This window comes from Actinomyces sp. oral taxon 175 str. F0384, from assembly GCF_000223355.1.
Taxonomy (GTDB): domain Bacteria; phylum Actinomycetota; class Actinomycetes; order Actinomycetales; family Actinomycetaceae; genus Actinomyces; species Actinomyces oris.
This window is the reverse complement of record NZ_AFUR01000007.1, coordinates 57,672-115,342: the sequence shown is the minus strand read 5'-3', so window position 1 is coordinate 115,342 and position 57,671 is coordinate 57,672. Positions and strand designations below refer to the sequence as shown.

General features: G+C 69.2%; 38 protein-coding genes, 1 tRNA gene and 3 rRNA genes (2 of these 42 cut by a window edge). 28 read left to right on the top strand and 14 right to left on the bottom strand.

Features of this window, described 5'->3' with window-relative positions:
• Together HMPREF9058_RS12060 and HMPREF9058_RS13885 are read left to right on the top strand one after the other, a co-directional pair.
• Positions 1-1,281: the 3' portion of a hypothetical protein gene (locus HMPREF9058_RS12060; RefSeq protein ID WP_009407468.1), read on the top strand. The gene continues 3,033 nt to the left of window position 1, outside the view; only the last 1,281 of its 4,314 coding nucleotides appear in the window; the start codon falls outside the window, past its left edge; the stop codon is at positions 1,279-1,281.
• Between the two features lie 70 nt (positions 1,282-1,351).
• Entirely contained in the window at positions 1,352-1,678 is a 327-nt protein-coding gene (locus tag HMPREF9058_RS13885; protein WP_239653364.1) for a hypothetical protein, read from the top strand.
• Between the two features lie 686 nt (positions 1,679-2,364).
• Here HMPREF9058_RS13885 and mscL read toward each other — a convergent pair.
• The 3 genes from mscL to HMPREF9058_RS12045 form a co-directional block, all read right to left on the bottom strand.
• Positions 2,365-2,757, bottom strand: coding sequence for a large conductance mechanosensitive channel protein MscL (gene mscL / locus HMPREF9058_RS12050; protein WP_009407648.1), 393 nt, complete (start codon positions 2,755-2,757; stop codon positions 2,365-2,367).
• Between the two features lie 102 nt (positions 2,758-2,859).
• Entirely contained in the window at positions 2,860-3,825 is a 966-nt protein-coding gene (locus HMPREF9058_RS13225) for an SAF domain-containing protein (RefSeq protein WP_254654156.1), read from the bottom strand.
• Positions 3,826-3,937: 112 nt separating this feature from the next.
• Positions 3,938-4,600, bottom strand: coding sequence for a 5-formyltetrahydrofolate cyclo-ligase (locus HMPREF9058_RS12045; RefSeq protein ID WP_043538392.1), 663 nt, complete (start codon positions 4,598-4,600; stop codon positions 3,938-3,940).
• Between the two features lie 95 nt (positions 4,601-4,695).
• Here HMPREF9058_RS12045 and glp point away from each other — a divergent pair, with 95 nt between their 5' ends.
• The 6 genes from glp (at position 4,696) to HMPREF9058_RS12015 (ending at position 11,840) form a co-directional block, all read left to right on the top strand.
• Positions 4,696-5,907: a gephyrin-like molybdotransferase Glp gene (glp, locus tag HMPREF9058_RS12040; RefSeq protein ID WP_009407758.1), complete on the top strand. Its 1,212-nt coding sequence runs from the start codon at positions 4,696-4,698 to the stop codon at positions 5,905-5,907.
• Positions 5,907-6,653: a GNAT family N-acetyltransferase gene (locus tag HMPREF9058_RS12035; RefSeq protein ID WP_009407631.1), complete on the top strand. Its 747-nt coding sequence runs from the start codon at positions 5,907-5,909 to the stop codon at positions 6,651-6,653. The genes glp and HMPREF9058_RS12035 overlap by 1 nt, the downstream gene beginning before the upstream one ends.
• 253 nt (positions 6,654-6,906) lie before the next feature.
• Positions 6,907-8,505 (top strand): hypothetical protein, encoded by a 1,599-nt coding sequence (locus HMPREF9058_RS12030; protein WP_254654155.1) that lies wholly within the window; start codon positions 6,907-6,909, stop codon positions 8,503-8,505.
• A gap of 109 nt (positions 8,506-8,614) precedes the next feature.
• Positions 8,615-8,690, top strand: a tRNA-Ala gene (locus HMPREF9058_RS12025).
• Between the two features lie 287 nt (positions 8,691-8,977).
• Positions 8,978-10,243 (top strand): polysaccharide deacetylase family protein, encoded by a 1,266-nt coding sequence (locus HMPREF9058_RS12020; RefSeq protein WP_009407691.1) that lies wholly within the window; start codon positions 8,978-8,980, stop codon positions 10,241-10,243.
• Between the two features lie 55 nt (positions 10,244-10,298).
• Positions 10,299-11,840 (top strand): glycosyltransferase, encoded by a 1,542-nt coding sequence (locus HMPREF9058_RS12015; RefSeq protein ID WP_009407689.1) that lies wholly within the window; start codon positions 10,299-10,301, stop codon positions 11,838-11,840.
• Positions 11,841-12,017: 177 nt separating this feature from the next.
• Here HMPREF9058_RS12015 and HMPREF9058_RS12010 read toward each other — a convergent pair whose 3' ends face one another.
• Positions 12,018-12,344, bottom strand: coding sequence for a helix-turn-helix transcriptional regulator (locus HMPREF9058_RS12010; RefSeq protein ID WP_009407650.1), 327 nt, complete (start codon positions 12,342-12,344; stop codon positions 12,018-12,020).
• A gap of 127 nt (positions 12,345-12,471) precedes the next feature.
• Here HMPREF9058_RS12010 and HMPREF9058_RS12005 point away from each other — a divergent pair, with 127 nt between their 5' ends.
• The 6 genes from HMPREF9058_RS12005 (at position 12,472) to rrf (ending at position 22,867) form a co-directional block, all read left to right on the top strand.
• Positions 12,472-13,701: an MFS transporter gene (locus HMPREF9058_RS12005; RefSeq protein WP_009407720.1), complete on the top strand. Its 1,230-nt coding sequence runs from the start codon at positions 12,472-12,474 to the stop codon at positions 13,699-13,701.
• A gap of 222 nt (positions 13,702-13,923) precedes the next feature.
• Positions 13,924-15,918 carry an OPT family oligopeptide transporter gene (locus HMPREF9058_RS12000; RefSeq protein ID WP_009407753.1) on the top strand — a complete coding sequence of 665 codons (1,995 nt, stop codon included), beginning with the start codon at positions 13,924-13,926 and terminating at the stop codon, positions 15,916-15,918.
• Between the two features lie 114 nt (positions 15,919-16,032).
• Positions 16,033-16,806: a polyphosphate--glucose phosphotransferase gene (gene ppgK, locus HMPREF9058_RS11995; protein ID WP_009407482.1), complete on the top strand. Its 774-nt coding sequence runs from the start codon at positions 16,033-16,035 to the stop codon at positions 16,804-16,806.
• A gap of 594 nt (positions 16,807-17,400) precedes the next feature.
• Positions 17,401-18,944 (top strand): 16S ribosomal RNA (locus HMPREF9058_RS11990).
• Between the two features lie 426 nt (positions 18,945-19,370).
• Positions 19,371-22,554, top strand: a 23S ribosomal RNA gene (locus HMPREF9058_RS11985).
• Positions 22,555-22,749: 195 nt separating this feature from the next.
• A 5S ribosomal RNA gene (rrf, locus tag HMPREF9058_RS11980) occupies positions 22,750-22,867 on the top strand.
• The 16S, 23S and 5S rRNA genes sit together here, the layout of an rRNA operon.
• 218 nt (positions 22,868-23,085) lie before the next feature.
• Here the strand turns inward: rrf and HMPREF9058_RS11975 are convergent.
• The gene (locus tag HMPREF9058_RS11975; RefSeq protein WP_009407570.1) at positions 23,086-23,991 is read right to left on the bottom strand and encodes a LysR family transcriptional regulator; all 906 of its coding nucleotides are present in this window, start codon (positions 23,989-23,991) and stop codon (positions 23,086-23,088) included.
• A gap of 78 nt (positions 23,992-24,069) precedes the next feature.
• On the opposite strand from HMPREF9058_RS11975, the gene HMPREF9058_RS11970 reads away from it, so the two are divergent.
• Both HMPREF9058_RS11970 and HMPREF9058_RS11965 read left to right on the top strand, forming a co-directional pair.
• On the top strand, positions 24,070-25,032 hold the full coding sequence (locus HMPREF9058_RS11970) for an EamA family transporter (RefSeq protein ID WP_009407653.1): 963 nt from the start codon (positions 24,070-24,072) through the stop codon (positions 25,030-25,032).
• Complete coding sequence (locus tag HMPREF9058_RS11965) at positions 25,029-25,721, top strand: NAD(P)-dependent oxidoreductase (RefSeq protein ID WP_009407612.1); 693 nt, start codon at positions 25,029-25,031, stop codon at positions 25,719-25,721. Before HMPREF9058_RS11970 ends, HMPREF9058_RS11965 begins: the two co-directional genes overlap by 4 nt.
• Here HMPREF9058_RS11965 and HMPREF9058_RS11960 read toward each other — a convergent pair.
• Positions 25,674-28,040, bottom strand: a complete 2,367-nt coding sequence (locus tag HMPREF9058_RS11960; RefSeq protein WP_009407743.1) for a dolichyl-phosphate-mannose--protein mannosyltransferase — start codon at positions 28,038-28,040, stop codon at positions 25,674-25,676. The genes HMPREF9058_RS11965 and HMPREF9058_RS11960 overlap by 48 nt on opposite strands.
• A gap of 53 nt (positions 28,041-28,093) precedes the next feature.
• Between HMPREF9058_RS11960 and rsmI the strand changes: the two genes are divergently transcribed.
• Together rsmI and HMPREF9058_RS11950 are read left to right on the top strand one after the other, a co-directional pair.
• The gene (gene rsmI / locus HMPREF9058_RS11955) at positions 28,094-29,011 is read left to right on the top strand and encodes a 16S rRNA (cytidine(1402)-2'-O)-methyltransferase (RefSeq protein WP_009407701.1); all 918 of its coding nucleotides are present in this window, start codon (positions 28,094-28,096) and stop codon (positions 29,009-29,011) included.
• Positions 29,012-29,055: 44 nt separating this feature from the next.
• The gene (locus HMPREF9058_RS11950) at positions 29,056-29,658 is read left to right on the top strand and encodes an isochorismatase family protein (protein WP_009407490.1); all 603 of its coding nucleotides are present in this window, start codon (positions 29,056-29,058) and stop codon (positions 29,656-29,658) included.
• A 75-nt stretch (positions 29,659-29,733) separates the two neighbouring features.
• Here HMPREF9058_RS11950 and HMPREF9058_RS11945 read toward each other — a convergent pair whose 3' ends face one another.
• Positions 29,734-30,843 (bottom strand): hypothetical protein, encoded by a 1,110-nt coding sequence (locus HMPREF9058_RS11945; protein WP_009407597.1) that lies wholly within the window; start codon positions 30,841-30,843, stop codon positions 29,734-29,736.
• A gap of 259 nt (positions 30,844-31,102) precedes the next feature.
• Between HMPREF9058_RS11945 and metG the strand changes: the two genes are divergently transcribed.
• The 7 genes from metG to HMPREF9058_RS11910 all read left to right on the top strand — a co-directional run bounded on the left by metG (position 31,103) and on the right by HMPREF9058_RS11910 (position 40,401).
• Complete coding sequence (gene metG, locus HMPREF9058_RS11940) at positions 31,103-32,950, top strand: methionine--tRNA ligase (protein WP_009407677.1); 1,848 nt, start codon at positions 31,103-31,105, stop codon at positions 32,948-32,950.
• Between the two features lie 6 nt (positions 32,951-32,956).
• A complete protein-coding gene (locus HMPREF9058_RS11935; protein WP_009407603.1) occupies positions 32,957-33,883 on the top strand; it encodes a TatD family hydrolase in 927 nt (308 codons plus the stop codon).
• Between the two features lie 320 nt (positions 33,884-34,203).
• Positions 34,204-35,226, top strand: coding sequence for a G5 domain-containing protein (locus HMPREF9058_RS11930; RefSeq protein ID WP_009407708.1), 1,023 nt, complete (start codon positions 34,204-34,206; stop codon positions 35,224-35,226).
• A gap of 169 nt (positions 35,227-35,395) precedes the next feature.
• The gene (locus tag HMPREF9058_RS11925) at positions 35,396-36,331 is read left to right on the top strand and encodes a resuscitation-promoting factor (protein WP_009407556.1); all 936 of its coding nucleotides are present in this window, start codon (positions 35,396-35,398) and stop codon (positions 36,329-36,331) included.
• A gap of 118 nt (positions 36,332-36,449) precedes the next feature.
• Positions 36,450-37,544, top strand: coding sequence for a 16S rRNA (adenine(1518)-N(6)/adenine(1519)-N(6))-dimethyltransferase RsmA (gene rsmA / locus HMPREF9058_RS11920; protein ID WP_009407673.1), 1,095 nt, complete (start codon positions 36,450-36,452; stop codon positions 37,542-37,544).
• Entirely contained in the window at positions 37,541-38,527 is a 987-nt protein-coding gene (locus HMPREF9058_RS11915) for a 4-(cytidine 5'-diphospho)-2-C-methyl-D-erythritol kinase (protein WP_009407480.1), read from the top strand. The genes rsmA and HMPREF9058_RS11915 overlap by 4 nt, the downstream gene beginning before the upstream one ends.
• Entirely contained in the window at positions 38,527-40,401 is a 1,875-nt protein-coding gene (locus HMPREF9058_RS11910) for an ABC-F family ATP-binding cassette domain-containing protein (RefSeq protein ID WP_009407664.1), read from the top strand. Before HMPREF9058_RS11915 ends, HMPREF9058_RS11910 begins: the two co-directional genes overlap by 1 nt.
• 132 nt (positions 40,402-40,533) lie before the next feature.
• Here HMPREF9058_RS11910 and HMPREF9058_RS11905 read toward each other — a convergent pair whose 3' ends face one another.
• The gene (locus HMPREF9058_RS11905) at positions 40,534-41,079 is read right to left on the bottom strand and encodes a hypothetical protein (protein WP_003780678.1); all 546 of its coding nucleotides are present in this window, start codon (positions 41,077-41,079) and stop codon (positions 40,534-40,536) included.
• On the opposite strand from HMPREF9058_RS11905, the gene HMPREF9058_RS11900 reads away from it, so the two are divergent.
• From HMPREF9058_RS11900 to HMPREF9058_RS11890, 3 genes are read left to right on the top strand one after another with little or no spacing between them, the layout of a single operon-like run.
• Entirely contained in the window at positions 41,036-41,890 is an 855-nt protein-coding gene (locus tag HMPREF9058_RS11900) for an FHA domain-containing protein (protein WP_309342313.1), read from the top strand. The genes HMPREF9058_RS11905 and HMPREF9058_RS11900 overlap by 44 nt on opposite strands.
• A gap of 8 nt (positions 41,891-41,898) precedes the next feature.
• Positions 41,899-44,061 (top strand): FHA domain-containing protein, encoded by a 2,163-nt coding sequence (locus tag HMPREF9058_RS11895; RefSeq protein WP_009407470.1) that lies wholly within the window; start codon positions 41,899-41,901, stop codon positions 44,059-44,061.
• Positions 44,061-45,527, top strand: coding sequence for a serine/threonine-protein kinase (locus HMPREF9058_RS11890; protein ID WP_009407697.1), 1,467 nt, complete (start codon positions 44,061-44,063; stop codon positions 45,525-45,527). The genes HMPREF9058_RS11895 and HMPREF9058_RS11890 overlap by 1 nt, the downstream gene beginning before the upstream one ends.
• Positions 45,528-45,654: 127 nt before the next feature.
• On the opposite strand, the gene HMPREF9058_RS13880 is transcribed toward HMPREF9058_RS11890, so the two are convergent.
• The 6 genes from HMPREF9058_RS13880 to HMPREF9058_RS11855 form a co-directional block, all read right to left on the bottom strand.
• Complete coding sequence (locus HMPREF9058_RS13880; protein WP_009407711.1) at positions 45,655-47,691, bottom strand: FHA domain-containing protein; 2,037 nt, start codon at positions 47,689-47,691, stop codon at positions 45,655-45,657.
• Between the two features lie 131 nt (positions 47,692-47,822).
• A complete protein-coding gene (locus HMPREF9058_RS11875) occupies positions 47,823-49,022 on the bottom strand; it encodes an RDD family protein (RefSeq protein WP_175284730.1) in 1,200 nt (399 codons plus the stop codon).
• The gene (locus tag HMPREF9058_RS11870; RefSeq protein WP_009407509.1) at positions 49,019-51,604 is read right to left on the bottom strand and encodes a transglutaminase family protein; all 2,586 of its coding nucleotides are present in this window, start codon (positions 51,602-51,604) and stop codon (positions 49,019-49,021) included. Before HMPREF9058_RS11870 ends, HMPREF9058_RS11875 begins: the two co-directional genes overlap by 4 nt.
• Positions 51,601-52,980 carry a DUF58 domain-containing protein gene (locus HMPREF9058_RS11865; RefSeq protein WP_009407626.1) on the bottom strand — a complete coding sequence of 460 codons (1,380 nt, stop codon included), beginning with the start codon at positions 52,978-52,980 and terminating at the stop codon, positions 51,601-51,603. The genes HMPREF9058_RS11870 and HMPREF9058_RS11865 overlap by 4 nt, the downstream gene beginning before the upstream one ends.
• A gap of 5 nt (positions 52,981-52,985) precedes the next feature.
• Complete coding sequence (locus HMPREF9058_RS11860; protein WP_003787581.1) at positions 52,986-53,951, bottom strand: MoxR family ATPase; 966 nt, start codon at positions 53,949-53,951, stop codon at positions 52,986-52,988.
• 80 nt (positions 53,952-54,031) lie between these two features.
• On the bottom strand, positions 54,032-57,671 hold the 3' portion of the coding sequence (locus HMPREF9058_RS11855; protein WP_009407596.1) for an Ig-like domain-containing protein. It continues 2,648 nt past the right edge of the window; only the last 3,640 of its 6,288 coding nucleotides appear in the window; its start codon lies beyond the right edge, outside the window; the stop codon is at positions 54,032-54,034.

Genomic DNA, 57,671 nt, shown 5'->3' with positions numbered 1-57,671 from the left:
GACGCCGGCATCGCCTCCTTCCTGGCGGCCAACGGCTATGAGGGGGTCGTCGAGGCCGTGCCCTCCCCGCCGGGGGACACCTCCCTGACCCTGGAGCTCGTGGACGGGCGGGGTATGCCGGCCCCCGGGCAGACCGCGGTCGAGACAGTGGAGGCCGAGGTTTCCCGCGTCGTCGACATGGTCATCGACCGGGCCCTGACCCGGCCCGAGGAGTCCCTGGCCGTCATCGCCCTCAACCGCCTGCACGCCGACGCCCTGCGCTCGGCCATCACCCGGGCGGCCGCCGGCGCCCCCGCACTGGAGGAGTTCTTCGCCCCCGGGGCGGCCGAGCCCTTCACCGTCGTCGAGCTGGCTGAGGCCCGTGCCCTGCAGCGCGACCACATCATCATCTCGGTGGGTTACGCCAAGACCCCGCACGGGCGCACCATCCACAACTTCGGGCCCGTCTCGGACCACAGTGGCATGGTGGGGCTCGTCGAGGCCCTGTGCGCCTCGCGGGGCAGCACCCAGGTGGTCTCCTGCCTGGCGGCCGCAGATATCGACCGCGACCGGCTGCGCGCCCCGGGGGCCCGCCTGCTGCGCGAGGTCCTGGCCCGGGCCGAGGACTCCTCCCAGTCCGGAAACTCCGCCGGCAAGGTGCCCGACCGGCTCCTGGTGGACCTGGCCGAGCACCTGTGGCGCAAGGGCCTGTCGGTCGTGCCCCGCTACGGGACCGATGGCGGCGTGCGCATCCCACTGGCCATCGGCCACCCCGACTACCCCGACGAGCTGCTCGTGGCGGTCCTGACCGACGACGTCGACTACATCAGCGAGCCCAGCCTGCGCCGGCGCGACCGGCACCGCGTCGAGCGCCTTGAGCGGCGCGGGTGGCGCGTCCACATGGCCTTCTCCGCCGGGGTGTTCGTGGACCCGGAGGCCGAGGCGAAGGCCGTCGAGGAACTCGTCCTGGCCGTCCTGGTGGAGCGTCAGGGCGAGGCTGCCCCGGACATGGAGGCCGTGCCCGAGCGAGTCGACGACTCAGTGCGTGCCGTCCCCGAGGCGCCCGAGCCGCAGGCCGCCGAGGCCCACGAGCGCACCGAGCGCCCCCGCATCGCCCAGGGGCTGCCGCTGCAGGCCTACTCCGACGACCAGCTCGATGACCTCATGGCCTGGATCCGCTCCGACGGCGTCAATCGCTCCGAGGCCGGCGAGGTCGAGGAGCTGAGAAGCGCACTGGCTCTGCGCCGTCGCGGCTCGGGGATCGACGCGGTCCTGGCCAACGCCGTGCGACGCACCCGCTGAAGCCGCCCGAGCGGTACTGGATGACGCAGTGAACGACCGTATTGCTGTGAGTGATGCCGCGAGTGATGCCGTGAGTGACGGTGTTAACGACATCGTGAATGACGCCGCCGTGACCGGTGGATCGGGCCGCGTGCGGGCCGCGGAGACGGAACCCGCCGCAGACGGAGGCGTGACGTCTGAGCGGGGCAGTACGCGGCGTCGTCGTCGGGTGGTGGCCCTCTCGCCCCGGGACCAGGAACGTGTGGCCCGAGGTCAGAGGCCGGAGGACCTGGCGCGGGCGGACTACGAGCATGACGCCCTCAGCGGCCCCGCAGAGGGCCTCGACGCCCCTGCTCCCGGCGGTGCGGGCTCCAATGACGCCCGCCTCCGACGCGACGTGCCCCCTCACTGGGGCTGATCGTCCTGGAGGTGATGGTGGGCCGATGGGGGAGGCCTGTCGGCTCGCCGGTGTCCATGGTGCTGACATCAACCCTGCATCGGCGCTGCACGCCGAAGACAAACCGCAGCATTCCAACGATTCTCACTGGGCGTTTCGATGGCGGGATCGTTGATGTCAGCGCTGTGGACACTGGACTGCGTCGGGACTGACTCCGTGGGGTTGGGGGCGGGGCCGGATGTCCTCATCTCGGGGCCGGCCTCGCCTTTCCTGCCTAGCCCCTTCTGATGCCTGCGTGGGACTGGAAGGTCATGGTTCGACGCCCAGTTCCCGGTCCGGCCCCTCATCCTGCCCCGAGTCGGTCTACTCCACGAGGGTCGGGGTCTACTGGCCGAAGGTTGTGCGTACTGCACGAGGGCCCCACCTACCTGCAGTACTCCCGACCCTCCTCCAGTAGCACCCCGCCCTCGTGCAGTACACGCAGAACACCACCGAAGTATCGATGAACGACCACGTCCGCTCGGGCTGAGGCGAGCAAGCGATCTCAGGAGTGCGCGTCCGGCCTCTGTCTCAGATGTCGTGACGCCCGAAAGCTCCAGTAGTCATGAGCAGCACATGATGCTGCGGTGCAGGAAAGCGGAGGGCCCCGCCGATCTTCATGATCGGCGGGGCCTTCCGGTGATGCGATGCTCAGATCGCTGCGGGCCTCAGCGCTTGGTGGCGAGCAGGTCGCGGATCTCGGTGAGCAGCTCGACGTCGGTGACCTCGTTGGCCTCGTCGGCGGCCTTCTGCTTGGCCAGGCGCTCCTTGAGCTTGTTCATCGGCAGAACGATGGCGAAGTAGACGGCCGCGGCCACGAGCAGGAAGTTCACCAGTGCAGTAACGATCGTGCCGGGCTGGACGTACTCGGTGGCACTCGCGGTGATCTTGAACTGACCGACGGAGTCGAAGTTCGGCTGGCCGATGATCTGACCGAGGATGGTCATGATGACGTCGGTAATGGCGTCGACGATCGGCTTGAACGCGGCACCGATGATAACGGCGACGGCGAGCTCGAGGGCGTTGCCCTGGGCAATGAACTCCTTGAATCCCTTAATCATGGCGATCCTTTCTAGCGGCGCGGGCAGACGTCTGCCGGGGGTGCGCCATCGGGGGCTGGAATTGAGAGCGTCTTATCATTCGCGTAAGACGTCGCAGCGGCATTACGGGCTCAGCGCAATGCCGAGCGTGCTATTCGTAGCCGCGCCAACTACCAGAGTAGCGCTACTTGCAGGAATAGCCAGTGTGATAAGTGTTACTTTCTTGTGTCCTGTCCATTGCCCACCCTCTCCGACCTGCTGAATCATCACTACTCGGGCTCCAGAACAGAGAACTGTGCTGCGAGTTTCGAAAGGCGCGACAGGTATTCCTTGGGAAATGCTCAGAGAAGACTCCTGAAATCCTGGTGATCCCTGGTCGGTTGGTGAAGAAGGCGCGTCGGGGCTTCCAGTGGGACTCGTTGTCGAGGTGTTCCCCGGGTCTTTCGGTGCGGTGGGGGACTCGGACTGCTCTCCGGGACTCTGCGTCGTCCCGCCCTGAGAGGCGTCGTTCTGCCCCGGCGGTATCCATCCTTCGGAGGCCTGTCCGATGATGTCCACCCGTGCGCCGGGGCGGGCCAGCTCGGCGCCGACGTCGATGGCCACCTGGACCAGTCGCTCGTCGTCTCCCAGCTGCTGGGCCAGGGAGCCGCTGGTCATCGAGGCCGTCAGTACCGTGCCCTTCTCCAGGGAGATGGCCGCCCGGCTTCCCACCGCCTGCTCCGTGGAGGTCAACGGGGACTGGGGGAGAGCTCCGATCGGAAGTGTGCTGATCGAGACGTCCCGGTCGGTGAGAAGCGCCCCGGCACTGATCGTGCGCGAGGCGACAAGAACCTGCTGCCCGCGTTGGGGGCCGGGTCGCAGCACGCTGAGGGCCACCAGGACCGCGGTTCCCAGGCAGAGGGCCACCACGAGGTGGCGATGTCGCCACAGCAGGAGCGAGGGGCGGCCCCCGACCCACCTGGCCGGCCTGCCTGGACGGGCCGGACGGGAGTCGGGTGCGAAGGAGCGAGACGACCCTCCTCGGGGATCGTGAGGCTCCCGCGAGGTGCTGAGGGAGGGGCGATGGGGCAGTCCATGGCGAGCTCTCATGCCACCAGGGTCGGCGGCCGGCGGCGGCCTGGCACGCCCGCTCCTCGGCGCTGTGGACAGGGGTCGCCTCCGGTGAGCCTGTGGCCCCCGGAGGCCGGCGGCGTCGGTGGGCTCAGGACTCCGGTGACATGGCGTGCGCCGGCGAGCCGGCAGCCAGCAGGAACCACTCCTGGGCCGTGATGACGGCGTCCACGGGCTCGTCATGCTCCTCCATCGGCAGCGGCCCGGGCACCAGCTCCTCGGGGTGGAGGATGGCGAAGGTATGGGCCTCCGGGGAGCGCAGCGGCAGCATCCGGTCGTACCAGCCGCCGCCCTGTCCCAGACGGCGCCCGGCACTGTCCACGGCCAGTGCCGGAATGATGAGGGCGTCGACCTGGCCGACCGCGTCGGCCGGCAGGCTGGGGCCACTGGGCTCCGGAGGACGCCTCGGGGCCCGCTCCGCCAGGTCCGCACTGCCCTGGAACAGTCCCCAGCAGCGCGCCAGGCGAGGGCCGAGCACCGGCAGCAGGACCTGGACGCCGCCCTCGTGAAGCCGCTCCAGCAGCAGCCGGGTGCAGGGCTCGGCCCCCACCGACACGAAGGCCGCCACCCTCTGCGCGCCGGCCACCGCCTCCAGAGCGTGCTCGGTCAACGCCTCGCAGTCCGCCGTGTGCCCCTGGGTCGGGTGGTGATGATGGGCGCGACGGTGAGCCCGCAGCACCTTGCGCAGCTCGTCCTTGGCATCGTCGTCCTCGAGTCGGCTCGTATCGGGAAGGTCCAGCGCGCCGGTCGTCATGGCCCCATCCTCGCAGGTGATGACACCTTGCACCTGAATCGTTCGTCCCGGCGGGGCACGGCGCGTGTCGTCAACCTGACGGTAACCTGAGTGTCATGAGAACAGTGGCCGAGCACCTGGCCGCCTGCCTGGAGATCGCCCAGGCGGCAGCGCCCCTCGACGTGGTCCTGCCCGACGCCGTCGGATGCGTCCTGGCCCAGGACGTCGTCTCCGGAATCGACCTGCCGGCCGTGGACCTGGCCGGACAGGACGGCTATGCGGTCATCGCCAAGGATGTCGCCGAGGCCGATCGCCACAACCCGCTCGTGCTCGACGTCGTCGATGCGGTGCGCGCCGGTGACATGCGCCCCTGCCACCTCGTCTCCGGGGCCGCCGTCCTCATCGACTCCGGCGCCCCCATGCCGCTGGGAGCCGACGCCGTCATCCCCTGGACCGACACCGACCGTGGTGAGTCCCGGGTCACCATCCACCACGCCGCCGCGGCCGGCGACAACGTCCGTCGCCGCGCCGAGGACGTGAAGTCCGGAACGACCGTCCTCACCCGGGGCTCGCGCATCAGCGCCCGCCATGTGGCCCTCCTGGCGGGCCTCGGGATGCACCGGGTGCGCGTGCGCCCCGCCCCACGCGTCGTCGTGGTCTCCATCGGGGACGAGCTCGTCGAACCCGGCCAGTCCCGCGAGGCCGGGGACGTCTTCGACGCCAACGGCCACGCCCTGGCCTGCGCGGTCACCGACGCCGGCGGCCAGGCCTTCCGGGTGGCCGCCGTCCCCGACGAGCTGCGCGCCCTGGCCGACACCATCGAGGACCAGCTCGTTCGCGCCGACGTCCTCATCACCACCGGGGGGCTCAGCGTCGGTCAGGGGGACACCGTCAAAGACGTTCTGGCCCCCCTGGGCTCGGTGCGCTTCGACGCCGTCGCCATGTCCCCGGGCCGCCAGCTCGGAGTCGGGACTGTCGAGGGCACCCCGATCTTCTGCCTGCCCGGCGACCCGGTCAGCGCCCAGATCGCCTTCGAGACCTTCGTGCGCCCAGTCCTGCGCCAGATCGCCGGACGCACCTCCCTGCACCGCTCCAGCCTGCCGGCCACCATCTCCGAGGGCTGGCACTCCCCGAGCGGCAAGCGCGAGTTCGTCCCCGTGCACGTCAGCGGATCGCCCTCCCGCGGATACCGCGCCGAGCCGACGACGCCGCCGGGCACGGTCCGACTGCACGGCCTGTCCGAGGCCAACGCCATCGCCGTCGTGCCCGAGGACACGAGCACCGTAGTGGCCGGCGACACCCTCCACTGCCTTCTACTGGACGCCTGATGTCCGACTCGGCCCCGACGACGCCAGCCGACTCCCTCGGCGGGGAGCTGCGGCGGGCCGTCGCCGGCCTGCTGCTCGGGGCCGGGACGCCGGCGCGCTTCACGTGGCCAGTGCGCCTTGAGCCCGAAGGATCCCAGGAGGGGCCGGCGTCCGGTGCCGCGAGGTCGCCCGGGCGCCCCCGGGTCGCCGTGCGCGAGCTGCGAGCCGAGGATGAGAAGCCCTGGAAGGAGCTGCGGCTGGCGGACAACGACCGACTCGCCCCCTGGGAGGCGACCCTGCCGGCCGGTGGTGGGGAGACGCTGAGCACCTTCCCCGTCTTCCTGCGCCGCCAGACGCGCCGGGCCAGGCTTGCCGAGGCGATGCCCTTCGTCGTCGAGGTCGACGGAGCCTTCGCCGGGCAGATCGCCGTCGACCCGATCATCTGGGGGGCCACGCGCAGCGCCCAGGTCGGCTACTGGATCGGCTCGCCCTGGCAGGGACGCGGGATCATGCGCTTGGCTGTGGCCCTCGTCCTGGACCACCTGCTGGGGCCGGTGGGGCTGCACCGCGTGGAGATCAACGTGCGCCCCGACAACGAGCGCAGCCTGGCCCTGTGCCGCGGTCTCGGGCTGCGCGAGGAGGGGCTGCGTCGCGGTTACATGCACATCAACGGCGCCTGGGCCGACCATGTCTCCTTCGCGGCCCTCGCCGAGGAGGTCCACGGGCCCGAAGGCGCCGGATTCGAGCAGCGACTCGCGCGCGGGTGACGGTTTTTCACGGCACCCCCTGAGGTGAGGGCGAGCGCTCGCGGGGGGAGTGACGGGGGTGCTGACGGCGCGTTCACGCAGGCTGTCTGCCGGTCGGTCACGACGTGGTCAGGGAGGCGGAAGAAACGGGTGTGACTCATGTGGTGACAGAGGTGTCATGCTGACGCTGTGACATCGTGAATCCCAGGTATTTCGAAGGAAAGTCGGAGTGTTCCTGCGAGGGGACGAGGGTGGGCGCACTTACGGTTGCGGTGTGGGAATCGAGATCTGGGCAGTCATCGCCCTCATCACGGTTCTCTCCGTGTACCTCCTTCCGCTTTTAGTGGGGCGCCGCGAGATGGCTCGCCGCTCCAACGTCCAGGACCGCTACTCGGCTGAGCTGCGGGTCCTGGCCACGGGTGCGGCCGCCGTCGAACGCGACGACACCTGCGCGAACAGTGGGCATGCGGAGATCTTTCGACGTCGACCGGAGGTGAGGGTGATGAACAGGCCCGCCGTGAGGAATGTGCGCGCCCTGCGTACCGAGCGTGAGCTCGACCGTGCCCGCCAGGTTCACGCCCAGGGGCGTGAGCGCCGTCGGGTCGCCGCCTCGCACCGCGGGATCGTCGCCAGCGTCCTGCTCGGAGTCTCGCTCGGCGCCTGGGTGCTGGGCCTGGTGACCGCGCTGCCGTGGTGGCCCGCCCTGCTGCCCTCCGCCCTGCTGGGAGCCTCGATGGTGGCCGGGCGTCGCGCCGCTCTGGCCTCGGCCGCGGCGGACCGCCGTGAGCGCCGCCGCATCGCCGAGCTCGAGCAGACCCTGGTGACCCTGACCGGCCGGCGCTCCTCGGCCTCGGTCGTGGCCGCGCCCCGCTCCGTCGTCGACGGCCCTCGCAGCGCCTCCAGCGGTGCGGTCAGTGCTGTCAGCGCCAGTGCGGCGTCGCCGGCCGTGTCCGCGGTGTCGGCCGAGTCTGTCGAGGCCGCCGGCGACTCAGGCGCGCAGGACTCCTTCATCGAGCGCCTCGCCCGCGAGGGCGCCCAGCGGTCGGCCGCGCGCTCTGCGTCCGCCGAGTCCGCGGTGTCCGCTGAGACCGTCGCCGGTAGCCCCGCCGAGGCAACCGGCACCGCTGCCGTCCGTCCCTCCCGAGCCGTCGACTCCGAGGAGGAGCGCCTGGCCGAGCTCGACGCCGACCTCGATGACGAGACCGCTGCAGCAGTGGCCGCCGAGCGCGAGGCGGCCCGCCGCGCCTCGGTCTACGTACCCTCCCGCCACGCCGGCAGGGTCACCCGGGACATGGGTGTGCGCGAGGCGGTCTCCCGCGACGGCGACGAGGAGAGCTCGCCGCGCACCAAGGACTTCGTCGCCTCCCTGCCTGCCTCGGCCTCCCGCGGCCTGCCCGGTTGGGGCAAGCTCTTCGCCGAGGCGACCGCCATTGAGCAGGAGGCTCAGGAGCGCGCCGCTGCGGCCCCCTCCCCGCAGGTCGCCGCCGAGTCGGCCCGGCGCACCGCCACGGCCTCCGCCCAGCCCACCCCCCAGACTGCCTCCGAGCCGGCCCGCCCGGTTGTCCGCCCACAGGCCCCTGCCGCTGCCCCGGCTGCGGCGGAGGGAGTCGTCAAGGAGGAGGCGACGACGTCGACGCCGCCCCAGGGCTGGCGACCGGTCCACGTCCCCGCCCCGACCTACACGCTGGCGGCCCGCGCGCCCCGGCGCTCCTACGCCGACCCGGTGGTCGACCCGGGCACCTCCGCACCGGTGCCCGCGCGCCCGCAGTCGGCCCGCGCCTACATCCCGGCTCCCGTGGAGGATGAGGAGGAGCTCTTCCATCCCATCGACCTCGATGCCATCCTCGAGGGGCGGCGCGCAGCCGGCGAGTAGCGCCGGGCTCCCGCGGCACGTCGCCGGGCGACCCGGGTGCGGTGGGCGGGCTCACCGCCACCGAACTTGCCAGGACTCCCGGCGGCGATGCTAGGATCGGTCCGCACTTGGGGCTATGGCGCAGTTGGTAGCGCGTCTCGTTCGCAATGAGAAGGTCGGGGGTTCGAATCCCCCTAGCTCCACCACCTCCAAGGTCTGCCCCGCCAGGAAGCTGGCGGGGCAGACCTTTTGTCGTGGCTGACGTGGGCGAAGGCGGTGCGAAAGTGATCTCTGTCACGGACGTCAGGTGTCAGGTGGCGGAGGTGCGCGGAATTGCGGGGATGTGGTGGGCTGGTAGCACGATGTGGCAGGCCGTTGCGGGCGGGTGTCCTCGACTTTTGTCTGCGGTGGCGGCGATCTCGTGCGTATCCTGGACAGGAAACCAACCGAGTGGACTGTTAACTGGAGAAGAACCTTGCCGCAACATGAACGGATGAGGCGTCGCAGCTTTCTCATGGGCGGTCTCGCCCTGGCCGCCTCGAGCACTCTTCTACCTGAGCTGCAGACGGCGGCTCACGCCTCCCCGGCCCCTGCTGCCGGCCCTCCCGCGGCGCCCTCGCAGGTGCTGTCGGATATGCAGGACCCGCGCGCCTGGGTCCTCTCCTCCCGGGATGGCTCCATCCGTCCCGACACCTCCACCCACTCCCATGGCAACCAGTCGCTTGAGATCGCCACCACCGGTGACTCCCGCCGTCCCACCAGCGCGGATCTGGCCCTGTCGGGCATCGACATGACCGACTGCCAATGGGACCTGTGGCTGCGCGCCGAGGACTACCGTCAGATCGAGAGCATCCAGCTCGAGCTCGGAGGGGAAGGGGAGGACTGCCTGCGCCTGGACGTGGCTCCCGACATGCGCACGCTGCGCACCGGTACCTGGTGCCGGGTGACCGTCAACCGGGCTGCCGAGCGCTCCGTCGTCGGCCATCCTCGGCTGGACCGGGTGACGCGGGTGCGCCTGAAAGTGGTATCCGCCTCCGACTCGGCGCCGAGTCGCCTGTGGCTCGGATACCTGGCCACCCTGACCTCGGCCGCCAGTGGCATCGTCTCCATCTCCTTCGACGACGGCTACGACAGCGACTACAAGACGGCCCGGGCGATTCTGCAGGACTGCGGCATCGGTGCGGCGACCTCTTACGTCATCGCTGACAAGGTCGGACTGCCCGGCCGCATGAGCACCGCCCAGCTCGCCGAGATGCGCGAGCGTCACGGCTGGGACATCGCCGCTCACGCCTCCACCGACCTCACCACCCTCGACGAGGCGGGGGTGCGCCAGGAGTTCGAGACGATCAGATCCTTCCTCCTCGAGCACGGCTACCCCGAGGGCGCCGCCCACTTCGCGCTGCCCATGGGGCGGTACAACGACCTCGTGCTGCGCACCTCCCAGGACTACTTCACCTCGATGCGCACCATCGAGAACGCCCCGGAGACCCTCGCGCCGGGGGACCCGTTCCGGCTGCGCGTCTTCTACTGCGGCTCCTACACCACCGAGTCCCAGGTTGAGAAGGCGCTGGCCCGCTGCCGGGAGCACCGCTGCTGGACCCACATGGTCTTCCACCGCATCGACGAGCAGACCGACGGCGCCCCCGAGTCGATCAGGGCGGACAGCTTCGAGCGCTTCATGAGGCGAGTGGCGGACTCCGGCCTGCCCGTCAAAACGGTTCCGGAGGTCATGCGCAGCCAGTCGCCCGCCCTGGCCTGAGGCGCCGTCGCCTCCTGGAGCGGAACCGGCACCCCGACACGGAAAGACTGACGCTATGACCTGGTCCTTCGGCCTGCTCGTGCTGCTCGTCTGCCTGGTCATCCTGTTGGCCTGCTTCGCGGTCAAGCTGCTGTTCAAGCGCAGGACACGGCTCCGGGTGGTCCGGGCGGTCCACAGAGAGGGATACGGCGAGAAGCGGGGCGCAGGGCGCGGTGGGGTGGTCACCGTGCGCACCCCGGTGACAACGCCGGATGAGGCTCAGCGATCGGCCGACGCCACCGGGCTGCCCCGAGCACTCATGCGGGCCGGTGGGCCCCTGCCCGCCGTCGTCGTGGCCCTCGGTGTGGTGGGGTGGATGTGCTGGCGGGTGCTGGTCAGCCGGCACCATGTCCTGGACGCGTGGATCGTGTGGACCTTCGATGTCCTCTTCGTGATCGTGGCCGTGCAGCTCGTGGTGGCCGGTTTCGAGGGGCGCGTCATCGGCCGCGGCGAGACGCATCGGGTCGCCGTGCTCGTGCCGCTCTACAACGAGGATCCCGACGTCGTGGTGCGGATGCTCTCCGCCCTGCTGCACCAGAGCTCGCCGCCGGCCGAGATCCACGTCGTCGACGACGGCTCCACCCAGGGCGCCTATGTGGCAGAGCGGGACTGGTTCATCCGGCAGGCGGCGCTGGCCGGCATCTACGCCAGCTGGCAGCGCACCCCCAATGAGGGCAAGCGCCACGCGCAGGTGCACGGTTTCAGGAAGATCCGTGACGCCGACCTGTTCGTGACCGTCGACTCCGACTCCATGCTCGACGCCGAGGCCCTCCATGAGATCGTCCAGCCCTTCAGCGACCCCCGGGTCATGTCGGTCGCCGGTGTCATCCTGGCGATCAACAACCGGGAGAACCTGCTCGCCCGGGTTACCGACGTGATCTTCGTCGGCCAGCAGCTCATCGACCGCTCCTTCATGTCGCAGCTCGGCTCGGTCATGGTCAACTCCGGCGGCCTGGCCGCCTACCGGTGCTCCATCCTGGCCGAGAACATCGATACCTACCTGAACGAGAGTTACCTGGGGCGGCATGTGGAGTTCTCCGACGACTCCTTGCTGACCCTCTTCGCCCTGCTGCACGGCAGGACCGTCCAGCAGCCCTCGGCCTTCGCCTTCGCCTGGATGCCCGACCGCTGGAGCCACCACTACCGCCAGCAGGAGCGCTGGTTCCGCGGCTCCTTCATCCGCGGGTTCTGGCGCATCCGCTTCCTGCCGGTCCTCTCGTGGGGCTGGTGGCGCCAGGCCACCGGGTGGATGCAGATCTGGCTGGTGATCTCGGTCTTCGTCTACCTGTTGCTGTGGCGTCCGCTCGTCCTGGGCGGGGGTGTGCCGCCGACGGTGGTGCTGGTGCCTCTGGCGATCGGGCTGGCACAGGGCTCGCGGTACATCTCCGTGTGGCGCTCGGACACCACCGGCCCCCAGAGGTACGCCAGCCTCCTCCTGTCCCCGGTGGCGACGCTGTGGTCCGCGCTGATTCTGCGTCCCCTGCGGGTCTGGGGGATGGTCACCAGCGCCAAGATGGGGTGGAACACCCGCCAGCAGGTCGAGGTGACCTCGCAGTGAGGCCGCCGCGCCCGCCGTTCACGTCTGACTCTGACTTCGACCCGTGCCCCACTAACACTTCGACCGAATCTTCAGAAAAGACCCGGAGCCGCGTCGATTCTGAAGATTCGGTCGAAGTGTTGAGGGCGACGACGGCGGCTTGTCCTGGCGCCGTGAGAGTGCTCGCCCAGGCGGTCGTCAGTCCGGCCACTGTCCCTTGCCCGCGGGCAGGCCGACGGCGGCCAGCAGTCCCGGAAAGCGTTGCTCGATGACGTCGTCGCGCCGGGTGATGCGCCGGTGCTTGCCCTCTCGTTCGGTGTGCATGAGCCCAGACTCGCGCAGCACCCGGAAGTGGTGCGACATCGTGGACTTGACGACGTCGTAGCTCAGGTCACCGCAGTACAGGGCGCCTTCGCTGGCAATCCGGCGCAGGACGTCGCGGCGGATGGGGTCTGACAGGGCGCCCAGGATCGCGTCCAAGGAGATGTCGGCCGCCTCGGGGTGGAAGAGTTCCCTGTCTTTCACGGATCATCCCTGCCTTTCTGTCCTGTCTGTCCCGACCGCCGTCCTGGCGCGCGCCGAAACAGGGTTGTCAACGATAGCGTCCCGAATAATTCTTAGTACGTCAAACATCGAACTAAGGAGGTTTGAGATGACTGAAGAAGCTCGTGTCTCAACGCGTGCGTCCGCGGATGACGAGAGGGTGCCGTCGAAGAGTGCTCGCGTCTCCACCATGGGGTGGCTGTCCTTCTTCACCATGTTCGCCATCGGGACCGACACTTTCCTCGTCGCGCCCCTGCTGCCCCTGCTTCAGCGTGAGCTCGACGTCCCTCTGTCCCGCGCAGGCTGGTTGGTCTCCGCCTACGCCTTGGGATACGCGCTGTTCGCCCTCGTGGCTGGCCCCGTCTCTGACCGCCACGACCGACGTCGGGTCATCCTCTCCGGCCTGGCGGCCTTCGCCGTTCTCACCTGCGCGTGCGGTCTGGCCTGGAGCTTCTGGAGCATGGTCGCCGCCCGCTTCCTAGCTGGCGTGAGTGCCGCCTTCGTCAGCTCCCAGATCTGGGCCTCCATCCCAATGACGGTGCCCCGGCCGTCCATCATCACGGTCATGGGCTACGCGACTGCGGGGCTGGCGGTTGCTCAGGTGGCCGGCGTGCCGATCGGCTCCTACCTATCAGTCAGAGGGTGGCAGCTGCCGTTTTTCGTGGTCGCGGCGGTCAGTGTCGTCCTGTGGGGACTTCTCTTCCTCGCGTTCCCGCATGTGCGGCCGGTGGGGGAGTCCATCGACGTCGTCGGCTCCTACCGAAAGGTCCTCGGCTCTCGGGTGCTGCGGTGGTCGCTCCTTGCCTACCTCGTGTTCCAGACCGGTAACTACGCGTCGTTCTCCTTCATCGGCTCTTGGCTGGCCAAGGACTTCGGTGCCTCGCAGACTGCTATCGGGAAGGCCATGATGATGATCGGACTGGGAACTGCGCTGGGGTCGATCCTCGGTCCGAGGCTCGTTGCAAGGGTCGGTGAGCGGCGGTCGCTGTGGGCCGGCATTCTCGCCCAGGGCGCCTTCTACCTCCTGGCCGCGGCGATGCCGCTCATTGCGCACACCATGTGGGGTGCCGTCATCGCCTTCGCCGCGGCTCTGGTGGTCGCCGGCTTCCTCCTGCCGGTTCTCATGGGGCAGCTGCAGGCCCACGCCGGCCAGGCGCGAGGAACCGTCTCCTCACTGTCGAACACGGCGATGTACCTCGGCGCCACGGTTGCCGGCGCCGTCGGCGGGGACCTTCTCATCCGACTCCCCGGCTTCTGGGGCCCCAGCCTCATGACTGCCTTCGCATTCATCCTGGCGATTGCGCTGTACCGGATCGCCGGCGCCCTGGCTTCCGAGTGAGCCGGCCGCGCCCGCCGCTCACTTCGATCCGTGCCCCACTAACACTTCGACCGAATCTTCAGAAAAGACCCGGAGCCGCGTCGATTCTGAAGATTCGGTCGAAGTGTTGAGGACGACGACGGCCGCCCTGATCCGTTGTGCATCGAATGGGCTGTTAACGATCGTTTTCGGACACAGTGCTACTCTCGCCCCGGAATCATCCCGACATCGAGAGATCTCACCATGTCCACAACAACCTCACGCGGCTCCACTGCGGCGAAGCCGTCCAGTGCCGGCTCCGGCCCGGTCAAGGAGCTGACTGCTCGCGGCATCATCATCGGCGGCATCATCACGCTCATCTTCACCGCGGCGAACGTCTACCTTGGCCTCAAGGTGGGACTCACCTTCGCCACCTCGATCCCGGCCGCCGTCATCTCCATGGCGATCCTGCGCCGCTTCTCCGATCACACGATCCAGGAGAACAACATCGTCCAGACGATCGCCTCGGCGGCCGGGACGCTGTCCGCCATCATCTTCGTGCTGCCCGGGCTCATCATCGTGGGCTGGTGGACCGGATTCCCCTACCTCCAGACCGTCCTGGTCATTATCCTGGGCGGCATCCTCGGCGTCACCTACTCCATCCCGCTGCGGCGCGCGCTCGTGACCAACTCCGACCTGCCCTACCCCGAGGGCGTGGCCGGCGCCGAGGTCCTGCGCGTGGGCGACACCAGCGAAGGGGCCGAGGAGTCCAGCCGTGGACTGGGTGTCATCGTGCGGGGCTCCATCGCCTCGGCGGCCCTGTACTTCCTCAACGCCCTCAAGGCCATCAGCGTCGACATCTCCGGGGTCTTCCGAGTCGGTGCCGGCGCCACGATGATGGGCACCTCCCTGTCCCTGGCGCTGGCCGGCGTGGGCCACCTGGTCGGCGTCGGCGTCGGCATCGCCATGATCGTCGGCCTGCTCATCTCCTACGGGGTGCTGCTCCCGATGCGCACCTGGGGCACGGCGGTCGCCGACAAGGACCTCGCCGACTTCGTGGGCGCCACCTTCGCCAGCGAGGTGCGGATCGTCGGCGCCGGCGCCATCGCTATCGCCGCCATCTGGACCTTCCTGAAGATCCTCGGCCCCATCGTCACCGGCATCCGCGAGTCCCTGGCCTCCAGCGCCAAGCGCGACGCCGGTGAGGAGATCCCACTGACCGAGCGCGACCTGTCGATGAAGACGGTCATCGGTGTCACCGTCGGCTCCATGCTGCCCATCGGTGTGCTCCTGTGGCTGTTCCTGCATGGGACCTCCATGGCTCACCACGCCACGGGCCTCATCATCGTCTCCATCCTCTTCATCCTGCTGACCGGCCTGGTCGTCGCCTCGGTGTGCGGCTACATGGCCGGCCTCATCGGTTCGTCCAACTCGCCGATCTCCGGCGTCGGCATCCTCGTGGCGGTCACCGCGGCCGCGCTCGTGCGTACCATCGCCACCACCTCCTCGCCCGACGACGTCCGCACCCTGGTGGCCTACACCCTGTTCGTCACCGCGGTCGTCTTCGGCGTGGCCACCATCTCGAACGACAACCTCCAGGACCTCAAGACCGGCCAGCTCGTCGACTCCACCCCGTGGAAGCAGCAGGTGGCCCTCGTCATCGGTGTCGTCTTCGGCGCCATCGTCATCCCGCCGGTGCTCAGCCTTATGCAGGGCGCCTTCGGCTTCGCCGGAGCACCCGACGCCGGTGACGACGCTCTGGCCGCACCCCAGGCGAACCTCATCAAGCACCTGGTCCAGGGCGTCCTCGGCGGGGACCTCAACTGGAGCCTGCTGGGGCTGGGCGCTCTCATCGGCGCCGTCGTCATCGCCATCGACGAGATCCTGCGCCGCACCAGCAAGTACTCCCTGCCGCCGCTCGCCGTCGGCATGGGCATGTACCTGCCCACGGCCGTCACCGTCATGATCCCGATCGGTGCCGCTCTCGGTCACCTCTACGACCGTTGGGCCGAGCGCACCACCAACCCGGAGCGGGCCAAGCGCATGGGCACGCTCATGGCGACCGGCCTCATCGTCGGCGAGAGCCTCGCCGGGGTGGTCTACGCCGGGATCGTCGTGGCCTTCGGCGGCAAGGCGGACCCGCTGGCCATCATGCCCGAGGGTTTCGCAGGCATCGCCCCCTGGGTCGGCGTGGTGCTGTTCGTCGGCACTCTGTGGTACCTCTACCGGGGCGCCCGCCAGGAGAGCACTCGCGACTGAGCACTGCTGCTGCGGCCTGTGGCCGCCATTGGTTCCTCCGACCGTCCTCGCGGTCGCCGTCCCTGCACTAGGCTGGGCAGCGGCCGCGAGGACGCGTAGTACCAGGAGGACCTCATGACTTCGACAGCACCAGCAGTTTCCGTGGCATGCGGGATCGACATCGGCGGATCGGGCGTCAAGAGCGCACTGGTCGACCTGGCCACGGGCACGTTCATTGGTGAGCGCGTCCGCATCGACACCCCTGAGGAGTCCACTCCCGCAGCTGTTGCCGAGGTCTGCCGCGAACTCCTCGAACAGCTCGAGGTGGGCGACGACGTTCCGGTTGGCGTGGCGCTGCCCGCTCCGATCGTGCACGGCACCGTCCCCTTCATCGCCAATCTCGACAAGTCCTGGACGGGCGTCAACCTCACCGAGCTCATGCACGAGCATCTGGGCCGGCCGGTGACCGGACTCAACGATGCCGACGCCGCAGGCCTGGCGGAGGTCGCCTTCGGTGCCGCTAAAGATGTGCCCGGGACCATCATCGTCACCACCCTGGGCACCGGGATCGGCTCGGCTGTCATTGTTGACGGAACCCTGGTCCCCAACACCGAGCTCGGGCACCTGGAGATTGACGGCTACGACGCCGAGAGCCGGGCCTCCGCCGGACAGCGCACCGTACAGGAGTTGTCCTGGAAGAAGTGGGCCAAGCGTCTCCAGCGCTACTACTCCCACGTGGAGATGCTCTTCTCCCCGGACTTGTTCGTCGTCGGTGGTGGAGTCTCCCGCAAGCACGAGAAGTACCTGCCGCTGCTCGACCTCAAGACCCCGATCGTCCCGGCTCAGCTGCTCAACACGGCCGGCATCGTGGGCGCCGCCTACCAGGCCTCCCGCGCCCGCGCCTCCTGAGGGGCCGCGTGGTTCGGCGCCCCGCAATGCCGAGCTGAGCAGTGGTGAAGCCAGGCGTCGGAGCGGGGAGAACAGACCTGACACCCTGGGAACATAGATGTGATGCAGGTCGCGCGAAAGTCGTTTGACAGGAGGCCGTCTGGTCTGGCTATAGTACTCCTCGCTGCCGACGCAACCGCACGGTTCGACGGCGGTACCGGGCGGCGGAAACGCCGAACCGGAAGGAGCAATCCTACCGGTACGGAAGAAGCAGAAAAGTTCAGAGATCAGGGTCACGCGATCCGAATTTGATTCCCGAACGACAACCTGCTTATGCTAGCCCGGTCGCCTTCGAGAGGCAAGTAAGGAACTCTTCCTGATCTTAAATCTCGGTGGGTGTGTTGTTTGAGAACTCGATAGTGTGTCATGTTTTTTATGCCATGGCCCTGGGGGCTGCGCGTGTTTGTGTGGTTTTTGGGGTTGTTTTGTTTTGGTTTGCCTGGCTCCTTGGTTTGGGGTTGGGTTGGGCCTGGTCTGGTTTTCTGGACTGTTGTACTGACTTTGGGTTCTGGCTGGCTGTGTTTGTGGTTGGTTGGGGCTTGATTTTGTTGGTTTTGTTTGGAGAGTTTGATCCTGGCTCAGGACGAACGCTGGCGGCGTGCTTAACACATGCAAGTCGAACGGTGAAGCGCCTTCCTTTTGGTGGGTGTGGATGAGTGGCGAACGGGTGAGTAACACGTGAGTAACCTGCCCCCTTCTTCTGGATAACCGCATGAAAGTGTGGCTAATACGGGATATTCTGCGCCTGCTGCATGGTGGGTGTGGGAAAGATATTGCTTCGGTGGGGGATGGGCTCGCGGCCTATCAGCTTGTTGGTGGGGTGATGGCCTACCAAGGCGGTGACGGGTAGCCGGCCTGAGAGGGTGGACGGTCACACTGGGACTGAGACACGGCCCAGACTCCTACGGGAGGCAGCAGTGGGGAATATTGCACAATGGGCGCAAGCCTGATGCAGCGACGCCGCGTGAGGGATGGAGGCCTTCGGGTTGTAAACCTCTTTCGCCAGTGAAGCAGGCCTGTCCCTTGTGGGTGGGTTGACGGTAGCTGGATAAGAAGCGCCGGCTAACTACGTGCCAGCAGCCGCGGTAATACGTAGGGCGCGAGCGTTGTCCGGAATTATTGGGCGTAAAGAGCTCGTAGGCGGCTGGTCGCGTCTGTCGTGAAATCCTCTGGCTTAACTGGGGGCTTGCGGTGGGTACGGGCCGGCTTGAGTGCGGTAGGGGAGACTGGAACTCCTGGTGTAGCGGTGGAATGCGCAGATATCAGGAAGAACACCGGTGGCGAAGGCGGGTCTCTGGGCCGTTACTGACGCTGAGGAGCGAAAGCGTGGGGAGCGAACAGGATTAGATACCCTGGTAGTCCACGCCGTAAACGTTGGGCACTAGGTGTGGGGGGCCTTTTCCGGGTCTTCCGCGCCGTAGCTAACGCATTAAGTGCCCCGCCTGGGGAGTACGGCCGCAAGGCTAAAACTCAAAGGAATTGACGGGGGCCCGCACAAGCGGCGGAGCATGCGGATTAATTCGATGCAACGCGAAGAACCTTACCAAGGCTTGACATGTGCCGGTCGGCTCCGGAGACGGGGTTTCCTCCTTGTGGGGCCGGTTCACAGGTGGTGCATGGTTGTCGTCAGCTCGTGTCGTGAGATGTTGGGTTAAGTCCCGCAACGAGCGCAACCCTTGTCCCGTGTTGCCAGCACGTTGTGGTGGGGACTCGCGGGAGACTGCCGGGGTCAACTCGGAGGAAGGTGGGGATGACGTCAAATCATCATGCCCCTTATGTCTTGGGCTTCACGCATGCTACAATGGCCGGTACAGAGGGCTGCGATACCGTGAGGTGGAGCGAATCCCTTAAAGCCGGTCTCAGTTCGGATCGGTGTCTGCAACTCGACACCGTGAAGTTGGAGTCGCTAGTAATCGCAGATCAGCAACGCTGCGGTGAATACGTTCTCGGGCCTTGTACACACCGCCCGTCACGTCATGAAAGTCGGCAACACCCGAAGCCCGTGGCCCTACGGGGAGCGGTCGAAGGTGGGGCTGGTGATTGGGACGAAGTCGTAACAAGGTAGCCGTACCGGAAGGTGCGGCTGGATCACCTCCTTTCTAAGGATAGGTATTTGTGTGGGGGTGGCTTCCTGGCTGTCTGTTTGTCTGGGCCGTGTGGGTCTGGGCCGGCCGGGGTGCTTGCTCTCGCGGAAGGCTGGGTGACTGTGCTGTCGTGCACTGTTGTGCGGGGTGGTTGGTTGCCTGGTGTGTTTGGTGTAGGAAACACGCCCGCTGTGGTGGGCTGCTGCGGCCTTGTGGTCGTGGTGGTCTGCTGGTGGTGGGTGCCCTCGCGTGTGTGGGGGTGGCATGCTGTCGGGGTTCTGGGGCAGTGCGCCCTGGTTGCCTGACCCGTCTGGGCTCCTGATTTGTTGTTGGGGGTTGTGGGTGGGTGTGGGTGGGTTGGTTGTGAACTGTATAGTGGACGCGAGCATCTTACTGTAAGATTTCTGCGACAAAGTGTTTCTTGTTTTGTTCGTGTGTCTTTGTTGTTTGTTTTTTTGAGCGTTCGGTGGATGCCTTGGCATCAGGGGCCGATGAAGGACGTGGTGGCCTGCGATATTCCTCGGGGAGCCGGCTGGCGGGCTGTGATCCGAGGGTTTCCGAATGGGGGGACCCGGCACGAGTTATGTCGTGTCACCTGCATCTGAATTGTATAGGGTGTGGGGGGTGACGCGGGGAAGTGAAACATCTCAGTACCCGTAGGAGAAGATATTCCGTGAGTAGTGGCGAGCGAAAGCGGATGATGGTTAAACCGTGTGCGTGTGATACTCGGCAGGGGTTGCGTGTGCGGGGTTGTGGGGCTGTCCTGTTTTCTCTTCTGCCGGAGAGGGGGCGCGTGTGCTGGCCGGTAGCTGAATCGTCTGGGAAGGCGTGGCGTAGTGGGTGATACCCCCGTAGGCGGAACTGGTTGGTGCGTGTCTGGGACAGTGTTGCCCGAGTAGCACGGGGCTCGTGGAATCCTGTGTGAATCTGCCAAGACCACTTGGCTGCCTGAATACCTCCTGATGACCGATAGTGGATAGTACCGTGAGGGAATGGTGAAAAGTACCCCGGGAGGGGAGTGAAATAGTACCTGAAACCGGGCGCTTACAAGCCGTCAGAGCCTTCATGCGCTTTTGGTGTGTGGGGGTGGTGGCGTGCCTTTTGAAGAATGAGCCTGCGAGTCAGTGGCGTGTCGCGAGGTTAACCCGTGTGGGGTAGCCGTAGCGAGAGCGAGTCCGAATAGGGCGATTGTAGTGGCGCGTTCTGGACCCGAAGCGGGGTGATCTACCCATGGCCAGGTTGAAGCACGTGTAAGAGCGTGTGGAGGACCGAACCCACCTAGGTTGAAAACTGGGGGGATGAGCTGTGGGTAGGGGTGAAAGGCCAATCAAACTCCGTGATAGCTGGTTCTCCCCGAAATGCATTTAGGTGCAGCGTCGCGTGTTGCCCGGCGGAGGTAGAGCTACTGGGTGGCTGATGGGCCCCACAGGGTTACTGACGTCAACCAAACTCCGAATGCCGTCGGGTTGTAGCGTGGCAGTGAGACCGCGGGGGATAAGCTCCGTGGTCGAGAGGGAAACAGCCCAGATCGCCGGCTAAGGCCCCTAAGCGTGTGCTAAGTGGGAAAGGATGTGCGGTCGCGCAGACAACCAGGAGGTTGGCTTAGAAGCAGCCATCCTTGAAAGAGTGCGTAATAGCTCACTGGTCAAGTGATCGTGCGCCGACAATGTAGCGGGGCTCAAGCACACCGCCGAAGCCGCGGACCCATGACATCATTCCCTTCATCATCCCGTTTTGTCGGGGTGGTGGCAGGGGTTGTGGGTGGTAGGGGAGCGTCCTGCACCGGGGGAAGCCTGTGGGTGACTGCTGGTGGACGGTGCGGGAGTGAGAATGCAGGCATGAGTAGCGATACTAGGGTGAGAAGCCCTAGCGCCGAATGACCAAGGGTTCCAGGGCCAGGCTAGTCCGCCCTGGGTGAGTCGGGACCTAAGGCGAGGCCGACAGGCGTAGTCGATGGATGACGGGTTGATATTCCCGTACCGGCGAAGCACCGCCCATGCTGACGCGCGGGTGCTAACCCACGCCCAACCACCATGTTAGCTGCGCCTACTCCTTTCGGGGGGTGGTGTGGTTGTGGTGGTGGGGTCTGGGGATCCTCCGTGCAGGTAGGCAAGCGTGTTAACAGGGGTGACGCACAGTGGTAGCCCGGCGGACCTGATGGCTTGGTCCGTTCAAGCGCGCAGCCCGTTTCCCAGGTAAATCCGGGGGACTGTCTTTGATGACGGGGGTGAGGCGTGATGGTGACCTCACACTGGTGGGGGATAACAGGGTGATCCTGGGGTGCCGAGAAAAGCCTCGACGCGATGGTGCCAGCCGCCCGTACCCTAAACCGACACAGGTGGTCGGGCAGAGTATGCCTAGGCGCACGAGTGAATCATGGTTAAGGAACTCGGCAAAATGCCCCCGTAACTTCGGGAGAAGGGGGGCCTGATCCCTGAAGCCCCATGCGGGCTAGGGGGGAGGGTCGCAGAGGCCAGGGGGAAGCGACTGTTTACTAAAAACACAGGTCCGTGCGAAGCCGTAAGGCGATGTATACGGACTGACGCCTGCCCGGTGCTGGAAGGTTAAGAGGAACCATCAACCCTCGGGTGAAGTGGTGAATTTAAGCCCCAGTAAACGGCGGTGGTAACTATAACCATCCTAAGGTAGCGAAATTCCTTGTCGGGTAAGTTCCGACCTGCACGAATGGCGTAACGACTTCCCCGCTGTCTCAACCATGAGCTCGGCGAAATTGCAGTACGAGTAAAGATGCTCGTTTCGCGCAGAAGGACGGAAAGACCCCGGGACCTTTACTACAGCTTGGTATTGGCGCCCGCTATAGCTTGTGCAGGATAGGTGGGAGACTGTGAAGCCGTTACGCCAGTGGCGGTGGAGTCGTCCTTGAAATACCACTCTGGTTATGGCGTGCGCCTGAACCTGGGCCCGTGATCCGGGTTAGGGACAGTGCCTGGTGGGTAGTTTAACTGGGGCGGTTGCCTCCTAAAGTGTAACGGAGGCGCTCAAAGGTTCCCTCAGCCTGGTCGGCAACCAGGTGTTGAGTGCAAGTGCACAAGGGAGCTTGACTGTGAGACCGACGGGTCGAGCAGGTACGAAAGTAGGAACTAGTGATCCGGCGATCCCGTGTGGGTGGGTCGTCGCTCAACGGATAAAAGGTACCCCGGGGATAACAGGCTGATCCTGCCCAAGAGTCCATATCGACGGCATGGTTTGGCACCTCGATGTCGGCTCGTCGCATCCTGGGGCTGGAGCAGGTCCCAAGGGTTGGGCTGTTCGCCCATTAAAGCGGTACGCGAGCTGGGTTTAGAACGTCGTGAGACAGTTCGGTCCCTATCCTCTGCGCGCGCAGGAGACTTGAGAAGGCCTGTCCCTAGTACGAGAGGACCGGGACGGACGAACCTCTGGTGTGCCAGTTGTCCCGCCCGGGGCACGGCTGGTTGGCTACGTTCGGGAAGGGTAACCGCTGAAAGCATCTAAGCGGGAAACCATCTTCAAGATAAGGTCTCCGCAGAACACCTTTGGTGTTCTGGTAGGCCCCCAGCAGACTACTGGGTTGATAGGCCAGAAGTGGAAGACCGGCAACGGTCTGTGAGCTGACTGGTACTAATAGGCCAACACAAACAACAACACCCCCCAACACACGCACACCGCGTGCAGCCCGGGGGGTGAGCAACCACAGTAAAGCGAAGCGTCCACTATACGGTCCACACCCAACCCAACCACCAACCACACGCACTCACGCGCAAGCATGCGTGAGTGCGGGTCGGCAGGCGGCCCGATAACAGAATCAAGGAACACACTGACGCACTGCCCATGTAGTCGTCTCGGTGGTCACAGCGACAGGGAAACGCCCGGTATCCATCCCGAACCCGGAAGCTAAGCCTGACAGCGCCGATGGTACTGCACCCGCCAGGGTGCGGGAGAGTAGGACACCACCGAGCACACACCACACAGCTGGCCCGGAACCGCCACGAGCGGCTCCGGGCCAGTTCGGTTTTTACTCATAGGGCGCTCAACACCACCCCACGCCGCGATGCAGGTGCACGTATCACGATGACTCTCATCCCTCCTGCCGCGGGATCCATCGTTGGTGCAGGAGTAACTGTTCTGAGCGTTCTTCTTGGTGGCTGCGTACGGTGCCATGCTTCTCTCCCCGTATCTACGCCGTCGCCGCGGTGGGTGACGGTGACTTCGGCTGGGGCATGAGAATGGAGTCAACGAAGGCCTGTGCAGCCGGGCTCGGGTTGAATGAGTCCCACGCCAGGTACTCCACCCGCACCGGACCGTCGCTGACGGGGATGCACACGCAGCCGGGCGCCTCTCGGGCCACGCTGGGAGCGACAAGAGCGGCCCCCAGTCCCTGACGCACCAATCCGGTGAGTAGGTCGGCCGTGTTCACCTCGAAGCTCACCTCACGGCGGAGCCCAGCCCTGTCAAAGGCCAGATCGGACTGCTCGCGTCCCGACGAACCCTCGGGAAAGTCCACGAACGGCTCGTCTGCCAGGTCCTCCAGGCGGAGTCGGCGGCGCCCCGCCAATCGGTGCCCCTCCGCCAGCACCGCCACCAGGCGCTCCCGTGAGAGCTCTCGCGTCTGCACGCCCTGCGGCGTCACGCCTTCCGCCAGGCCGAGGAAGCCCACGTCGAGCTCCCCAGCCGCAATACGACGCAGGAACTCATCACTGCCACCAGTGCGCACGTTCACGCCCACTTCGGGGTAGCTGCGACGGAATGCGCCCAGCACCGCCGCAACATCCACTGCTGTCACGGTCGGGATCACCCCGATGGTCAGTGACCCCCGGATGTCTCCGTGCGCAGCTGCCGCCGCAACCTTCGCGCGCTCCGCTGCCCGGAGGCACAACCGGGCATGCTCCACGAACGCCTCGCCGGCGGGCGTCGCCTCCACCTTGCGGCTCGTGCGCGCGAACAGCCTCACCCCGAGTTCGCCCTCCAAGGACTTGATCTGCCGGCTCAGGGCCGACTGCACCACGAAGCACCTCTCAGCCGCGCGCGTGAAGCTCTGTTCCTCGGCGATGGCCACGGCGTACCTCAACTGCTGCAACTCCATCCATCAATCTTATGTGTGCATCGCTCCCGTCTCATCTATGTCATCGACGAATCGATGTGAGCACCTCAGGCTGGACGCATGACGACTCATGTCGCGCCCTCCCAAGCCTCGAGCGACTGCAGGTCGGCCGCGCCCGGCGCCGGTCCGTCAGGCCGCCGATCGAGAATCGCCTGGATTGCTCTGACATCCCTGGCACCGGCTGTGTGGGGGACGACGTACATCGTCACCACCCACGCCCTTCCTCCGGGGCATCCGGTCTTCGCGGCACTGATGCGGACACTCCCTGCGGGCGTCCTCGCCCTCCTCGCCTCCCGGCAGCTGCCACGCGGAACGTGGTGGTGGAAGAGCATCGTCCTCGGGGCCCTCAACATGGCCTGTTTCTTCCCCCTCCTCTTCGTCGCCGCGCAGCGCCTGCCCGGAGGTGTGGCCGCGACACTTGGGGCTGCGCAACCGATCATCGTCGCAGGCCTCGCCGTCACCGTCCTTGGTGAGCGCCTATCGGCACGGAGGCTGATATGGGGCGTGGCCGGCGTCGTCGGCATCGCTCTCGTCGTCCTGGGACCGCAGGCGCAGCTCGACGCCCTCGGGGTGGCAGCCGGCCTGGGCGGGGCCGTCTCGATGGGCCTGGGAGTCGTGCTCACCAAACGGTGGGGCAGGCCCGACGGCGTCAGCGCCCTTGCCCTGGCCGGATGGCAGCTCACCGGAGGCGGCCTTCTGCTCATCGTGCCCGCCCTCATCATCGACGGCGTTCCGACCGGCATCCATACGGCGGCTGTGGCGGGATACGCCTGGCTCGGGCTCGTAGGAGGGCTGGCCGCCTACGTCCTGTGGTTCGAGGGTATCCGCAGGCTGCCGGTCACGCCAACGGCACTGCTGGGCCTGCTCTCACCTCTGAACGCGGCGCTCCTCGGGCACGTCATCGCCGGCGAGGCACTCACATCCATCCAGTTCCTGGGATTCGCGCTCGCTCTCACTGCGATGAGCGCAGGACAGCTCGCCCCGCACTCCTCCCGCTCCTCCTCTCGAAAGGACCCCTCATGAGAATCACCGTCCTTGGTGCCACCGGCATGGCCGGGACCGCCGTCGTCAACGAAGCGCTCAGCCGCGGTCACGAGGTGACCGCCGTATCCCGACGGCGTCGCCATCGGGCTGGTGCCCGCCTCACCTCGCGCCTGCTGGACGCCACCGACGTTGAGGGCGTGGCCGGTCTCCTGAAAGACAGTGACGCCGCTGTGGTCGCACTGCGCCCGCCCGCCGGTCACGAGAGCGACCTGGCTCAACTGACGACGGCCGTCCTGGACGCCGCCTCCAGGGGCCGAACGCCCCTGCTCATCATCGGGGGCGCAGCTCCGCTGAGCTCGCCCGGCAATCCCGGCACCCTCGCCATTGACGACCCCACCATTGTGCCGCCGGCATGGAGAGACGTGGCCCAGGCAAGCCTCGATCAGTTCCGGGCGTGCCAGGCGCACAGCTATAAGGGCTGGGTCTATCTCAGCCCTCCGGCGATCTTCGCTCCAGGAGATGCCACCGGCTCCTACAGCCGCGGAACCACCACGCTTCTGCGGGACGCCCGCGGGCAGTCCCGCATCAGCCCCGAGGACCTGGCGCTCGCCGTCGTCGACGAGCTGGAGCACCCCGGCGGAGAGCAGCACATCACCGTCATTGCCGCGGAGGCAGGGGACTTAGATCCAGGACGACAGGAACATGTGGGAGACCCAGAAGGAGCGTGAGACCGTCTGCCCGGTCCAGATCGGCCACCAGAAGGCTGTTGCCGCACAGGCCAGGAGCGTGACCACGATGATGAGGCCGATGCCCTCGGTGCGGATCTGCCACGTGGGGGCCATCGTCCACTTCGCCAAGGAGGCCCACGGGCTGCGGCGGCCGGCCAGCCGTGGCACTCCGCCGTCGGACCACGCCGGCTTGGTGGCGTCCCACGACGTCGACGGGGCCGGGTAGCCGGTCAGCTCGTCGTAGCTGCGCGCCAGGGCCGCATCGGTCCGCGGGTCGCTGAAGGGGACGCCGGGCTCGAGGTCGTCGTCGACGTCGACCAGAGCCGGGTTGATGCGGTAGATGCCGGGGTCGGTTTCCTCCACCGGCGGTGTCCACACGGGTGTGCGCGCGAACTGGGGACCGAATCCCAGGAATCTGGCGCCCATGCCGCGCCACGGCCGGATGTCCGGGCCGATCTGCCGCCTGAGGAGAGCCTCCATCTGGGTGTCGGCGCTCGCCGAGCCCGGCAGCGGTGGCAGCAGCCCGGAGGCCATGCCCAGCGCCAGCACGAGGACGAGCACAACGCAGGGCACGAAGGCCACCGTGTAGAAGGTGAAGATGGTGCGATCCCGGTACTGGAACCAGGGCACGTACAGGCCCAGGTAGCCGATGAGCGGCACCCAGGCCCGCCAGTCGCGGTTCTTGACCCCGATGATGACCACGGCCACCAGCGCCACCACGGCCGACCACCAGATGACGATGTTCCCGATCGAGGTGATGGCCTGAATGCAGTCCCCACCCCCGCAGGTCTGCGGCACCTGAGCCTTGTCCTCCCAGAAGAAGGAGGTCGGGCGGGTCTGCAGCAGCCAGCCCGAGGGCTTCGACTGGTACGTGTGCGGGGCGTCCAGGCCCACGTGGAACTCGTACATCTGCTGGTGGTAGGCGATGAAGTCGTTGATCTTCTCGAACACCGAGTTGTCGACGTAACCGGACAGCCAGGGGGCGGGAACCGGCAGCCCCTGCTTGATCTGCTCGGCCGTCCAGCCGTGCTTGAAGGCACCCAGGTGGGTGAACCAGGACCACCAGCAGCCGACGTAGACCACGATGACCACCGGAATCGCCTGCAGGAAGTCGCTCACGCCCTGGGCGACCGTCCCCTCCAGGAACCAGGCCCGTGCGCGCACTCGCCGTAGCGCCAGAGTGTCCCAGGTGACGACGGCGATGCCGCACACCGCGACGAGGTAGAGCCCTGACCACTTGATGGAGCAGGTCAGCCCCAGTGCGATGCCCGCGGCCAGCAGCCAGGGACGGATGGTGGCGTGCGGGGCGCGCGCCCCGGGCGTGGTCCCCGCCATCCTGCGGGCCAGTCTCGTCCGCGACCACTCCCGGTCGCGGACCAGGCAGTACAGGGACAAGGTGGCGAAGAAACCGATGAACACGTCCAGCAGCCCGATGCGGGACTCGGTCAAGGCCACGCCGTCGATCGCCAGGAGCAGTCCGGCCAGGCCCGCCAGCAACGGTGAGCGCGTCAGGCGCATCGTCAGGCGCGCCAGCAGTATCACCGTGAGGATCCCGGCGACGGCCGGCATGAACCGCCAACCGAAGGGCGACTCCGGCCCGAAGATCTCCATGCCGGCGCCGATGAGCCACTTGCCCAGCTGGGGGTGGACGACGTAGGAGGCGGTGTCGGTCAGCCTGGAGAAGTCCCCCATGGCGAAGGCCGTGTCGGTCGTGACGGTCGGGTCGGTCGAGCCGATCGAGACGGCCTTGTCATTCCAAGTGGCCTCATAGCCCAGGTGCCACAGGGAGTAGGCGTCCTTGACGTAGTAGATCTCATCGAACATGAGCGTCTTGGGGTGGTTCAGTCCGATGAGGCGCAGCAGGGCGGCGATGACGCCGACGACGCCGGTGACGATCCACCCGCGGGCCCTCACGCCGAGGGGCATGTCCCAAAACAGCCCCGGTAGGCGTATCAACCCGGCAAGGATCCTCGTGATGACGGAGGTGAGCAACCGGCGGAGCCTTGAGACTCGAGGAGGGCCCTCCTTACCGCTCACGAAAGAGTTGACGAATCTCGTGGCGATGACCATCTCATGGTCGACCGGGCCCAGCCCGAGCATGGTGCGCAGCTCGGCCTCGGTGCGCTCGGCGGCGGGCTCGGTGTCGCGCTCGGCGATGACCGGCTCGGCGACGGCGACCTCGACCGGCGCGGGGCTCGTGGCCTCGTCCCGCGCCGGGGCGGCTTCCTGTGCTCGTTCCTGCTCCGCGTCCGGGCCGGGGGAACCGTCGCGGGACTGCTCGGGGGACTGTTCGGGAGACAGCGCGCTCGGAGTCGTCACACCCCGAGTGTAGGCGGAGGCTACATCGAGGGCGCACCGACATACTGTGTCCTATGACTGAGAGCAGCCCGCCCCCACCTGCCGCCGCCGACGACAACGTCGATGCTCCCGCCGCCCACAGCCCGGACCTGCGCGGCGGGACGATCACCCTGGCTGCCACCCCGATCGGCAATGTCTCTGACGCCTCACTGCGTCTGCGTCGCGCCCTGGAGCAGGCCGACCTCATCGCCGCCGAGGACACCCGCCGGCTGCGGTCCCTGGCCCAGCGCCTCGACATCGAGCCCCGAGGGCGCGTCATCGCCTTCCACGAGCACAACGAGCGCGAGCGCGCCGCCGAGCTGCTCGAGGCCGCCCGCGCCGGCCTGCGCGTCCTGGTCGTCTCCGATGCCGGCATGCCCTCGGTCTCCGACCCCGGGTACCGGCTCGTCCAGGCGGCGGTGCGCGAGCAGGTGCCCGTCACGGTCGCACCGGGCCCCTCTGCGGTGCTGACCGCCCTGGCCCTGTCCGGACTGGCCTCCGACCGCTTCTGCTTCGAGGGATTCCTGCCGCGCAGGCCGGGGGAGCGGCGCCGGGCCCTGGAGTCCCTGGCCACCCAGGAGCGCACCATGATCTTCCTGGAGTCCCCCCGCCGCGTCCACGACTCCCTGGTCGCCATGGCCGAGGCTCTCGGCGCCGAACGTCCTGCGGCACTGTGCCGGGAGCTGACCAAGACCCATGAGCAGGTGCTGCGGGCCCCCTTGTCCGAGCTGGCCCGGGCCACGGCCGACGGCGTCCTGGGGGAGGTGGTCCTCGTGGTCGCCGGAGCCGAGCCTGTCGCCGCCAGCCCCGAGGCCGCCGCGCACAAGGCCCTGGCGCTGGCCGAGGCCGGCATGCGCCTCAAGGCGGCCGCGGCCCAGGCGGCCGGTGAGGCCGGTCTGCGCCCCAACGAGGTCTACCGCGCGTCCCTGGCGCTGCGTGACACCGCAGACTGAGCCGACCGGGCTCCTGTCGGGGCCGATCCCGCTATGGTCGTGTCATGAACACCGAGCACCGCACCGGTTCCCAGGCCCCCGCTCGACGGGCCCTCATCATCGTCGACGTCCAGCCCACCTTCTGCGAAGGAGGCGCCCTGCCGGTGACCGGCGGTAACGCCGTCGCCGAGCGCATCGCCGCCCACCTGTCCTCCCACCGGGGGGACTATGACCTGGTGGTCACCACCCAGGACTGGCACATCGACCCCGGTGAGCACTTCTCCAGCGAACCCGACTTCATCGACACCTGGCCCGTTCACGGCGTGGCCGACTCCGCCGAGGCCCAGCTCCACCCCGCCCTGAGCGGCCTGGAGGCCGACGCCGCCGTGAAGAAGGGCCAGTACGCCGCCGCCTACTCCGGCTTCGAGGGCGTTGACGAGGACGGGCGCACCCTGGCCGACATCCTCAGCGCCGCCGGTATCGAGGCCGTCGACGTCGTCGGCCTGGCCGAGTCCCACTGCGTCAAGGACACCGCCCTGGACGCGGTCCGGCAGGGCTACCGGGTGCGGGTCCTGACCGATCTGACCGAACCGGTCAGCCCCGAGCTGGGGCGCGACGCCCGCGCCGACATGAGTGCTGCCGGCATCGAGCTGGTGCCCTCCCACTGAAGGACTGCCCGCACCGGCCACCGGGGCCGGTCGCCGGGGTCGGGCCCCGAATCGCCCCGAACACCATGGGTGCCCTCACCGATTGTCTCGGTGAGGGCACCCATGCGTTGCCAGAGGTGGGCTACTGGGCCGGCCAGCCGCCGGGCTGCTGGTACGGGCCCGGCTGCCCGGGCTGAGCCTGCTGCTGCCCCTGCTGCACGGGCTGGGTGAACACCGAGGGCTGTGCGGGCTGAGCCTGCTGCGCAGGTTGCTGAGCCGATTGCTGACCCGTCCACCCGAACTGGGCGGTCGGGGCCACCTGCGAGTACTGGGGCTGGGCTCCCGCCCCCGCAGCCGAAGCCGCGTAAGGGGCCTGCTGGGGGCCGGCTCCGGCTGCTGGTACTGGGGCTGCTGGGCGTACTGCGCCGCCTGCGGCTGCTGGTCGGACTGCCAGGCCCCCTGGGTGTAGACGGTCGGAGTCCCGGGCGTCGCACCGGCCGTTGTGCTGAAGGCCTCACCTGCCGCAGCCGGGGCCGTGCCGGCGGCGGCCAGCTTGGAGCGCCAGGCCATGCCGCCGGCGCCCATCGCCAGCCCTACGACCGCCATGATGATCGCGCCGACGGCCCCGAACAGTGACAGCAGGGTGGCCGTCGCCGACGAGGGGGCGATGATCTCACCGACGGAGACCCCCGCAGTGCTGTTGCAGTCAACGGTGTAGGCGCCCGACTTCTTGGAGGAGAAGGTCGAGAAGAGCTTGCCGCCCTTGACCTTCGTGGACGACGAGCTGGACTTCGTGTCGACGTCGTCGCCATCAGGAGAGGTCACCGAGCACTCCGGCGCGTCGTCGCCGTCGCTGTAGAACAGCCCGTAGGTGCTGCCCTTGTCCAGCTCCACCGTGGCGGCCTGGTCATCCGGCAGGTTGGTGACGGTGGCGTTGAACTGGCCGCGGGTGACCGCCGAGCCGATTCCGCCGATGATGGCGATGAGGAGGATGGCCAGGCCGGCCACCGCCAAGGCCGTCGGGGCGGCCAGGCTCTTGGACGTCGCCGGCTGGCTCGCGGCACCTGAGTAACCGCCCTGAGGCGTCTGGAATGGTGCGGCCGGCGGGTACTGCGAAGACTGAGCGCCGGCGAGAGCCGGGTCGTAGCCGTTGGCCGACCAGCCGGCTGGGCTCGCTGGGTACTGGGAGCCGGGGTACTGGGACATAACTGGCCTTTCTGGTCCATCGTGTCCGTGTGAGAGGCGCGTGGGAACACGTCATGACGGCGTGCACGGCAGCATGGTGATGCCGGAAGCCCGCAGCGCACCCGAGACCTCACAGGAGGCGTCGATATGTCGGAACAATTACCGGGCGGGAGCCGCACGACTCGGACAGACTACCGGGTGGCGGTGCACCCCCGCAGGCCGTGGACCAGATCCGTGGCCCTGGACTGAAGCGGCCGCGGAACCCGATAGGCTGACCTCCATGACCCACATCCTGTCCGCAGTCGCCTGGCCGTACGCCAACGGCCCGCGTCACATCGGCCACGTCGCCGGCTTCGGTGTTCCCTCTGACGTCTTCTCACGCTACATGCGCATGGCCGGTCATGACGTCCTCATGGTCTCGGGCACCGATGAGCACGGCACCCCGATCCTCGTCGCCGCCGACGAGGAGGGCCTCAGCGCCCGGGAGCTCGCCGACCGCAACAACCGGCTCATTGTCGAGGACCTCGTGGCCCTGGGGTTGTCCTACGACCTGTTCACCCGCACCACCGCCGGCAACCACTACCACGTGGTCCAGGACATGTTCACCACCGTGCGGGACAACGGCTACATGGTCCAGCAGGTGACCCGCTCGGCGATCTCCCCCTCCACCGGGCGCACCCTGCCCGACCGCTACATCGAGGGCACCTGCCCGATCTGTGGCGCCGAGGGCGCCCGCGGGGACCAGTGCGACACCTGCGGCAACCAGCTCGACCCCACCGACCTCATCAGCCCGCGCTCGCGGATCAACGGCGAGACCCCCGAGTTCGTGGAGACCACCCACTGGTTCCTGGACCTGCCCGCCCTGGCTCAGGCCCTGGGCGCCTGGCTCGACGAGCGCGAGGCCTCCGGCACCTGGCGGCCCAACGTCATCAAGTTCTCCCAGAACCTCCTGGGGGACATCCGCCCGCGCGCCATGACCCGGGACATCGACTGGGGCATCCCGGTGCCCGGCTGGGAGGACCAGCCCACCAAGCGCCTCTACGTCTGGTTCGACGCCGTCATCGGCTACCTGTCCGCCTCCGTGGAGTGGGCGCGCCGCAGCGGCGACCCCGAGGCGTGGCGCGCCTGGTGGAACGACCCCCAGGCCCTGTCCTACTACTTCATGGGCAAGGACAACATCGTCTTCCACTCCCAGATCTGGCCCGCCGAGCTCCTGGGCTACAACGGTCAGGGCGCGGCCGGCGGAGAGCCCGGGCGCCTGGGCGTGCTCAACCTGCCCACCGAGGTCGTCTCCAGCGAGTTCCTCACCATGGAGGGCAAGAAGTTCTCCTCCTCCCACGGCATCGTCATCTACGTGCGCGACTTCCTCGAGCGCTACCAGGCCGACGCCCTGCGCTACTTCATCTGCGCGGCCGGCCCGGAGACCGCGGACGCGGACTTCACCTGGGCGGAGTTCGTGCGGCGCACCAACGGCGAGCTCGTGGCCGGCTGGGGCAACCTGGTCAACCGCACCGCCTCCATGATCCACAAGCGCTTCGGGCAGATCCCCGAGCCCGCCGAGCTGGAGGACATCGACCGGGCCCTGCTCGACGCCGTCGAGGCCGGCTTCGCCTCCGTGGGCGACCTCATCTCCCAGCACCGCCAGAAAGCCGCTCTGGGGGAGGCGATGCGCCTGGTCGGCGAGGCCAACAAGTACGTCGCCGACACCCAGCCCTTCAAGCTCAAGGGCGAGGACCCCGCCACCCAGGCCCGCCTGGCCACGGTCCTGCACACACTGGCCCAGGCGGTCACCGACCTCAACCTCATGCTCTCGCCCTTCCTGCCGCACGCCGCCAACGACGTCGACCGGGTCCTGGGCGGGTCCGGCCGGATCGCCCCGATGCCCCGCATCGAGGAGGTCGCCGAGCTCGACCCCGAGCACCTGCCCGAGGCCTTCGACGGCCGCACCGGCTACCCGATCATCACCGGCGACTACAAGGACGCCCCCACCTGGGGACGCCACCCGGTGACCGTCGGCACTCCCGTGGCCAAGCCGACCCCGGTGTTCACCAAGCTGGACGAGTCGATCGTCGAGGCCGAGCTGGCCCGTTACGCCGGCTCCGTGCCCGACGACGTCACCGGCTCCTGAGGGCGCATGGGCTCGAGGAAGCGAGACCGCTCCTGGCCGCCGGCCGACGCCGTCGCCCCCCTGGCGGCCCCGGTCACAGACAACCACACGCACCTGCCGGTCGCGGCGGACGCCGGCGGCCCCGGCTCCGAGGCGCCGCTGAGTGCCGCTGAGCTGGTCGAGCGCGCCGCCGCCGTCGGTGTGACCCGCGTGGTGACCTCCGCCTGCGAGGTCACCACCTGGCAGGAGAGCCTGGCCCTGGCCCGCCGGCTGCCCGGCGTGCGCGTGGCCCTGGCCGTGCACCCCAACGAGGCCGTCCTCCACGCCGGGGTGCGCGAGACCGGCCCCGACGGGCTCGAGCCCCGGGCTCAGGAGCACCATGCCGAGCCGCTCGAGGAGGTCATGGTCCGCCTGGAGGAGACGCTCAGGGCGAACGCCGACGTCGTCGTCGCCGTCGGGGAGAGCGGCCTGGATTTCTTCCGCACCGGTGAAAAGGGGGCCGTCGCCCAGCGCGAGGCCTTCCGGGCGCACATCGCCCTGGCCAAGGACCTCGACCTGCCCCTGCAGATCCACGACCGTGATGCGCACGCCGCCTGCGTGGAGGTCCTCAAGGCCGATGGCGCTCCCGCTCGCACCGTCTTCCACTGCTTCTCAGGCGGGCCGCAGCTGGCCGCCGCCTGCGCCGAGCACGGCTGGTACGCCTCCATCGCCGGCCCGCTCACCTACCCGGCCAACGACACCCTGCGGGAGGCAGTCGCCGCGCTGCCCGAGTCGCTGCTCCTGGTGGAGACCGACGCCCCCTACCTCCCGCCCAAGCGCTGGCGCGGCCGTCCCAACGCCTCCTACCTGCTGGGCGACACGGTCCGCTTCCTGGCCGAGCAGCGGGGCCTGAGTGAGGAAGACCTCTGCCGGCGTCTGCAGGCCACCACCGAGACGGTCTACGGGACCTGGTGATCGCCGTCGGCCGCCGAGGGGCGACGGGATCCGTCTGAGACTCAGACCTATGGACCCTGACGTCCTGCGGGGAGGAAGCCCGCCATCAGAGGGAAAGGAAAAGACCCCGCGACCGTCCCGGTACGGCCGATTTTGTCCGGACGTTGCCTCCCAGGTTGCCACCGTTCGTTCAGGAGTGTCCCAGGTGGGAGACAGGTTGGAATCAGGGCCTATCTGCACGGTTCCATCACAAGCCCACAGGGTGTGAGCAGGTGCATTGGCACGCCCCTGGGTCATCGGTTACGGTGACACGCAGTCGTCAAAACGAAGGAAGTTCTATCGTGGGTCGTCACTCCCAGACCAGCTCCCTGAGTACTACACTCGCCGGCCTCGGGTCCTTGGCCTCCAAGAAGCGGGCCGCCTCCGCAAGCCACGGCCGTCGTCGCGCCGAGGGGCCTGCCAAGACCTCCCTGACCCCCATGCTCTTCAAGGCGGGGGGTGCTGCTGCGGCCTTCTCCCTGGCGGTCTCCGGTGCCGCCTACGCGGCCATCTCCGCGGGGGATGACGAGGGGCGTTCCTCCTCGGGCGGTTCCTTCGGGCTGATCGGTGGCGAGTCGGACGGACAGGCCAAGGCCGCTGCCACCCCGAAGGCCGGCGCCGGCAAGATCGCCAGCGCCCAGACCTCCACCACCACCGTCGACGAGCCGCAGGTTCACAGCACGGTGAAGAAGGAGACCGACTCCCTGCCCAAGGGTGAGACCAAGGTTGAGACCGCCGGCGTTGACGGTCTCGTGCGCACCACCTACGAGGTCACCACCCAGGACGGCAAGGAGGTCTCCCGCACCCCCGTCGCCCAGGTCGTCGTCACCAAGAAGGTGGACGAGGTCGTCCTGGTGGGTACTGGAGAGCAGCAGGATCAGCAGGCGCAGCAGGCTCAGCAGCAGGCCGCCCAGCAGGCCCAGTCCGCCGGTGACGGGCAGGCCGCCCAGGCCAACGGGGGCAGTGAGAGCTCCAACGGCAGCACTCCGGCTCCCGCGGCCAACCCCGGCGCGGGGACCGACCCCGACAGCGCCAAGGCCATTGCCCGCTCCATGATGGCCAGCCACGGCTGGGGGGACTCGGAGTTCTCCTGCCTGGAGAGCCTGTGGACCCGTGAGTCCAGCTGGAACTACCAGGCCGAGAACGCCTCCTCGGGCGCCTACGGCATCCCCCAGGCGCTGCCCGGCACCAAGATGAGCGAGGTCGCCGACGACTGGGCCACCAACCCCACCACCCAGATCACCTGGGGCCTGAACTACATCTCCGGCCGCTACGGCACCCCCTGCTCGGCCTGGGCCCACTCCGAGTCCGTCGGCTGGTACTGAGCCGAAGCAGCCGCCCGGAACGTCGTCGACGGCGCCCGTCTCCCAGTGAGACTGGCGCCGTCGCCATTGTCATGGGACGCAGGTCACGCCGGCGTGAGGTGGCTAATTGTCGCCGCCGTGACGCTTCCACTACCGTGGCACTCGCCGTCAACTGGAAGGACGTCTCCCCATGACTCCCCTCGCCCGTTCCCACGCCCACGCCCTGCCGGAGGAGCCGCAGGCGCCGGTCCCGCAGGAGACGGCCCATGGGGAGTATGGGCAACATGGGCAACACAGCATGCGCGCTATCGCGCTGCGCGCCGGTCTGGCGGCCCTGGCCCTGTCGGTCGCGGTCTCCGGGGCCGCGTACGCCGCTGTCCGCGCGGGGGAGCCCTCACGCACCTCCGGTGTCGAGGCGGCCGCGAAGGGCACCGATGGCCTGGGGGCTGAAGGCGGTCGCAGCCGGGTCTCGGTCACGCCGAGCACCCAGAAGGTGACCACCGAGACGGTCGACGCCACCGACCCCCACGGCTCGGTCCAGCAGGAGAGCGGCGATCTGTCCGAAGGTGAGACCAAGGTGGCCACGGCCGGTGTCGACGGCGTCGTGCGCACCACCTACGAGGTCACCACCGTGGGCGGCAAGGAGGTCTCCCGCACCCCCGTCGCTCAGGTCGTCGTCACCCAGAAGGTTGATGAGGTCGTCCTCGTCGGCACTGGCGCGGCCAAGAAGCAGGAGAGCAAGCCGGATCAGTCTCAGGGACAGTCCCAGTCTCAGGGGCAGGCTCAGTCCCAGGGGCAGGGTCAGACTCAGGCACCCTCGGAGTCCTCCGGAGGCTCTGGTGGTTCGGCGTCCGGCGGCAGTGCAGGCACGACCGGAGGCGAGGTTGGCGACGACGTCTGGGCCCAGCTCGCCCAGTGCGAGTCAGGCGGCAGGCCAGAGACCAACACCGGCAACGGCTTCTATGGCATGTACCAGTTCACCCTGGAGACCTGGCAGTCACTGGGCGGAACCGGCTACCCCCACGAGGCCGACGCCGCCACCCAGACCGCCATGGCCAAGAAGCTCCAGGCCCAGGCCGGCTGGGGACAGTGGCCCGGCTGCGCCGACAAGCTCGGCCTGCGCTGAGCGGCCCGAGCCGCACCGGGGTGCCGCGCAGACCCCGGAGTGAATGATGCAGAGAGCATGCGGCATGTTCCCAGATATCTCACAGTGACAAAAGGCGGGCGCCGGTTACTGTGTCCTCATGACGTTGCCGGCCCCCGATTCACAGGTGCCCCCGGCAGGAGCCGCCCCCACCGACGGGCCCGACCCTGCAGGATCCTGTGAGGCCACCTCCGAGCCCCCCGCCGATGCCGCCCTCGCGGAGCACCCCCACCCGGGCCCCCGGGATCCTGAGGATCATGGCGCCTCCCCGAGTTCCCGTGCCGCCGGCCTCCTGGGCCCCACGGAGGTCCGCGGCCTGTCCCAGGCGCTGGGCATCCGCCCCACCAAGACGTTGGGGCAGAACTTCGTCCACGACGCCGGCACGGTGCGCCGTATCGTCAAGAGCGCGGGCGTGCGCCCCCAGGACACGGTCCTGGAGATCGGGCCAGGCCTGGGCTCCCTGACCCTGGCCCTCCTGGAGACCGGGGCGCGAGTGATCGCCGTCGAGATCGACCCCGCCCTGGCCCGGGCACTGCCCGTCACCGTCGCCGACCGCATGCCGCCGGCCGCCGGCCGCCTGACCCTCATCCAGGCCGACGCGCTGAGCATTACTGGCCCGGACTCGCTGGGCGAGGCCGGGCCCCCTCCCACCCGCCTCGTGGCGAACCTGCCCTACAACGTGGCCGTCCCCGTCCTGCTCACCGCGCTGGAGGCCCTGCCCAGCCTGGAGAGCGTCACCGTCATGGTCCAGGCCGAGGTCGCCGACCGCCTCGCCGCCGAACCCGGCTCGCGGACCTACGGGGTCCCCAGCGTCAAGGCCGCCTGGTACGCCGCGGCCCGCCGCACCCTGACCATCTCCCGCCACGTCTTCTGGCCCGTGCCCAACGTCGACTCCGCCCTCGTCGAGCTCGTGCGCCGTCGTCCCCCCACCACGCGCGCCACCCGTGAGCAGGTCTTCGCCGTGGTCGACGCCGCCTTCGCCCAGCGCCGCAAGACCCTGCGCAAGGCCCTGGCCAGGCTCGCCGGAGGGGCCGACGCCGCCGAGTCCGCCCTGCGCGCCGCCGGCATCGACCCGGCCCGGCGCGGCGAGACCCTCGACATCACCGCCTTCGCCGCCCTGGCCGAGGTGCTGCAGCCCGTCGCCGCCGATGAGACCGCTGCGCCAACGCCTCCCACCTCACAGGAGCAGTCATGAGCCATCTGCGTGCCGTCCCCGACGGCCCCACCGGTCCGCGCGAGTCCACCGTGCCGCCCCGCAGCGGCTCGGCCAGCTCGGTGCGCGTCGAGGCCCCCGGCAAGGTCAACCTCTTCCTGTCCGTCGGCGCCCCCGGTCCCGACGGCTACCACCCGCTCACCACGGTCTTCCAGGCGGTCCGCCTCATCGAGACCGTCACCGCCCGCAGGCAGTCCGCCCAGGACCACGGCACCGTCACCCTCACCCTCGAGGAGGCCGACGCCGACGTGCCGGTGGACGAGTCCAACCTGGCCGTGCGGGCCGCCACGCTCCTGGCGCAGACCACCGGCGTGAGCGAGGGCGTCGACCTCCTGCTGCGCAAGCGCGTCCCCGTCGCCGGCGGGATGGCCGGAGGATCCGCCGACGCCGCCGCCGCCCTCGTGGCCTGCAACGCCCTGTGGGGCACGGGCCTGTCCCTGCCCGAGCTCTCCGCCCTGGCCGCGCGCCTGGGGGCCGACGTCCCCTTCCCCCTGACCGGGGCCACCGCCGTCGGGAGCGGCCGCGGCGACCTGGTCACCCCGATCATGACCCGGGGCGCCTACCACTGGGTCTTCGCCCTGGCCGAGGAGGGCCTGTCCACCCCGGCGGTCTTCCGGCGCTTCGATGAGCTGACCGGTGGCGGGCAGCCCGCCGTGCGCGACGTGCCCGAGGCCCTCACCGCCGCCCTGCGCGCCGGGGATGCCCGCGCCCTGGCCGGCTCCCTCCACAACGACCTCCAGGCCGCCGCCCTCGACCTGCGCCCCGAGCTGGCCGAGGTCATCGCCGTGGCCGAGGAGGCCGGTGCCCTGCGCGCCATCGTCTCCGGCTCCGGCCCCACCATCGCCGCCCTCGTCGAGGACCCCGGCAGCGCCCAACGGGTCTCGCGCGCACTGAAGGCCTCGGGCCTGGTCGCCGAGGTCCTGCGCGCCGACGCCCCTGTGGCCGGCGCCCGGGTGGTGGGCTGATGGCTCACCTGCTCGGCGTGGAGAACCTGCGCCTGACCGTTGGCTCCCGCCTGCTCCTGGACGAGGTCACCCTGGGGCTGGAGGACGGCACCCGCGTCGGCGTCCTGGGCCCCAACGGCGCCGGCAAGTCCACCTTGCTGGCGGCCCTGGCCGGTCGGCGCGAGCCCGACGGCGGCCGTGTCACCCGCACCGGCGGCGTGAGCGTGGCGGTCCTGAGCCAGGCCGACGACCTGCCGCCGGGCGCCACCGTGCGCACCGCCATCCACGGCCAGGCCCCCGAGCACGAGTGGGCCTCCGATCCGGCCGTCCGCGACATCCACGCCGGGCTCATCGCCGACCTCGACCTGTCCGCCGACGTCGCCACCCTCTCCGGGGGCCAGCGCCGCCGCGTCGCCCTGGCCGCGGTCCTCACCCGCCGTGCCGACGTCGTCATTCTCGACGAGCCCACCAACCACCTCGACGTCGAGGGCGTGGACTGGCTCGCCCGCCACCTGCGGGCCCGCTTCAACGGCCCGGGCGGCCGGGCCTCCGGCGCCCTGGTCACCGTCACCCACGACCGCTGGTTCCTGGACGCCATCTGCACCGACGTCTGGGAGGTCGTCCCCGGCATCGACCCCGGCGGCGGGCGCCCCCAGGTGGCCGGCCGCATCGAGACCTACGACGGCGGGTACGCCGCCTACGTCCTGGCCCGGGCCGAGCGAGCCCGCCAGGCCGCCGTGGCCGCCGTCAAGCGGGAGAACCTCCTGCGTAAGGAGCTGGCCTGGCTGCGCCGCGGCGCCCCCGCCCGCACCTCCAAGCCCCGCTTCCGCATCGATGCCGCCGAGGCCCTCATCGCCGACGTGCCGCCCCCGCGCGACACCGTGGCCCTGACCGCCATGGCCACGGCCCGCCTGGGCAAGAAGGTCCTCGACCTCGAGGACGTCACCGTGCGCTACCCCGGGCCGCCCACTGACACCGGCGAGGCGACCCAGCGGGAGGTCCTGCGCCGAGTCACCTGGCGGCTCGCCCCCGGTGAGCGCGTCGGTGTCGTCGGCGTCAACGGTGCCGGCAAGACCACTCTGCTGCGCCTGCTCGAAGGCGTCCAGGAGCCCACTGAGGGCCGTGTCGCCCGCGGTAAGACCGTTCAGGTGGCCACCCTGTCCCAGTCCACCCACGAGCTCGATGCGCTCGCGGACCTGCGCGTCGTCGAGGCCGTGGCCATGGTGGGGGAGAGGGTCGTCGTCGGGGACAAGGAGATGACCGCGGCCCAGCTCGTGGAGCGCCTGGGCTTCACCCGTCAGCGGGCCTGGACCCGGGTGGGGGAGGTCAGCGGCGGGGAGCGCCGCCGGCTCCAGCTCCTGCGCCTGCTCATGACCGAGCCCAATGTGCTCCTGCTCGACGAGCCCACTAACGACCTGGACACCGACACCCTGGCCGCCGTCGAGGACATCCTCGACTCCTTCCCCGGTACCCTCGTGGTCGTCTCCCACGACCGCTACCTCCTGGAACGGGTGACCGACCACCAGGTGGCGCTGCTGGGCGACGGCAGTGTGCGTGATCTGCCCGGCGGGGTCGAGCAGTATCTCCAGATGCGCCGCGAGGCCATGGGCGGCGCCGGGAGCCCCAGAGCCTCAGCGGAGGCCTCTTCTGAGCGCAGTGCTTCCAGCGGGGCCCGTCGGCACGAGGCCCGCAAGGCCCTGGGGCGCATTGAGCGGAAGATGGAGCGGGCGGCTCAGTCGCTTGCCGCTCTGCACGCGCGCATGGAGGAGGTCTCGGCCGATCCGAATCGGGTGGGGGAGCTGGCCGAGCTCGGCCGTGAGCTCGTGGCCGCTGAGGCGACCCACGCCGATCTGGAGGAGCAGTGGCTCGAGGCGGCGGAGGTGCTGGAGACCTGAGGAGCGCTGCCCCCGCGCCCTGGCGGGGCCTCGTCGCTGGAAGCGGTGGGGAGGGAACGGGGCTCGGGGAGAGGGATCGGGGAGGTCAGTGGCGACGTCGCTGCTCACGGACACCCGGGCCGTCTGCGCCGATCAGACGACGGGGGCGACCTGGCGGGCCAGCTCGACGAGATGATCCAAGTTGGGGGCGATGTCCTCAGCGGCGGCGCCCCACAGGCGCATGACCAGGTCCACCGGGACCGTGGGCAGTCCCGCCAACCTCAGCACGACGACGCCCTGGGTGGGGCCGTTGGACTCGTAGAAGGCGGAGAACCCCACCATGTCCGGGCCCGGCCGCAGGCGCACCAGCTCGGCCTCGGGCAGGAGCGCGGCGACGATCTGGCGCTGGGTGGCGCGGCGTCCCTCCTTGGAGCCGTCATCCTTGGCGATCTCCAGGCTGAGGTCGATGACGAAGGGCGGGTGGGCGACGTCGTCGATATGCATGAGGCGGGCGAAGCGGCCCTGGCGCTCCATGGCCTGCAACTCGTTGAGCAGGGACTCCAGCTCGGAGCGCCACTGCGGCCCGGTCACTCCCAGGTGGGCGCTGCGGTGCCTGGCCTCCTCCCGCGCCCATCCCGGCGGTGGGAAGGGCGGGATGATCACCCATCGCTGGGGATCAGGAGTGACCGCGATCTGCACTGTGTGTTCCTTCCGAGACCTCGTCCGACTGCGAGGCAGTGGGCTGGGCGCCTACCATGTCTGTCCTATGAGGACCCGAGAGCGACATACGACAATTATGCCTGCATCCGCACGCCGACGTGTGGTCCGCGTGCTGGTGGATGCGGGGCTCATCATCGCACTGTGTGCCGTCACGGAGCGCTGCTGTGGAATCTTATTCGCTGTCGGGGCGGTTGTGCTGCTTATTGCTGTGATGACTGCCATGATGGCGATGACAGGCGCCACACCCGGCGGGCTGGTGACGGGGGTACGGCTGCGGAGGGTGGCGGACACAAGCAGTCCCCCTGGGCGCTCTGCGGTGATTTACGTCGCATTTTTGGGCCTCTCTTTGGTGGCAACCGCAGGTCTGGCCCCCCTGGTGTTGTGGATCCTCTCACTATGGCGTGCTGAACAGCGCACCTGGTTCGACCGACTGGCTGGAACAGTTCTTCTCAGCGCCAGGCCGACCTCGGTGTCGGCCTGTTCCCTGGTGGTTGAGGGCTCAGTAATCCCAGTTCTGGGGCCGATTGTTCTCGGGCGCCGGCCGGCCCCGATCGAGTCCCACCCCGATGCGCAGCTCGTCGCGGTGCTCCGTTCGGAGGACTCCGTGTCCAAGACGCACGCCCTGTTCGTACCCGCTTCGGATGGGGTACTCGTCACAGATCTGGGTTCGACGAACGGAACCCACATCGAGGACGAGGAGGGCGTTCACCGACTCTCACCCGGCCGACCGGAGTACGTGCACCGGGGACGGCAGGCATACTTGGGTGACGGTGTCTGTATCGTCCGTTGAGGAGAAAAATGATGACAAACAGCCCGAACAGCAGCGCGAACAACGAGGTCTGGTGGACCGAGGGTTCGTGGACAGGCGTGGTCACGCCACGTGCTGTGATGATCCTGCCCCCGTCGGTGCCGCAGGACCTCACCGAGCGCCTGTGGCGGCTGCTGCGCAGTGAGGAGGCCTCGCTGACGCGGGCCCTGGATGAGCTGGTGATGGGGATGGGCGGACGTCTGGGTGCGATCCCGGACTTCGTGCTCGCCGTCTCGGCGCCCGAGGACGTCTTCCACGTGGCGCTGCGCGGTGCCCCGCAGATGGAGGTCGACGGTAAGGCGCTGGACGCCTCCGCGGTCACCACCTGGTTCGAGACGACGGTGACCGCCCCCAACTCGGTCATCGTCAGCGCGCCCGACGGCGCCGGACAGGTGCGCCGCCCGGCGGTTGACGCCGTCGTGAGCACCGGTCACCTGGTGCTGCGCGGATCGGAGAAGTCGAGCGGGACCCCGTCCCCCAGCCGTGCATCGTCGAAGGGGTCCGGTGACTCCGACGACGATGACCCTGACCCGGCTGGTCCTGACTACTCCACCGCTTCTGCCGGCTCCGCCGGAACCCCTGCTGCTGCCGTGAGGACCTCTCGGTCCTCCCGTCGGGCATCGCGTCGCGCCTCGCGCCGTCAGTCCACCTCGTCGGACCACTCGGAGCAGGACGACTCGTCTGAAGGGGCGCCTGCCGAGACCGCCGAATCCGCCGACGTCGTCGACGACCTCATCGAGATCGCGCAGGACAACGCCGAGCAGCAGGCCCTCGATGGTGCTGAGCTCGCCGCGTCCCTCGAGAGCGCTGAGGCCGCTGAAGCCGCCGGTCAGCCGGAGGACTCCGCTGAGGACTCCGATGCTGCTGAGGAGTCGGGCCTGATCTCCGACTCCGAGGGACCCGCTGACCTGCTGGCCGTCGTGGCCGGCATCTCCGAGGCCGCTGAGGCGACCGAGGCGACGCCGTCGCCCGAGCTGCCCGAGTCCTCAGAGACTCCCGACGAGACCCCGGAAGCCCAGACCCCTGAGGCCGCCGAGGCCGCCACTGAGTCCTCACCGGAGACCTCCGATGAGGATCTGCTGATCGCCCCCGTCTTCGATATCCCGGCCCTGCCGATCCCCTCCGCTCAGGAGGCAGAGGCCATGATCCCGCCCCCTCCGCCCCCGTCGAGCGAGGATCTTGAGGCTGCTGGTATCAAGGACGCTGCCGCCGAGGTCACCGAGGTCGCCCAGACCCCGGCCGACTTCGTGCCCGTTGAGGCCGCCGAGGCCGCCGTGGTCGCGGAGGCCACTGCTGTTGCCGAGGCCGCCGCGCAGGCGCACGCCGAGGAAGAGCCCGTACGCTCCGGGGACCACGACGGACAGACCATCAACAGTCTGCCCGAGGACCTCTCCCAGGAGCTGCGCGCCGAGCTGCTCAACCAGGGGCTCGGTCCCCTGGAGCCGAGCCAGTCGGCGGAGGTTGTCGAGTCTCCCGGATCCGCGGCCGTGGATGCCGCAATGGTCGAGCTCGTGCAGCCCTCCGTCGGCGAGCCGGCGACTGCCGAGCTCGGTCGCGGGGACCACGACGGACAGACCATCAACGGTCTGCCCGAGGACCTGGTCGGCGAGCTCGTCTCCCTCGTGGGAACCGGGCCCTCCAGCCCGGCGTCCCCGGTCTCGGCGAGCTCTCCCAGTGAACCCGACGCCATCCGGATCGTGCTGTCGGCGGTGTGCCCCCAGGGCCACCCCAACCCCACGAACTACACCGTGTGCCGCGTCTGCGGAGCTGAGCTCAACCGTCCGGCCAAGTCGGTGGCCTGCCCCCCTCTGGGGCGCGTGGTCACCTCCGGCGGCGAGAGCATCGAGCTCAACCGTCCCCTCCTGGTGGGTCGCAACCCTGTGGCCGACGACATCAGCAGCGTCGCGGAGGTCCCCCTCCGTCCGCTGACTGTCGCCAGCCCCAACCAGCTCGTCTCCCGCAACCACATCCTCATCGACCTGGATGCGTGGAGCGTTCTGGCCCAGGACCTGGGCAACTGCAATGGCACCGTTCTCAACCGCCAGAACGAGGCGCCCGTGCGCCTGTCCTCGGCGAATCCGGTGCTCCTGCGCAGTGGAGACGTCCTCGACCTCGGCGATGGTCAGACCCTCGCCTTTGAGAACCTCCCCTGATGCTGGATCACAAGGGACCGCCTCCGGTCATCTCCGGGTTCACGTACCTGGAGAGACTCGGAGCGGGAGGCTACTCCACGGTCTACCTCTTCGAGCAGCACATGCCCCGCCGCGAGGTCGCGGTCAAGGTCATGAACGCTGACGTGGAGGACAAGACCGCCTCCCGCTTCGAGTCGGAGGCGAATCTCATGGCGCGGGTCTCCTCCCACCCGGCCATCCTGTCCATCTACGGCGCGGGCGTCTCCGCCGACGGCCACCCCTTCCTGGTCATGGAGTACTGCCCGCCGCCGCAGCTGGGCGCCATCTTGCGCCAGGGTCCCCTCAATGTCGCTGAGACCCTGTCGACGGCGATTCAGATCGCCGGAGCGGTGGAGACCGCTCACCGGGCCGGCATCGTCCACCGGGACATCAAGCCCGCCAACATTCTGTTCACCACCTACCGCCGCCCGGTGCTCTCCGACTTCGGCATCTCCGCCATGAGCGGCCCGGAGGGGGCCGAGGAGCTGCGGGGGATGAGCGTGCCCTGGGCTCCCCCCGAGCAGCTGGTGGGGATGCGCTCGGCCAACCCCGCCTCCGACATCTACTCCCTGGGCGCGACCACCTTCGCGATGCTCACGGGGCGCAGCCCCTTCGAGACCGACGGCATTCCGGACGTCTACGAGCTCTCCCGCCGTATCGTCAAGGACCCCCTGCCGCCGCTGGGGCGTCAGGACGCCCCGCCGTCGTTGCACCGTGTGCTGTCGGTGGCGATGGACAAGAACCCGGACTCGCGCTACCCGACGGCGCTGGCCTTCGCCCGGGCGCTCCAGCAGGTCCAGGCCGAGCTCGACCTGCCCATCACGACGGTCGACCTGTTCCAGGAGCCGGACAAGGCCGCGAAGTCCGCCCGGCGCCCCAACCCCGACGAGGCCGACACCGCCACGAAGATGGGGGTCTTCAACCAGGTCGACGTCACCAGCGAGCACATCGCCATGCGGGTGGAGCCCGACAGTGAGGACAAGGGCTCGTCGTCGGACTCGGAGGCCGCTGAGTCGAGCCGCCCCAACCGCATGCGGGCCGTACTGACCGGTCTGCTGGTCGTGGCCATGGTCGCCGCCGTCATCGCCGCGATCGTCGTCTCCCAGAACCAGGACAAGCAGAAGAAGCCCAACAACCCCATTGCCACAATCGCCCCGCAGCCCGACGCCAACCCCCTACAGGCCTCAGTGCCCATGGTGGGAGATATCGTCGGCGAGGCACAGGGCGACGGCACGGTGAAGTTCACCTGGGGTGAGCCGGAGACGAACTGGTCCGGCAGCTACCTCTACCGGGTCAAGCTGCCCGATGAGGAGACCGAGCTGGACTCCACCCGCACCAACGAGGTCACCGTCAACGCCCAGCCGGCGCGCACCTGCCTGGAGGTCACCGCGGTGCGCGCGGACGGTAAGGCCTCGCCGGCCAAGACCGCCTGCATCGACACTCCCTGAGGTCGCCTCCCCGGGGCGATCACGCCCGAGACATCGTTGAAGTGAGCGCCGTCGAGACATAGCCACTGGGGCCCGCACTCCCGGACAGGAGTGCGGGCCCCAGTGCTTGAGGGAACCGGTGCGGAACTCAGACGACCTCCACCTTGAAGGCGATGCGGCCGAAGAAGATCGTGCTGCCCTCCAGGGCGGACAGCGCCTTGTCCGGTACGGCCTCGACGGTGCGCCCGTCGCGGTACTCCACCCGCGTCCCGTTGGTGGAGTGCAGGTCGGTGACCCACACCCCGTCCAGCAGCGGGAAGATCGCCGCGTGCGTCTTGGACACCGAGCGCGTGGGATCGTCGAGAGCCACGCGCTCCGCCCCGGGGTAGGCAGAGATGTTGTCGGGGTCGCGGCCCACCACCGTGGGCTCATGGATGACGATCGGGTTGCCGCCCAGCAGTGGAACAAGACGCACCGACAGGGCCGGGGCGGCTGAGGAGGCCGACGGCAGCGACGGTGTGGCGGTCTGGGCGCTTGCGGCGGGCACCGGGGTGAGCGGGGGCAGAGAGACGCCTGCAGCGGGGGCGGAGGCAGGCGCGGCCGCCTCCGGCATGCTGCCGGCACCGTGCCTGGACACTCCGGACTGGGGCTGCGCCGACGCCTGGACGGAGGCGGAGCGCTCGTGACGAGCGGCGCCGGCTTCCGCGGCGGGGGCATCGCTGCGGGACTCGCCGGGGACGGCGTGCTCATCCGCGGGCGAGGGGATACCCGGCCCCGAGAAGCGGTGCGAGGCGTGGGACCGGCGCGCGGAGCTCGCCTCGGCAGCGGCCGTGCTCGCCGCGCTGCCGGCGGAGGTCCGCGCGTGGCTGCGGTGACTGCGCACGGTCGGGTGCGTGTTCCCCTCAGAGGAGGCCGGCACACCACCGGGCACGGTGGCCGGGTTGGTCAGATCCATCGGGGACGCGTGCTGCGCAGGCGCCGAAACCGTCTTCGGCTGCTGCGGCAGGCCGTCGTCGGAGACGATGGCTCCTTCCGGCAGGGAGTCCACCGTGGCGGCATCGACCGAGGTGGGAACCGAGGACCAGGGCACCGAGTCGATGAGGGCCTGCGTGTTGCGGTCCCCTGAGGGCAGGATGCTGGAGGTGTCGAAGGTGTGCGCCACCTCCGGGACGGGGCCTGCTCCGGCAGCGAAGCGCTGCCGATCGGAGGCGAAGAGGCTCTCGCGACGAGGAACGCCGGGCTGTGACACCGACTCTCGCTGATCCTCGGCAGGTGCAGCAGACGAGCCGGAGGTCTTCTTGCCGGTGTGACCGGGCTGAATCCTCCAGCGCTGGGCGTGGGCGTGTCGTGGTTCCATCGTTTGTGATGTTACGGGTTTTGTGGCTTTCGAGCGCGGGACTTGTGGTGTGGAAGTCGCATCGTGCGACGTGGAGGACTCCGTTGCCTCGGAATCGTCAGCAGTTTTGGAGGATTCCGCTGAGGGCGTCGTCGCTTCGGACTGTTGCTGATCGGCTGGGTGCTCAGGTGAGGGCGGCGCGTGGGACGAGGGCTTCTCTCCCTCGTCACCCTGACCGTCGGCGGCATCCGTGGACTGAGACGGCGCGTCCTCCACGACGTCGAGCGTAGCCGTTTCGGAATCCGTCTGCGAGGGCTGCTGCGTCGGGGCGTCGTCGGAGTCGGACGATGCGGCCACCGGCGGCTCCTCGGCGTCCGCCTCAGACGGCTCGTCGGACGGTTCCTCGACGTCCGCAGCCGGTTCATCGACCGGTTCCACGGCGTGCTCGTCAACCGCCTCCTCAGCTTCCCCTGCCGTTTCTTCGATCGTCTTTTCGGTCGGTGCTGGGCCGGCCGGCTGCGATGATGCGGCCGGGGCGGCGTCGTCCGCCTCCGGTTCGGTGGCCCCGGCGGGGGCGAGCGGTGCCGGCTCCGTGTCCTGGTGAGCCGGGGGAGCAGCATCCTCCGCGGCCTCGGGGGCGGTTGCGACGGTGTCCTCGTCGGCCGGGCCCGTCGAGGGCTTCGATGCTCCTGCCACGGCCGGCCGGGAGTCGGCCCGGGCCGCGGCCATGGCAGCGGATGCCTGAGGGTCCATGGGGGTGGCCGAAGCGACGGCGACGGCCTCGGCGTCGGTGTCCACAATGGCCGGACCGGCCTCCGCCGCCGACTTCGCGGAGGCGGACGATGACACGGTCGCCGCCTTGGTGGCCTTGACGGTGACCTGAGGCGCGGCTGCGATCGTTGCGGCATCCGTGCTCGCGGCCTGGCCTGCGGCGGAGCCTCCTGAGACCGCAGGCGCGTAGCCGTCGGGGGAACCGGCCTTCAGGGCGCGACCGGCATGGCGCGCGGGCCGGGCCGGACGGGGCCGACGGATCGAGGAGGAGACCGGATCCGACGTCGTCGGGTGCGCGTTCCTGCCGGAGGAGTCGGTGATGCCGGCCTCGGTGGCGCTCTGGGCGCCCGCGGTGGCGGCCTGCTGGGTCTCCTGTGCCGTCTCCTGGCCGGCCCTGGCGCGCGTCGAGCCCGGACGGGGGCCGCGTTTCCTGGGCTTCTTGCCCCGTGCCGTCTTGCCCGCCTTCTTCTCGGTCTTGCGCTCGGCTCGCTCGGAGGGCCGAGTGCGGGGGCGGACTCGCCTGACTTCTCGGGGGCCTGAGTGGACGGTTCCGCGGCGGGTTCCTGGCCCGCGGCGCTGCGCTCGGCGGGGGAGGAGAGAGACGCGCGCCTGGCGGCGTCCCAGGCCTCACCGATGTCCTGAGCGGAGGACGTCTCGGGCTCCTCCGGCACCACGGCACCGGCGTCGGCCCGGGGGCCGAGGGAGGCGGGCTCGGTGACTGGGCGGTGTGCCGACCCGGCCTCTGAGGGAGCAGGTCGTGCGGGACGCCTCGGCCTGCGGGCGTTGAGCAGTGCCATCCCGGAGAGCTTGTCGTGCCAGCCGCGCCCCTCGGGGTCGGCGGCCGCCGTGCGCATGAGCGCGATGGTGCCCAGGCCGAGCGTGGTGATGCTGACGGCCAGGATGAGATCGGCGTGGAGGAACGAGCCCAGTGGTGAGGGGGTCTGGTTGCGGGCCCCCAGCATGCGGATCCTGAGCAGGCGTCCTCCCAGGGACCAGCCGGTGGCGGCGATGGCCAGCCAGCGTGCCCCGACGACCAGACCGAAGGCGATGAGCCCGCTGGTCAGGGCCGGGCGGCCGCCCACCTGCCAGATGACCGTGGTCAGGCCCCCGACCAGAAGCGAGCCGATGACGAGGTCGATGACCCCTGCAACCACGCGTGCCCGCACCGGGGCCGGGGGGAGGCGGCGATGCGCAGCTGAGGGCGTGTGCGCGCCGGCCCGGGCAGCGTCGGGCTCCGGGCCCCGGGAGTCGGCCGTCTGCGCTCCGCCGTGCGGATCACTGGGGGCGCTCGGCGCCGTGCCGTACGGACTGACGACGTCGGTGCGCGGCGCGTTATCGGACGGACGGGAGGACGTCGGTCGGCCCGCAGCGGTCGAGGCGCTGCTACGGGCGTCAGCAGTGATCGTCATGACCGCAACCTCCTGGGTCGACGTGACCGCCTGTCGGCGGGATGGACGAGGGAGCGCGGGGACAAACGGGCCCATACCCGTCCCAGGCGCGAGCGGTCCGCCCCCATGCAGCGGACGATCGCATCTGAGGATTCCCACAACTCCCCTAGAGCGTACGATGGCGGCTCCCCGGAGCTGAAGACCTGGGTGTCAACTGCTCCGGCGAATCGAGGCAGATCGACCTGCGGGAAGTGAGGGGCCAGCTGCGCGGCCGCCTCCCTCCGAGTGGCCCCCCACCCGGGGTAGCGCCCCAGGTCGCGGGCCCGGTCGAGGATCTCCTCCCAGGCTCCCAGGGCCTTGCCGACGCCGGTGCGTGCGCGCCGGCGTCGGCGCCGCCAGGCCTTCCACCCCAGGACCGAGCCCACGATCATCGCGATCGCCAGGACGGAGCCTCCGACGGCGATGACCGCCGTCGGCAGACCGCCCTTGTCCTTGTCCTGGGGGTCGTCGCGCTGCGGGTCCTCGTAGTTGGGGGGCAGCTGGGCCGGGTCCTCATTGGGCAGCGGGGGCTGGAGGACGTTGGGCTCGGGGTTGGAGACCTTCTGGGTGGTCTGCTGCTGGGGAACCTGGTCGCGGTCCGGCGTGACGTCGAAGGACACCCAGCCCAGCCCCTCGAAGGGGATCTCCACCCAGGCCTTGACATCCTCGCCGGTGACGGTCTTGGCATCGCCGTCAGTGGCCGGGTCGAAGCCCATGACGACGCGGGCCGGGATGTTGAGCGAGCGGCACATGAGCATCATGAGCACCGAGTACTGCTCGTCGTCGCCGATGAGGGAGTCGGCCTCCACCATGGAGGCGATACGGGCGGCCCCGTGCCCGGGCTGGGAGGGGCTCTTGGTGCCGTCGGAGTAGTAGCTCGTGCGCAGGCGCTGCTGAAGCGCCCGGACCTGCGCGATGGGGTTGGACTCGGCCCCGACGATCTCCTTGGCCAGGGAGGCCACTGACGACGGTACCTGCTCGACCGGTCCCAGCGAGGTCTGCGCCAGCGAGGCCTTGTTGAGGGCGGCCTCGGAGGGTGCGGTGTAGGGGGCGACCCGCTCGGTGAGGACGTCACCCGAGGCCAGGCCGCTGGTGGCGATCCCGGTGGAGGAGAACTTGTCGTAGTACATGCCCTCGCGCAGGGCCGACTGACGCGGCCCGGAGGACTCGATGCGGATCGTCTCGGGCATGGTGGGCACCCAGGGGAAGCTGTAGTCCTCGATGGTCAGGGAGGAGGTCTGCTTGCGTCCGTCGAGCCGGTTGGCCGTCAGCTGGGTCTTGTCGCCGATGCGCTCGAAGCGCGACTGGCCGTTCTCGTTCTGACCGATGTGGGCCGACAGGCCGTCGTAGGAGTCCAGGGCGGCGATGCGGATGCGTCCGCCCGAGGGCAGGTTGATCGGCTTCATGAGCCGGGTGTGGGCCTTGTCCGTCTCCAGGGTGCGCACCAGGGACAGGGGGCTGGCGTACTCGGTCACGTCCAGCGGCGGCTGGAACAGGTCGCGCACCACCGTCCGGGAGGCGGGGGCGGCGGGGGTGAGGACCATGGCGGCCAGGGAGGTGACCAGCAGCAGCACGGCGGCGATGACCGTTCCGCGCAGGGCCGCCCGCCCCAGGTCTCCGGTGGAGCGGGCGCTCGTGGCGCCCGAGGTGGTCGAGAAGGAGCTCAGGTCCAGGGCCTCGACGACGTGGCTGCGCCGCTGTCGCAGGGAGCCGCAGGTCCACAGGGCCAGGATCCCGACGACGAACAGGACGCCCAGCACGGTGGGGCGCACGGTCTCCTGCCCGCCCCAGCCGATGCCGACGGCGGGCAGGCAGGTCAGGGTCAGGCCGGCCAGGACCTCACGGCCCGCCAGGATGAGGCGGGTCGCCAGCGCCGAGACCACCAGCCCGGTCATCCAGGGCAGCACCGTCATGCCGCTGAAGGAGCTCAGCGGCATCGGCACGGTCAAGGCGTCGCGCCACACGGTGATCGTGGAGCCCAGCACCGTCTTGATCGCCGCGGTCCCGGAGCCGACGTCGGTCAGCAGCCACGGGGCCACCAGGACGTGGACCAGCGCCAGGGCCGCCATGCTCGGCAGCACCGACAGACGCAGGCGCGAGCAGAGCATGGAGGTCAGGGCGCCGATGAGCGCGCCGTAGCCGACGGCGAGGCAACCCACCACGGAGGCGAAGATCGGTAGGAAGGGGACCGCGCCGATGGCGAGGATCCCGGCCATGAGGACCAGCTCGAGGGCGGCGGCGGCCGGCGTGGGCGGCTTGGCGCCGCGCCGGGGAGGCAGGAAGCGGCGGGCGGAGAGCGCCGGCCGGGAGGGACGCGACAGGAGCGGTCCGGCGCCGGTGATCGAACGGGCCTGACGAGTCGTCTCGTTGCTGTAGAGGCTGCGCGTGCGCGACGACGTCGCCGTCGACCAGGAGGAGGGCGACTCGCCCGAGCCTCCGGAGGGTGCGGCGGTGACCTGCGAGGGGACCTCGGCCGGAGAGGGCGCCCCGGCCGGCGAGGCGCCCGAGATCGGGGAGCCCGCGGTGCGGGGGGATGCGGTGGTGAGGGTTGTCGTGGGGGTCATAGTGCTCGCCTCAGGGCGGTGGGCAGCTGCTCAAGACGGTCCATGTCCACGACCGGCATCGTTCCGGCGTGGTGGCGCGACAGGCCGCGCTGGCCGGCGCGCAGGGCAACGGTCACCATGGGCAGCGGTGCGAAGCCGCGGGCCCGGGCCAGCACGGCGCGGTCGACCTGCTGGCCGGTGACGAGGACGACGATAGAGGCATCGGGGTGTGCCGTGCAGGCGTGTCGCACCAGCAGGTCGCAGCCGTAGTCGTCCTCACCGGTGCTCAGCAGGCAGGACGTGTCCAGCATCCGCAGGGCGGAGGAGGTGGGCAGAGCCCCGATCTGGGTGATGAAGCGGACCTCGCGCCCGTCCTGGATCGCGTCCATGGCCAGTGAGCAGGCGATGGACACCGCGGTCTCGAAGTCCTCCTCGCCGGCGTAGTCGTCCTGACGGGTGGACAGCAGGACGAGCAGGCTGGAGCGGCGGGTCTCCTCGAACTGACGCACCATGAGCCGGCCGGTGCGGGCCGTGGTGCGCCAGTGGACGTTGCGCCGGTCATCGCCGGGGACGTACTCGCGCAGGGCGTGGAAGGCGACGTCGGAGCTGGACAGGTCCTGGGTGACGGCGCCCTCGATGTCTCGCAGGACGCCGTGCAGGACCGTGCCCAGGCGCACGGTGCGCGGGTGGATGTGGATGTGCTGCGGGGTGCTCAGGGAGCGCTCGCGCTGAAGCAGCCCCACCGGGTCGCGCTGGACCGCCAGGACCGGACCGACGGTGACGATGCCGCGGCGCTGCGTGGGCAGGACGAAGCCGCGCTCGTGGACGGCCCCGGGGGTCAGGGTGGGCACGACGAAGACGGCACGCCCCGGCCCCACCGGCATCTCCATGCGCGAGGGCAGCAGCGGCCGGGTACGGGGGTTGGTGACGGTCAGACGGATGAGGGCGTGGTCGCCCACGGTGACGCGGGACTCGAGCAGGTTGTGGTTGACCGAGTAGCCGCGGCGGGGGATGAGCCACAGCCAGGCGCTCACCGAGACGATGCCGACGGCGGCCGCGGCGCTCCACGCCTCCTGCCAGCCCATGACGGCCCCGGTCAGTCCGCAGGCCGCCAGCAGCACCAGGCTGCCCCATCCGATGGGGGTCACGGTGTGCAGCAGCCAGCGCAGCGGTCGCAGCGCCACCGCGGCCGCTGCGGCCAGTCGGGACTGCGAGGGCCTGGCGGTCAGGGCCTCGTTCGTGGAGGTCGACGACGCAGCCGATGCCGCGGGCTGCGCGGAGGCCGGAGCCCCCGAGGAAGTGGGGGCTGCGGCGGAGGAGGCGGATGCGCCGGTCCCGCCCGCCGAGCCCGGACGGGCCTGGAGGGCAGGTTTCTGCGACGTCGTCTGAGGCGTCATACGGCTCAGTCGCGGGTCGTGGGGGCGGGGACCTGGGCCAGCGCGGCGGTGATGACGCCGGAGGCGGTGGCGCCGGTGAACTCGGCGTCGGGGTCCATGACCAGGCGGTGGGCCCACACGACCTCGGCGAGGTCCTTGACGTCATCGGGCAGGACGTAGCTGCGGCCCTGGGAGGCCGCCCACACCCGGGCGGCCCGAGCCATGCCGATGGCGCCGCGGGTGGACACGCCCATGCGGGTCTCGTCGGCTGCACGCGTGGCCTCCACCAGCGCCCCGATGTAGTCCAGCACCGAGTTCTCGATGTGGTTCTCGGCGGCGAGGTCGGCCATGGAGGCCACCACGGAGGAGGCCACGACCGCGGACAGGCTCTTGGAGCGGTCCGGGTGGGCCGAGCTCGACAGGATCCGGGTGAGCGCCTCCCGGTTGGGGTAGCCCACGGAGGTCTTCATGAGGAAGCGGTCGAGCTGGGCCTCGGGCAGGCGGTAGGTGCCGGCCTGCTCGATGGGGTTCTGGGTGGCGATGACCATGAAGGGGCGCTCGGTGGTGTGGCGCACGCCGTCGACCGTCACCTGGGACTCCTCCATGACCTCCAGGAGGGCCGACTGGGTCTTGGGGCTGGCCCGGTTGATCTCGTCGGCCAGGACGATGGAGGAGAAGATCGGGCCGGCGTGGAAGTCCCAGGTGCCGGTCTTCTGGTCGTAGATCGTCACGCCCGTGATGTCGCTGGGCAGCAGGTCGGGGGTGAACTGGATGCGCGAGTGCGTCCCCTGCACCGAGGCCGCCAGGGCCCGGGCCAGGGCGGTCTTGCCGGTGCCGGGGGCGTCCTCGAGCAGGAGGTGGCCCTCGGAGAGCATGGTGGTCAGGGCCAGCTTGATTACGTCCTCCTTGTCGAGCAGCGCCTGACCGACGTTGTTGACAATGGTGGAGAAGGCGTCAGCGAACCATGTCGCGTTCTCGGGAGTCATCGGCATGGAATCAATGATCCTTCGGGTGGAGAGAGGTGGGTGTGTGACTTGTTGCGTACTGGGCATCGATCCGGTTAATGAACCGGTTATTGCTGGGTGCAGGTGATGGTCTGGTCCCAGTTCGGTGTCCGGTGGGGGAACTTGTGCCGGGCGTAGCCGTTCTTATCCAGGGCGATCTCCTCCTCGTTCCAGGCGGGCTGCCAGTTCCAGGTGTCCCAGTACCAGTAGCCGCAGGACACGGTGCTGTTGGGGTTCCCGGTGATGTCGAAGACCATCTGGTAGCAGGTGCCCCAGGGGCCGAAGGGGTGGCACCTCTGCGTGTAGTCCACGTAGAACTGCTGCTCGGTGCCGACCGGGTAGGCCTGCTTCTTGTCGTCGTCATCGTCGTCATCGTTGTCGTGCTTGGACGGCCGGGTGACGGTGTCGCAGCCCCACTCGGAGGTGCCGGCGTTGGTCCTGGCCCGCACGCACCAGGTGAGCGACTCGCCGCGCTTGAGCTTGCCGTCATAGGTGTCACCGATCTCGATGTCCTCGACGGACTTGCCGCCGTCGTCGGTCTGCTCGTACTCGGCGCCGGCGCCGTTGTTGGCACCGGGGCTCCAGGAGCAGGAGACCTTCTTCTGCTTCTTGCCGGTGAGCTCGCAGCTGACCGAGGGGGCCGACGGCGGACCGTAGGGCGCCACCGGTGAGGAGGCGACGACGTCGGAGTACTGCCCGCCGCCGTTGGCGCGGGCGTAGACGGTGTAGGCCTGCCCGTCGTTCAGTCCCCGGATGGTCGAGGAGCTGGTCCAGGTGACCTGGTCCACGGAGTACTCCACCGTCAGCTCGCCCACGCTCCAGCCGTTGCCGGCCCGGGGCGAGGAGCTCACGGACAGCTCGCCGCTGTTGCCGGTGGCCTTGACGGCGGGGGTCGACGGCGTCAGCGGGGTCGGCTTGTAGGTGTAGCTGGCCTGGCCCGAGGTCTTGGAGCCGTGACCGTTTTCGGCCTCGACCCAGAAGGTCCAGGTTCCGCGCGAGACCGAGACCGTGGCGGAGGTGGCCCCTCCCACGTTCTTGGAGTCGCTGGTGTGCCCGTTGGAGTAGTGCAGCGTGTAGCTCACGGGGCTGCCGTTGCCGTTGGCGGCTTGCCAGCCGATGGTGACCGTGTCCCCGTTGGGGGTGATGACGGGGGTCCCGGGGGTGCCGGGCTCGCCGTAGGGCGTCACCGAGTTGGAAGAGGAGGACCACTCCGAGACCGTCCCCTGGCTGGACCTGGCGCGCACCTGAGCGGTGTAGGCGCGTCCCGGGGAGACGTCGAAGGAGGCCGAGTCCCCGGAGATGCCCGACTGCACGGTGCCGTCGGACAGGCGCACGTCATAGGTCGCCGTGCCCCCGAAGGGGTCGTCCACCTGGGTCCAGGCGGCGGTGACCTTGCCCGAGCCGGCCGTCAGCGTGGGCGCGGCCGGGGTCTTGGCGGTGGCGTTGTGCTGGTAGGACACCGTCGCGGCCTCGGAGTCGCCGTACTTGTTGGTGGACACGACCTGGATGCTGTAGCTCTGACCGGGCGCCAGACCACTGATGAGGCAGTTCGAGGTCGAGCAGGACTGCTCGGAGCCGTTGACACTGACCTTGTAGCCGGTGATGGGGGAGCCGTTGGCGGAGCCGTCGGTCCAGGACACGCGCGCCGAGTCGGCGTCCACGGGGGCCACGCTCACCCCGGAGGGGGCTGCGGGCGCCACCCCACCGACCTGGACGGTGATGGTGCCGGTGACGGCCCGGGACTCCGAGCCGGTGGAGTCCAGCACCTTGTACTGCGCGGTGATGGTGCCGTGGAACCCGTTGTTGGGCGTGATCGTCACAGTCGTTCCCGAGGCGCTGATCGAGCCCTGGCCGGAGGTGATCGTCGGGGTGCCGGACAGGGTGATCGGCTTGTCCGGGAAGGGGTTGCTCACCGCCTTGGACACGTCGGTGCTGACCGCCTCGCCGTTGCGGGACTCCAGGTTGATCGGAGCCGTGGTCATGAGGGGCTTGTTGGAGGCGCTGACCCGCACGGGCAGGGAGGCGCTCACCGGCGGGTTGACGCCGTCGGAGACCGTGATCGGGATGGAGCCCGTGGTGCCCTCGGCGGTCTTGTCGGAGGCCTTGACCGACAGCGTCGAGCCGCTCAGGGAGATCTCGAATCCCGCGGGGGCGGGACCGGCCTGGAAGGAGAGCTTGTCATTCGGGTCGGGGTCGGTGGCCATGGCCGCCAGGTTGGCCGTCACGGCCCCCTCGCCGGGGGCCACCGTCATCTCGGTGGGGGTGAAGGTCGGCGGCCGGTTTGTCGAGGACTCCACGATGATCGGCAGCGTGAGTGTCGAGCTCAGGGCGTCGGAGCCGGTGCCGTCGGCCACGGTGAAGGTCACCGAGGTCTGCCCGGTGAAGCCCGAGTCGGGGGTGAAGGACAGCGCCGACCCGCCCGAGGCGACCTTGGCGTCCTTGGTGCCCTTGGCCATGTGGATGGAGGAGGTGTCCGTGATGACGGGCTTGGTGCCCTCACGGGTGAGGATGTAGGAGGACAGGTTGATGTCCGTGGTCTTGTCCGCCAGCACCCGGGCGGGCACGGCCGAGGGGTTGATGCGGGGCCGCAGGGCCGAGCGGGCCGGCACCACGACGACGGCGTGGCCGGTCAGCCCGTCGGCGTCGGTGATCGTGTAGAGCACGAGCCGCTGGGTCTCGCCCACCGTCAGGCTCAGCGAGTCCTTGCCCACCTCGACATCGGGGTCGGAGGAGGACAGCTTGAGGTCCCACGGCGAGCCGTCGGTGTCCTTGTCGTTGTCCAGGACCGGGACGGTGACATGGCCGTTGGCGTCGACCTGGTCGACGGTGACGTAGTCGTCCACGCCCACCGGGTTGGCCAGGGGGGCGTTGCTCGAGACCTGGACGGTGACGGTGCCGGTGTCGGTGCCGCCGCGTCCATCGGAGACGGTGTAGGTGACCGAGTGGTTGCCCTCCTTCTCCGGCAGGTCGAGCACCAGGCGGCCGGCGCGGGTGGACACGCCCAGGGAGGGGTCGCTGGAGACCGGGTCGCCCTCCAGGGACAGGTTGTCGCCGTCGGTGTCCAGGTCGTTGGACAGCACGTCCACGGCCACGGTGCGCCCGGGCTTGGCCACGACCAGGTCGTCAGTGGCCACCGGGGCCACGTTGAGCGGTGAGGCCTGGGCCACGCCCACCCGGACCGTGCCGGTGGCCTGGGCCCCGAAGCGGTCCTCGACGACGTAGGTGAAGGTGTCGGTGCCGGTGGCCCCCTCGGAGGGCGTGTAGGTCAGCCACGAGGAGTTGATCTCCACCGAGCCCAGGGAGGGGGCCTGGTTGAGGCCCACGAGGCTCACCGAGTCGCCGTCGGGGTCGATGCCGTCCAGCGGCACGGTGATGTTCGTGGCCGAGCCGGCCAGGGTGCGGGCCTCCAGGTTGCGCGGTGAGGGAGCGGAGTTGTGCTCGGCGTCCTGGGCGCGCACCTCCACGGTGAGGACCCCCGAGGCGGTCTGGCCCTGGTCGTCCTTGGCCGTGTAGGCGTAGGAGGTGCGGCCGGGCTGGTTGCCGGCGCGGAAGCGGACGGTGTTCTCGCTGACCCAGGCGGTGCCCAGCTCGTCGCCCACCAGGCTGACCTGGGAGTCCACCGACAGGTTGAGACCGGCGGGGGAGGAGTCGTTGTCCAGGACGGAGGCGGTGACGACGTCGCCGGCACGCACGACGGCGGTGTCATTG

Coding starts and splice junctions, on each gene's coding strand:
- HMPREF9058_RS11975 (WP_009407570.1), bottom strand. CDS start 23,991: ATGGAGTTGCAGCAGTTGAGGTACGCCGTGGCCATCGCCGAGGAACAG.
- rsmA (WP_009407673.1), top strand. CDS start 36,450: ATGACGTTGCCGGCCCCCGATTCACAGGTGCCCCCGGCAGGAGCCGCC.
- HMPREF9058_RS12000 (WP_009407753.1), top strand. CDS start 13,924: ATGTCCACAACAACCTCACGCGGCTCCACTGCGGCGAAGCCGTCCAGT.
- HMPREF9058_RS13225 (WP_254654156.1), bottom strand. CDS start 3,825: ATGAGAGCTCGCCATGGACTGCCCCATCGCCCCTCCCTCAGCACCTCG.
- HMPREF9058_RS11875 (WP_175284730.1), bottom strand. CDS start 49,022: ATGACGATCACTGCTGACGCCCGTAGCAGCGCCTCGACCGCTGCGGGC.
- HMPREF9058_RS11895 (WP_009407470.1), top strand. CDS start 41,899: ATGATGACAAACAGCCCGAACAGCAGCGCGAACAACGAGGTCTGGTGG.
- HMPREF9058_RS12035 (WP_009407631.1), top strand. CDS start 5,907: ATGTCCGACTCGGCCCCGACGACGCCAGCCGACTCCCTCGGCGGGGAG.
- HMPREF9058_RS11965 (WP_009407612.1), top strand. CDS start 25,029: ATGAGAATCACCGTCCTTGGTGCCACCGGCATGGCCGGGACCGCCGTC.
- HMPREF9058_RS11970 (WP_009407653.1), top strand. CDS start 24,070: ATGACGACTCATGTCGCGCCCTCCCAAGCCTCGAGCGACTGCAGGTCG.
- HMPREF9058_RS11925 (WP_009407556.1), top strand. CDS start 35,396: ATGACTCCCCTCGCCCGTTCCCACGCCCACGCCCTGCCGGAGGAGCCG.
- HMPREF9058_RS12005 (WP_009407720.1), top strand. CDS start 12,472: ATGACTGAAGAAGCTCGTGTCTCAACGCGTGCGTCCGCGGATGACGAG.
- HMPREF9058_RS11935 (WP_009407603.1), top strand. CDS start 32,957: ATGGGCTCGAGGAAGCGAGACCGCTCCTGGCCGCCGGCCGACGCCGTC.
- HMPREF9058_RS11890 (WP_009407697.1), top strand. CDS start 44,061: ATGCTGGATCACAAGGGACCGCCTCCGGTCATCTCCGGGTTCACGTAC.
- HMPREF9058_RS11910 (WP_009407664.1), top strand. CDS start 38,527: ATGGCTCACCTGCTCGGCGTGGAGAACCTGCGCCTGACCGTTGGCTCC.
- HMPREF9058_RS11915 (WP_009407480.1), top strand. CDS start 37,541: ATGAGCCATCTGCGTGCCGTCCCCGACGGCCCCACCGGTCCGCGCGAG.
- HMPREF9058_RS11945 (WP_009407597.1), bottom strand. CDS start 30,843: ATGTCCCAGTACCCCGGCTCCCAGTACCCAGCGAGCCCAGCCGGCTGG.
- HMPREF9058_RS12045 (WP_043538392.1), bottom strand. CDS start 4,600: ATGACGACCGGCGCGCTGGACCTTCCCGATACGAGCCGACTCGAGGAC.
- HMPREF9058_RS11865 (WP_009407626.1), bottom strand. CDS start 52,980: ATGACGCCTCAGACGACGTCGCAGAAACCTGCCCTCCAGGCCCGTCCG.
- ppgK (WP_009407482.1), top strand. CDS start 16,033: ATGACTTCGACAGCACCAGCAGTTTCCGTGGCATGCGGGATCGACATC.
- glp (WP_009407758.1), top strand. CDS start 4,696: ATGAGAACAGTGGCCGAGCACCTGGCCGCCTGCCTGGAGATCGCCCAG.
- HMPREF9058_RS11950 (WP_009407490.1), top strand. CDS start 29,056: ATGAACACCGAGCACCGCACCGGTTCCCAGGCCCCCGCTCGACGGGCC.
- HMPREF9058_RS12015 (WP_009407689.1), top strand. CDS start 10,299: ATGACCTGGTCCTTCGGCCTGCTCGTGCTGCTCGTCTGCCTGGTCATC.
- HMPREF9058_RS11860 (WP_003787581.1), bottom strand. CDS start 53,951: ATGCCGATGACTCCCGAGAACGCGACATGGTTCGCTGACGCCTTCTCC.
- HMPREF9058_RS12020 (WP_009407691.1), top strand. CDS start 8,978: ATGAGGCGTCGCAGCTTTCTCATGGGCGGTCTCGCCCTGGCCGCCTCG.
- HMPREF9058_RS11870 (WP_009407509.1), bottom strand. CDS start 51,604: ATGACCCCCACGACAACCCTCACCACCGCATCCCCCCGCACCGCGGGC.
- mscL (WP_009407648.1), bottom strand. CDS start 2,757: ATGATTAAGGGATTCAAGGAGTTCATTGCCCAGGGCAACGCCCTCGAG.
- HMPREF9058_RS11900 (WP_309342313.1), top strand. CDS start 41,036: ATGATCACCCATCGCTGGGGATCAGGAGTGACCGCGATCTGCACTGTG.
- metG (WP_009407677.1), top strand. CDS start 31,103: ATGACCCACATCCTGTCCGCAGTCGCCTGGCCGTACGCCAACGGCCCG.
- rsmI (WP_009407701.1), top strand. CDS start 28,094: ATGACTGAGAGCAGCCCGCCCCCACCTGCCGCCGCCGACGACAACGTC.